This is a genomic window from Catenulispora sp. GP43, from assembly GCF_041260665.1.
Classification (GTDB): Bacteria; Actinomycetota; Actinomycetes; order Streptomycetales; family Catenulisporaceae; genus Catenulispora.
The window spans coordinates 1-57671 of record NZ_JBGCCT010000025.1; the positions used below are offsets into that span (position 1 = coordinate 1).

At 71.1% G+C, this 57671-nt stretch carries 48 protein-coding genes (1 of these 48 running past the window's edge); 22 read left to right on the forward strand and 26 right to left on the reverse strand.

What is annotated here, in order from left to right; all coding sequences use genetic code 11:
• Window positions 1–182 precede the first annotated feature (182 nt).
• Both ABH926_RS37720 and ABH926_RS37725 read right to left on the reverse strand, forming a co-directional pair.
• Window positions 183–1394: an S-adenosylmethionine:tRNA ribosyltransferase-isomerase gene (locus tag ABH926_RS37720; RefSeq protein WP_370370760.1), complete on the reverse strand. Its 1212-nt coding sequence runs from the start codon at window positions 1392–1394 to the stop codon at window positions 183–185.
• A gap of 1 nt (window position 1395) precedes the next feature.
• On the reverse strand, window positions 1396–2208 hold the full coding sequence (locus tag ABH926_RS37725) for an SDR family NAD(P)-dependent oxidoreductase (protein WP_370370761.1): 813 nt from the start codon (window positions 2206–2208) through the stop codon (window positions 1396–1398).
• Between the two features lie 204 nt (window positions 2209–2412).
• On the opposite strand from ABH926_RS37725, the gene ABH926_RS37730 reads away from it, so the two are divergent.
• Genes ABH926_RS37730 through ABH926_RS37740 form a run of 3 tightly spaced genes read left to right on the forward strand, consistent with a single transcriptional unit; the run spans window position 2413 to window position 4837 of the window.
• On the forward strand, window positions 2413–3555 hold the full coding sequence (locus ABH926_RS37730) for a GAF domain-containing sensor histidine kinase (protein WP_370370897.1): 1143 nt from the start codon (window positions 2413–2415) through the stop codon (window positions 3553–3555).
• Window positions 3556–3589: 34 nt separating this feature from the next.
• Window positions 3590–4216, forward strand: a complete 627-nt coding sequence (locus ABH926_RS37735; protein WP_370370898.1) for a response regulator — start codon at window positions 3590–3592, stop codon at window positions 4214–4216.
• A gap of 60 nt (window positions 4217–4276) precedes the next feature.
• Window positions 4277–4837: a TlpA family protein disulfide reductase gene (locus ABH926_RS37740; protein ID WP_370370762.1), complete on the forward strand. Its 561-nt coding sequence runs from the start codon at window positions 4277–4279 to the stop codon at window positions 4835–4837.
• On the opposite strand, the gene ABH926_RS37745 is transcribed toward ABH926_RS37740, so the two are convergent.
• Together ABH926_RS37745 and ABH926_RS37750 are read right to left on the reverse strand one after the other, a co-directional pair.
• The gene (locus ABH926_RS37745) at window positions 4824–5579 is read right to left on the reverse strand and encodes a dienelactone hydrolase family protein (RefSeq protein ID WP_370370763.1); all 756 of its coding nucleotides are present in this window, start codon (window positions 5577–5579) and stop codon (window positions 4824–4826) included. The genes ABH926_RS37740 and ABH926_RS37745 overlap by 14 nt on opposite strands.
• A 37-nt stretch (window positions 5580–5616) precedes the next feature.
• Window positions 5617–6675, reverse strand: a complete 1059-nt coding sequence (locus ABH926_RS37750; RefSeq protein WP_370370764.1) for a hypothetical protein — start codon at window positions 6673–6675, stop codon at window positions 5617–5619.
• A 66-nt stretch (window positions 6676–6741) separates the two neighbouring features.
• On the opposite strand from ABH926_RS37750, the gene ABH926_RS37755 reads away from it, so the two are divergent.
• On the forward strand, window positions 6742–7338 hold the full coding sequence (locus ABH926_RS37755) for a TetR/AcrR family transcriptional regulator (protein ID WP_370370765.1): 597 nt from the start codon (window positions 6742–6744) through the stop codon (window positions 7336–7338).
• 51 nt (window positions 7339–7389) lie between these two features.
• Here the strand turns inward: ABH926_RS37755 and ABH926_RS37760 are convergent, their stop codons facing one another.
• The 4 genes from ABH926_RS37760 to ABH926_RS37775 all read right to left on the reverse strand — a co-directional run bounded on the left by ABH926_RS37760 (window position 7390) and on the right by ABH926_RS37775 (window position 11902).
• Window positions 7390–7977: an N-acetyltransferase family protein gene (locus tag ABH926_RS37760; protein WP_370370766.1), complete on the reverse strand. Its 588-nt coding sequence runs from the start codon at window positions 7975–7977 to the stop codon at window positions 7390–7392.
• Window positions 7974–10160 (reverse strand): acyltransferase family protein, encoded by a 2187-nt coding sequence (locus ABH926_RS37765; protein WP_370370767.1) that lies wholly within the window; start codon window positions 10158–10160, stop codon window positions 7974–7976. The genes ABH926_RS37760 and ABH926_RS37765 overlap by 4 nt, the downstream gene beginning before the upstream one ends.
• 99 nt (window positions 10161–10259) lie before the next feature.
• On the reverse strand, window positions 10260–11042 hold the full coding sequence (locus ABH926_RS37770; RefSeq protein ID WP_370370768.1) for a glycosyltransferase family 2 protein: 783 nt from the start codon (window positions 11040–11042) through the stop codon (window positions 10260–10262).
• Window positions 11043–11074: 32 nt separating this feature from the next.
• Window positions 11075–11902, reverse strand: a complete 828-nt coding sequence (locus ABH926_RS37775; protein ID WP_370370769.1) for a hypothetical protein — start codon at window positions 11900–11902, stop codon at window positions 11075–11077.
• Window positions 11903–12078: 176 nt separating this feature from the next.
• Here ABH926_RS37775 and ABH926_RS37780 point away from each other — a divergent pair, with 176 nt between their 5' ends.
• The 4 genes from ABH926_RS37780 (at window position 12079) to ABH926_RS37795 (ending at window position 16566) form a co-directional block, all read left to right on the forward strand.
• A complete protein-coding gene (locus ABH926_RS37780) occupies window positions 12079–13359 on the forward strand; it encodes an MFS transporter (protein WP_370370899.1) in 1281 nt (426 codons plus the stop codon).
• 2 nt (window positions 13360–13361) lie between these two features.
• A complete protein-coding gene (locus ABH926_RS37785) occupies window positions 13362–14042 on the forward strand; it encodes a hypothetical protein (protein ID WP_370370770.1) in 681 nt (226 codons plus the stop codon).
• Between the two features lie 18 nt (window positions 14043–14060).
• Window positions 14061–15398: a methyltransferase, FxLD system gene (fxlM, locus tag ABH926_RS37790; protein WP_370370771.1), complete on the forward strand. Its 1338-nt coding sequence runs from the start codon at window positions 14061–14063 to the stop codon at window positions 15396–15398.
• Between the two features lie 64 nt (window positions 15399–15462).
• A complete protein-coding gene (locus ABH926_RS37795; protein WP_370370772.1) occupies window positions 15463–16566 on the forward strand; it encodes a DUF3048 domain-containing protein in 1104 nt (367 codons plus the stop codon).
• Between the two features lie 15 nt (window positions 16567–16581).
• Here the strand turns inward: ABH926_RS37795 and ABH926_RS37800 are convergent, their stop codons facing one another.
• Entirely contained in the window at window positions 16582–16911 is a 330-nt protein-coding gene (locus tag ABH926_RS37800) for a hypothetical protein (protein WP_370370773.1), read from the reverse strand.
• 109 nt (window positions 16912–17020) lie between these two features.
• Here ABH926_RS37800 and ABH926_RS37805 point away from each other — a divergent pair, with 109 nt between their 5' ends.
• On the forward strand, window positions 17021–17440 hold the full coding sequence (locus tag ABH926_RS37805) for a hypothetical protein (protein ID WP_370370774.1): 420 nt from the start codon (window positions 17021–17023) through the stop codon (window positions 17438–17440).
• Between the two features lie 24 nt (window positions 17441–17464).
• On the opposite strand, the gene ABH926_RS37810 is transcribed toward ABH926_RS37805, so the two are convergent.
• The gene (locus tag ABH926_RS37810) at window positions 17465–18364 is read right to left on the reverse strand and encodes a diiron oxygenase (protein WP_370370775.1); all 900 of its coding nucleotides are present in this window, start codon (window positions 18362–18364) and stop codon (window positions 17465–17467) included.
• 142 nt (window positions 18365–18506) lie between these two features.
• On the opposite strand from ABH926_RS37810, the gene ABH926_RS37815 reads away from it, so the two are divergent.
• Entirely contained in the window at window positions 18507–18914 is a 408-nt protein-coding gene (locus ABH926_RS37815) for a type II toxin-antitoxin system PemK/MazF family toxin (protein WP_370370776.1), read from the forward strand.
• 80 nt (window positions 18915–18994) lie between these two features.
• Window positions 18995–20368, forward strand: a complete 1374-nt coding sequence (locus ABH926_RS37820; RefSeq protein ID WP_370370900.1) for a glutamate decarboxylase — start codon at window positions 18995–18997, stop codon at window positions 20366–20368.
• Window positions 20369–20466: 98 nt separating this feature from the next.
• Here ABH926_RS37820 and ABH926_RS37825 read toward each other — a convergent pair whose 3' ends face one another.
• Window positions 20467–21378, reverse strand: coding sequence for an NAD(P)H-binding protein (locus tag ABH926_RS37825; protein WP_370370777.1), 912 nt, complete (start codon window positions 21376–21378; stop codon window positions 20467–20469).
• Between the two features lie 135 nt (window positions 21379–21513).
• Between ABH926_RS37825 and ABH926_RS37830 the strand changes: the two genes are divergently transcribed.
• Window positions 21514–22476: a GlxA family transcriptional regulator gene (locus ABH926_RS37830; RefSeq protein ID WP_370370778.1), complete on the forward strand. Its 963-nt coding sequence runs from the start codon at window positions 21514–21516 to the stop codon at window positions 22474–22476.
• Between the two features lie 13 nt (window positions 22477–22489).
• Here ABH926_RS37830 and ABH926_RS37835 read toward each other — a convergent pair whose 3' ends face one another.
• From ABH926_RS37835 to ABH926_RS37845, 3 genes are all read right to left on the reverse strand, one after another.
• Entirely contained in the window at window positions 22490–23950 is a 1461-nt protein-coding gene (locus ABH926_RS37835) for a catalase (RefSeq protein ID WP_370370779.1), read from the reverse strand.
• Window positions 23951–24025: 75 nt separating this feature from the next.
• A complete protein-coding gene (locus tag ABH926_RS37840) occupies window positions 24026–25108 on the reverse strand; it encodes a Gfo/Idh/MocA family protein (RefSeq protein WP_370370780.1) in 1083 nt (360 codons plus the stop codon).
• Complete coding sequence (locus ABH926_RS37845; RefSeq protein ID WP_370370781.1) at window positions 25105–25965, reverse strand: aldo/keto reductase; 861 nt, start codon at window positions 25963–25965, stop codon at window positions 25105–25107. The genes ABH926_RS37840 and ABH926_RS37845 overlap by 4 nt, the downstream gene beginning before the upstream one ends.
• Window positions 25966–26085: 120 nt before the next feature.
• On the opposite strand from ABH926_RS37845, the gene ABH926_RS37850 reads away from it, so the two are divergent.
• Window positions 26086–26976 carry a LysR family transcriptional regulator gene (locus ABH926_RS37850; RefSeq protein WP_370370782.1) on the forward strand — a complete coding sequence of 297 codons (891 nt, stop codon included), beginning with the start codon at window positions 26086–26088 and terminating at the stop codon, window positions 26974–26976.
• Between the two features lie 99 nt (window positions 26977–27075).
• Here ABH926_RS37850 and ABH926_RS37855 read toward each other — a convergent pair whose 3' ends face one another.
• Window positions 27076–28047 (reverse strand): GlxA family transcriptional regulator, encoded by a 972-nt coding sequence (locus ABH926_RS37855; RefSeq protein ID WP_370370783.1) that lies wholly within the window; start codon window positions 28045–28047, stop codon window positions 27076–27078.
• 216 nt (window positions 28048–28263) lie between these two features.
• Between ABH926_RS37855 and ABH926_RS37860 the strand changes: the two genes are divergently transcribed.
• Together ABH926_RS37860 and ABH926_RS37865 are read left to right on the forward strand one after the other, a co-directional pair.
• Window positions 28264–29454, forward strand: a complete 1191-nt coding sequence (locus tag ABH926_RS37860; protein ID WP_370370784.1) for a hypothetical protein — start codon at window positions 28264–28266, stop codon at window positions 29452–29454.
• A 109-nt stretch (window positions 29455–29563) separates the two neighbouring features.
• Window positions 29564–30076: an N-acetyltransferase family protein gene (locus ABH926_RS37865; protein ID WP_370370785.1), complete on the forward strand. Its 513-nt coding sequence runs from the start codon at window positions 29564–29566 to the stop codon at window positions 30074–30076.
• On the opposite strand, the gene ABH926_RS37870 is transcribed toward ABH926_RS37865, so the two are convergent.
• From ABH926_RS37870 to ABH926_RS37905, 8 genes are all read right to left on the reverse strand, one after another.
• Window positions 30066–30269, reverse strand: a complete 204-nt coding sequence (locus tag ABH926_RS37870; RefSeq protein WP_370370786.1) for a hypothetical protein — start codon at window positions 30267–30269, stop codon at window positions 30066–30068. The genes ABH926_RS37865 and ABH926_RS37870 overlap by 11 nt on opposite strands.
• A gap of 151 nt (window positions 30270–30420) precedes the next feature.
• The gene (locus ABH926_RS37875) at window positions 30421–32472 is read right to left on the reverse strand and encodes an NAD(+) synthase (protein ID WP_370370787.1); all 2052 of its coding nucleotides are present in this window, start codon (window positions 32470–32472) and stop codon (window positions 30421–30423) included.
• Window positions 32473–32533: 61 nt separating this feature from the next.
• Entirely contained in the window at window positions 32534–33298 is a 765-nt protein-coding gene (locus ABH926_RS37880) for a universal stress protein (protein WP_370370788.1), read from the reverse strand.
• A 337-nt stretch (window positions 33299–33635) separates the two neighbouring features.
• Window positions 33636–34697, reverse strand: coding sequence for a phosphotriesterase (locus tag ABH926_RS37885; protein WP_370370789.1), 1062 nt, complete (start codon window positions 34695–34697; stop codon window positions 33636–33638).
• A gap of 166 nt (window positions 34698–34863) precedes the next feature.
• Complete coding sequence (locus ABH926_RS37890; protein WP_370370790.1) at window positions 34864–35580, reverse strand: hypothetical protein; 717 nt, start codon at window positions 35578–35580, stop codon at window positions 34864–34866.
• Window positions 35581–35756: 176 nt separating this feature from the next.
• Window positions 35757–36149 (reverse strand): nuclear transport factor 2 family protein, encoded by a 393-nt coding sequence (locus ABH926_RS37895; RefSeq protein WP_370345096.1) that lies wholly within the window; start codon window positions 36147–36149, stop codon window positions 35757–35759.
• Between the two features lie 91 nt (window positions 36150–36240).
• Window positions 36241–37782 carry a GDSL-type esterase/lipase family protein gene (locus ABH926_RS37900; RefSeq protein WP_370370791.1) on the reverse strand — a complete coding sequence of 514 codons (1542 nt, stop codon included), beginning with the start codon at window positions 37780–37782 and terminating at the stop codon, window positions 36241–36243.
• Window positions 37783–37860: 78 nt separating this feature from the next.
• The gene (locus ABH926_RS37905; protein ID WP_370370792.1) at window positions 37861–41319 is read right to left on the reverse strand and encodes a hypothetical protein; all 3459 of its coding nucleotides are present in this window, start codon (window positions 41317–41319) and stop codon (window positions 37861–37863) included.
• Window positions 41320–41677: 358 nt separating this feature from the next.
• Here ABH926_RS37905 and ABH926_RS37910 point away from each other — a divergent pair, with 358 nt between their 5' ends.
• From ABH926_RS37910 to ABH926_RS37930, 5 genes are all read left to right on the forward strand, one after another.
• Window positions 41678–43861: a glycoside hydrolase family 42 gene (locus ABH926_RS37910; protein WP_370370793.1), complete on the forward strand. Its 2184-nt coding sequence runs from the start codon at window positions 41678–41680 to the stop codon at window positions 43859–43861.
• A 72-nt stretch (window positions 43862–43933) separates the two neighbouring features.
• Window positions 43934–48010, forward strand: a complete 4077-nt coding sequence (locus ABH926_RS37915; protein ID WP_370370794.1) for a glycoside hydrolase family 3 C-terminal domain-containing protein — start codon at window positions 43934–43936, stop codon at window positions 48008–48010.
• Between the two features lie 48 nt (window positions 48011–48058).
• Window positions 48059–49321 (forward strand): ROK family protein, encoded by a 1263-nt coding sequence (locus tag ABH926_RS37920; protein ID WP_370370795.1) that lies wholly within the window; start codon window positions 48059–48061, stop codon window positions 49319–49321.
• A gap of 175 nt (window positions 49322–49496) precedes the next feature.
• On the forward strand, window positions 49497–51146 hold the full coding sequence (locus tag ABH926_RS37925) for an MFS transporter (RefSeq protein ID WP_370370796.1): 1650 nt from the start codon (window positions 49497–49499) through the stop codon (window positions 51144–51146).
• Window positions 51147–51156: 10 nt separating this feature from the next.
• Entirely contained in the window at window positions 51157–51606 is a 450-nt protein-coding gene (locus ABH926_RS37930; protein ID WP_370370797.1) for a hypothetical protein, read from the forward strand.
• A gap of 43 nt (window positions 51607–51649) precedes the next feature.
• Here the strand turns inward: ABH926_RS37930 and infA are convergent, their stop codons facing one another.
• Together infA and ABH926_RS37940 are read right to left on the reverse strand one after the other, a co-directional pair.
• Window positions 51650–51874, reverse strand: coding sequence for a translation initiation factor IF-1 (gene infA, locus ABH926_RS37935; RefSeq protein ID WP_370370798.1), 225 nt, complete (start codon window positions 51872–51874; stop codon window positions 51650–51652).
• Complete coding sequence (locus ABH926_RS37940) at window positions 51871–52680, reverse strand: GNAT family N-acetyltransferase (RefSeq protein ID WP_370370799.1); 810 nt, start codon at window positions 52678–52680, stop codon at window positions 51871–51873. The genes infA and ABH926_RS37940 overlap by 4 nt, the downstream gene beginning before the upstream one ends.
• A gap of 247 nt (window positions 52681–52927) precedes the next feature.
• Between ABH926_RS37940 and ABH926_RS37945 the strand changes: the two genes are divergently transcribed.
• Complete coding sequence (locus ABH926_RS37945; protein WP_370370800.1) at window positions 52928–53953, forward strand: LacI family DNA-binding transcriptional regulator; 1026 nt, start codon at window positions 52928–52930, stop codon at window positions 53951–53953.
• Between the two features lie 155 nt (window positions 53954–54108).
• Here ABH926_RS37945 and ABH926_RS37950 read toward each other — a convergent pair whose 3' ends face one another.
• Entirely contained in the window at window positions 54109–55989 is a 1881-nt protein-coding gene (locus ABH926_RS37950) for an arabinofuranosidase catalytic domain-containing protein (RefSeq protein ID WP_370370801.1), read from the reverse strand.
• 316 nt (window positions 55990–56305) lie between these two features.
• Here ABH926_RS37950 and ABH926_RS37955 point away from each other — a divergent pair, with 316 nt between their 5' ends.
• Window positions 56306–57671, forward strand: partial view of a beta-1,3-glucanase family protein gene (locus ABH926_RS37955; protein WP_370370802.1) — the 5' portion only. 329 nt of this gene lie beyond the right edge of the window; 1366 of the gene's 1695 nt are visible here — the first part of the coding sequence; the start codon lies at window positions 56306–56308; its stop codon lies beyond the right edge, outside the window.

Consider the following 57671-nt stretch of genomic DNA (forward strand, 5'->3'; position numbering starts at 1 on the left):
CGCTACTTCGCGTTGTACGGTACCCAGCGGCCCAGCGCCGACATGGCCCGCCGCACTCATTCGGGCACGTGCGCAGCCTGGTCCCGCAGCGGCCAGGGGCCCGGGGGGGGGGGGGGCCCCCCCCCCCCCCCCCCCCCCCGCCGGTATCCCACCCCTGTTCATGAAGCCATCGCCGGTCCGGCTCAGCGCCGCAGCAGCAGGTTCACGTCCCCGAACTCGTGCCACAGATACCGCCCCGCCAGCGCCGCGTCGTAGCCGGCCCGGATCAGCCGCGGCCCGGCGATCGCCGTCAGCATCAGCAGATGCGACGCCTCCGGCTCGTGGAACCCGGTCAGCAGGCCGTCGACGACGCGCACCCCGCGCTGCGGCGTGATGATCAGCTCGGTCCACCCCTGGCCGGGGTGGACCGTCCCCTCCTCGTCTGCCACAGACTCCAGGGCACGGACCGCGGTCGTGCCGATCGCGATCACCCGGCCGCCGCGGGCGCGGACGTGGTTGACCAGCTCCGCGGTCGCCTCGGGGACCGAGTACCACTCCGCGTAGGGCTTCTCGTGGGCCTCGGGTGAGGCGACGCCGGTGTGCAGGGTGATCGGTGCGATGTACACGCCCTTGGCCACCAGGCGGGCCACCACCTCCGCCGAGAACGGCCGGGCCGCGCTGGGCATCTCGGCGCTGCCGGGGATCGCGGCGAAGACCGTCTGGTACGCCGCGATCGGCCAGTCGCGGTCGACGTAGTCGTACCGGATCGCGCGGCCGTGGCGGCTCAGGTAGTCCGCGACCGACATCCCCAGGTCGAGGCGGGCCACCCACAGCCGCGGCGTGTAGGGCCGCAGCAGGGTGACGGTCGCGCCGCCGGTCACGCGCAGGCGCAGGCCGGGGGCGGCCGGGCTGTCCGGGTCCTGTGAGTCCGGCTGCTGCGAATCCGGGTCCTGCGAATCTGGGTCCTGCGAGTCCGGGTCCAGGGCGAAGGGCCTGGTCGAGCCGTCGCCCATGGGCCGGCGCAGCTCGACGATCCAGGCGTCCGGGTCCTGCGGCGTGCCGGTCGAGACGTGCAGCACCACCGACGTTCCGGTCTCGGGGTCCACCGCGTCCAGTGCGGCCGGCAGCGTCCCGGAGTTGTTCACCACCAGCAGGTCGCCGGGCTCCAGCACGTCCGGCAGGTCCGTGAACACGTAGTGCTCGACCTCGGGGTCGTCGGCCCCCCGGCCGCGCGCGACCAGCAGCCGCACCCCGTCGCGGTCCAGGCCGCGGGCCTCGGCGGGCTTGCGGGCCAGCAGGTCGGAGGAGACGCGGAACCCGGCGCCCAGCGGGCCGGCCGGCGCCGGCTCGGCCGACGCCGACTCGCGCGAGGAGGTGGCGTTCACGACAGTGGGCTCGTGCAGCAGCACCGACATCTCAGGCCACCTCCACATCGGCCGCGGCGGTCTGGGGCAGCAGGTCGGAGGCCTGGTAACGGCCCGAGGGCCGGCGCTCGTCGATCAGCCGCAGGAAGGCCGGGACCACGGTCTCGGGCAGCGGCAGGTCGCTGATGTCCTCGCCGGGGAAGGCGTCCTGGTGCATCTGTGTCTGCAGATCGCCGGGGTCGACGGCCCAGATGCGGACTGGGTTCTGCCCCCGGGCGTTCTCCTCCAGCCCGAAGATCGCCGAGGCGTGGTCCAGCGCCGCCTTGGACGCCCCGTAGCCACCCCAGCCCTCATACGGCTCGACGGCCGCGTCGGAGGAGATGTTGATGACCTCTCCCCCGTGCTGCCGCAGCTGCGGGAGCAGCAGCTGGGTGAGGGCCAGCGGCGCCACGACGTTCACCGCGAACGTCTGCTCCAGCGCCTCCAGCGGGAAGTGCGCGAGCGCCGGCATCGGCGAGCCGCCGAGGCTGGAGGCGTTGTTCACCAGCAGGCTCGCACCGCCGAGTTCGGAGGCCGCCTCGGCCAGGTCGGCGCGGTGCGCGTCGTCGGTGACGTCGCCGGCCAGCGCGACGACCGCGGTCAGTCCGGACAGCTCCGCCTCCGCGGCCGCCAGGCGGTCGGCGCCGCGGGCGTCGATCACCAGGGACCAGCCGCGCTCGGCCAGCCCGCGGGCCAGCGCCAGGCCCAGGCCCTGCGAGGCGCCGGTGATGACGGCCACCGGGTTGCCGCCCCAGGCGCCGTCCGGGACCCGCTCGGCCGTCTGGGCCGTCTGGGCCTGCTCGGTTCGCTTCGTAGTGGTGTTCATGCCCTTCACCCTGCTCCGCGGACCGGCCGCCCGGATCGGGCGCGGGACCGGGATCATCCAGGGCCCTTGGACCTAGGACCAGCGGCCTAGGCCCGACCGGTCCCCGGCCCGATGGGGCACGGCGATCATCGGCGATACCTTGTCGATATGGACGCAGGAGTTCGCGGCAAGACCACGGCCGGCCCCCAGAACGCGCTGGACACCATGCGCCGGCTGTCCGCGGCGGTCCTGGCGGTCAGCCGCCACCTGGCCACCGACGAGGTGCTGCAGACGATCGTGGCCACCGCCCGCGAGCTGATCGGCGCCGAGTACGCGGCCCTCGGCGTCCCGGACGGCGCGGGCAGCTTCGCGCAGTTCCTGGTGGACGGCGTCACCGACGAGCAGTGGGCCGCGATCGGGCCGCTGCCGCGCCAGCACGGCATGCTCGCCGTGATGCTCCATGACCCGGCGCCCCAGCGGCTGCCGGACATCCGCAAGGACCCGCGCTTCCGCTGGTGGCCCAAGGCCCACCCGGAGATGGACGCGTTCCTCGGTCAGCAGATCCGCGACGGCGACGAGATCCTCGGCGCGCTGTTCCTGGCCAACAAGCCCGGCGGCTTCACCAAGGACGACGAGGAGATGCTCGGGGTCCTGGCCGGCCACGCCGCCATAGCGCTGCGCCACGCCCGGCTCTACGAGCGCGAACGCGAGCTGGCGATCACCCGCGAGCGCAACCGCCTGGCCCGCGAGCTGCACGACGCCGTGGCCCAGAAGCTGTTCGCGCTGCGCCTGACCTCCCAGGCCGCCGCCGACGTCCTGGACGCCGACCCGGCCCGGGCCCGCGCCTCGCTGGAGCAGGTCGCGACCCTGGCCAAGGAGGCCGCCGAGGAGCTGCGCTCGGTGGTGGTCGAGCTGCGGCCGGCCGAGCTGGAGGAGGACGGCCTGGCGACGACGCTGCGCAAGCACGTCGAGGTGCTGGACCGGGTGAACCAGACCGCCGGCGGGCCGCGCGTCAGGTTCGAGGGCAGCGACGTCAAAGCCCTGTCCCCGGCCGCCGAGGAGGTGTTGTTGCGCGTGGCCCAGGAGGCTCTGCACAACGCCCTGCGCCACGCGGAGGCGAAGACCATCGGCGTCCGCCTGAGCGAGCACTGCCCCGCCGGGAACAACGCCTGCGGCGGCGCGCTGTTGGAAGTGGTCGACGACGGCGTCGGCTTCGACCCGGCCGCGGTCCGCCGCGCCGGCCGCAGCCTGGGCCTGGTGTCGATGCGGGACCGCGCCAAATCGGTGCGCGGACGCCTGGACGTGGCATCCACTCCCGGCGAGGGCACGACGATCCGTCTGGAGGTGGACCGTGGGCGCGCGGCCTGAGGTCATCAGGGTACTGATCGCGGACGACCACAGCATGGTCCGCCAGGGCCTGCGCACGTTCCTGGAGCTGCAGGACGGCATCGAGGTCGCCGGTGAGGCGGCGGACGGCGCGGAGTGCGCCGAGAAGGCCGCCGAGCTGAAGCCGGACGTCATCCTGCTGGACCTGGTGATGCCCGGCGTGGACGGCGTCGGCGCGATGGAGCTGCTGCGCGAGGCCGGCTCCACGGCCCGGGTCCTGGTGGTGACCAGCTTCACCGACCGCCGCATGATCATCCCGGCCATCCGCGCGGGCGCCCGGGGCTACGTCTACAAGGACGTCGACCCCGCCGCCCTGGCAGCCGCGGTCCGCTCGGTCCACGCCGGCCACGTGCTACTGGAGCCGGAAGTGGCTGCCGCACTGCTGGACTCTGGCAGCGGCGGGGGCGCCGAGCCCGGCCCGCAGGCGCCGCCGCTGACCGCGCGCGAGCGCGAGGTGCTGGTGCTCATCGCGCAGGGGCGCTCGAACCGGGAGATCGCGCGGGCGTTGGTGCTGGCCGAGAAGACGGTGAAGACGCATGTGTCCAACATCCTGATGAAGCTCGGGGTCGCCGATCGGACGCAGGCCGCTTTGTGGGCGGTGCGGCATGGGGTGGTGGCGGAGGATGAGCGGACCTTGATGTGAGCACGACCCTGATGTGAGCGCCCGACAGCGGCATGCAAGACTTTCTCAATGCTGCGCACGATGCCCAAGAAGCGCCCGGCGGTCGCCATAGCCTCGGCCGCCGCGTTGGCCTTCAGCCTCACCGCCTGCGGCGGGTCGGGGCCGAAGAACAAGGAGGGCCTGGGCACCGCCGACGCCATCGCCGTCGGGCACCGCAAGCCGGTCCCGGTGCTCTCCGGCACCACGCTGGACGGCGCCAAGCTCGACCTGGCCTCGTTCAAGGGCAAGGTGGTCGTGCTGAACATCTGGGGGTCGTGGTGCGACTCCTGCGAGGCCGAGGCGCCGTACCTGGAACAGGCCTACCAGGCGTTCAAGGACAAGGGTGTGCAGTTCGTCGGCGTCGACACCCGTGACAACGCCGGGCAGGCGAAGGCGTTCGTCAAGGCCAAGCAGATCAGCTACCCGAACCTGTTCGACGACGACAGCGAGACGCTGCTGACCAAGCTGGCCGGCTTCACCTCGCTGGGGTTCCTGCCGTCCACCCTCATCATCGACAAGAACGGTGATCTGGCCTGGCGAGCGCTGCGCCCCGTGGACTACAACGACCTGTCCGCAGCGCTCGGCCCCGTCATCGCCGAGTAGCGAACGCCCCTGCCAGCAGCGCCAGCAGGCGGTCCCAGTGCTGCTGCAATCCGGCGGCGTCGAAGGCTGAGGTGTCGGACATCGTGAAGCCGTGGACGGTGCCCGGGTAGATCTCCGAGGTGTAGCGCACCCCCGAGGCGTCCAGCACCTGGTTCAGTTCGCTGACGGCCTCCGGCCGCATGTCGGTCTCGGCGTGGCCGATGTGGACGTCGGCGGTGATCGCCGGGATCACCTCGCGGTGCGGGCTGTCGGGCGCGTCGCCGACCAGCTTGCCGGGGTGGAACGCGGCGACCGCCGCCACCTGGCCGGGGTGGGCCGCCGCGGTACGCAGTGCGAGGCCGCCGCCCATGCAGTAGCCGATGGTCGCGACCGGTCCGGGGGCCACTTCGGGCCGGCTGGTGAGGAAGCCCAGATAGGCGTCGGCATCGCGCAGCACGTGCTCAGGGGTGTGCGCGTGGACCAGCGGCAGCAACTGCGCGACCGCCTTCTCCCGCACCGCGGGGGTCACGAACTCGGGGAGCTCGACCAGCGGCGCCGACCCGTCGCGGTAGAACACGTTCGGGACCAGGACGTAGTACCCGTGCTCGGCCAGTTCCCGGGCCTTGCGCTCCAACTCCGGCCGGATACCGAAGATGTCCATGTAGAACAGCACTCCCGGATGCCGCTCGCCGTCGTCGGGATACGCGGCGAAGGCGTCGGCCTGGCCGTCGGGGGTGGGGATCTGCAGCGCTGCGGTGGGCACGTTCTCTCCTGCGGTGGGCACGCGGTCGTCAGTGAAGCTACTGAAGCAAGCCCGATCCATGCTGCCGTGCCGCCCCGAACTCCGCCACCACGCCGAAGGCCGCCTTCGGCTCCCACCCGAACTCCGCGTACTCCCCCCGCGCGACACCCGGTGGCAGAACCCTGACGATCCCGAAGCTCCCGGCGTCGAAGTCGCGTTCCGGCTCATCGTCGCGGTCGCCGAGGGTCGGCAGGTCCCAGCGCGCGAAGGTGTAGACGAACGCCGCGTCGACGCCGGCCGCGTCGTAGATACCGAGCATCTCGCCGATGTAGCCGGCCTGCTCCTGCTCGTCGCGGACGGTCCCCTCCGCGATCCGCACCGGCCGCGCATCCTCGCCCCACTCGAGGATCGCGTCACCCCGCGAAGCCAGAGCGGCGGCGCCCCGGAAGGCCCCGCAGCCGAACTCGGTGACGGCGAACGGCTTGCCCTGCGCCACCTGCGCCCGCAGCGCCTCGGGGAACATGGCGGCGTTCGTGGCGTCCCGGTATCCGCCGTCGCTGGCGATCAGGTCGAAGGGCGTCCAGTCCACCGCCTCGAACGGGACCGAGGCGTACCCGACGCTGCCGTGGAACCGGGCCCGCACCTCGCGCAGAACGCGCGCCAGGAAGGCGTTGAGTTCGGCATTGAGCTGCGGCAGCAACGCCCGGAACCGCGCGGGATCGCCGAGGATCGCCGCCCGCTCCTGGAAGGTGGCGCCGGGCAGGAACCCGTCGGTGAACAGCGTGATCTCCGATCCGGTGAGGAAGACGACGCGGGCTCCGGCCTCCCGCAGCCGCTCGGCACGCTCGGCCGCATCGAGGAGGAACGCGAACAGCTCCTGCCGACTCAGACCGTTGGTGAACGGGCAGTACCAGACCTCCAGCCCGGCCTCGGCCGCGGCCCGCGCGGCGGTCTCCAGCCGGTCGGCGACCCCGCCGGTGATCCGGACCGCGTCGCAGTGCAGGTCCTGGCGGATCACCCGCATCTCACGCTGGACAATGGCGGGCAGGAACGGTTCGTGGTTGGTGGTGCCGGCGGAGGTGAAGCCGGTGTCGTAGGTGACGCCGAAAGCGCGCATCGCTGTCTCCGATCACGAAAACTTAGGGTACTGACCGTACCCTATTCTGGAGAGGAGGGTCCGGCGATGGCGCCCGACACCCGCCGCCGGGGCGCGGCCCTGGAGGACGCGATCCTGCACGCAGCCGCCGATGAGCTGCGCGAATCGGGATACGCGGGCATGACGATGGACCGCGTGGCCCACCGCGCCGGGACCAACAAGAACGCGATCTACCGCCGCTGGCCCTCACGGGCCGCGCTGGGCGTCGCCGCCTATCGGCATCTGGTCGCCGCCGAACTGCAGGTCCCCGACACCGGCACCCTGCGCGGCGACGCGCTGGCCCTGCTCCGCGCCGCGAACGCGACCTGGTCCTCGCCGCAGGGCGCCGTGCTGCGGGAGCTGCTGGCGGCGGCCACCGACGACCCGGATCTGCTGGCCCTGATCCGCGAGCGCGCCGGCGACAACAGCATGGACGCCGCGTGGCTGACGTTCCTGGAGCGCGCGGTGGCACGGAACGAGGCGCCGCCGCAGGCCGTCCACCCGCGCGTGGCCTCGGTTCCGCTCACGATCCTGCGCGGCGAGTACGCGCTGCGCGGCCTGCCGGAAGTCCCCGACGCGGTGCTGGTCGAGATCGTCGACGAGATCTTCCTGCCGCTGGTCCGGGGGCGCGCGCCGCAGCCCTGACGGGTCCGCAGAATCCGACAAGTCCTCGGATCCTGAGAATCCGACAGATCCTCAGAAGTCGACGCGCATGACCACCCGCCGCAGCGTCGGCCGACCCACCTCGACGAACCCCGCGTCCTCGAACATGGCCTTCGTCCCGACATGCGCCTCGCCCCACGGCACCGGCTCGCCGGGCTCGGTGACCATCGGGTACGCCTCCAGCGCCTTGGCGCCGCGCTCGCGGGCGAAAGGCACCGTGGCCCGGGCCAACTCCCCCGCGATGCCCTGGTTCCGGTAGCCGGGCCGGGTGTGGAAGCACGTCACGGCCCAGACCCCGGAGTCGCCCTTGTCCTCGGCGCGTCCCGGCCACACCACCCGGCTGCGCCGCAGCGCGCCGAACGCGGTGCGCGGCTCGACCGCGACCCAGCCGGCGGCCTCGCCGTCCCGGTAGGCGACCAGGCCGCTGGTGTCGCGGGCCTCCGGGTCGCCGCAGGAGGTCTGCGCGCGCAGCCGGAAGGCCCGCTCCTCGTCGGAGGCGTTCTTCCAATCGCTGCCGGGGCTCTTGAAGCGCTGGCAGTAACACCGGCGACCGTGGCAGTTGGCGGACCCGAGCACCGCTTGCAGGTCCGGCCAGGCGGCCTGGTTCGCCGGGATGATCACGACGTCTTCGCCTCCAGGAGTTGCGGGATCGCGTTCCGCAAATATAGACGCGCACCCGGCTTGTAGTAGTGGACTCCGTCCCAGCGGTAGGCGCGGCTGGCGGCGATCGCCGGGTCCTGGCAGAACTGCGAGGGCGGGTACACGGCCCGGACGTGGTGCGCCGGGTCCTGCGCGTAGGCGGCCAGCAGGGTGTTGACGTGCGCGACCCGCGAGTCGTCCCCACGCTCCGGCCACAGCCCGCCGGAGCTGCCGCTGATGGGCACCGGCCGGTAGCAGGGCGGCAGCGCGAGGTCGAGCTGCGGCAGGCCGGTGGCCTTCAGGGTGCTGACGGCGGCGGCCAGCCGGCTGTCGAAGTAGGCGTCCCAGCCGGCGCTGCCGAACGGCAGGTCGGCGCCGTCCACCTGCTCGTCGAACAGGTCCCAGGCGCCGACCATCATCAGCGCGGTGTCCGCGTGGTCGCGGGCCACCCGGGAGGCCCACTTGGCCGCCGTGTCGCCGCATTCGGCGTCCAGGTCGCGGCGGTCGCCGGCGCTGCTGGTGATGCGGCCCCCGAGGAAGTCGCAGCCCTCGGTGGTGTCGTCCAGGAGCCGGATGTACTCGGCGGTGTCCGGGGGCCGGTTCAGGTACAGGGTCATGCCCTGCGAGTCGCCGATCAGGGCCACGCGCGGCGGGTGCGCCGGACGCGGCGGCATCACGGTCGGGTAGGAGGGGGTATCCCCGACCACGGCCGTGTGCGGCTGCGGCTGCGGGGCGGCGCCGTGCGGCTCGTCCAGGGCGGCGGCCGGGCTGTTGTCGACGGCGACGGCCCGGACGTCGGCCGGGTGCGCCGCGGCGGTGGTGACGAGCGTGTCGGTGAGCATCGCCGCCGCCGCGAGCACGGCCAGCGCCGATCCGGCGGTGGCCAGCGGGACGCCGAGTTCGCGGCGGCCGAAAGCCTCGCGGGCCCGGACCGCGGCCCGGCAGAGGGCGCCGTGGCGGATCGGCGTCTCGACGTAGCGGTAGGTCAGGTCGGCGAGGACCACGGACACGAGCACGCGCACCAACAGCACGGTCTGCGGCGGCCAGGCCACATCGGCGCCGGGACGGGTGACGTCGAAGATCGGCCAGTGCCACAGATAGAGCGCATAGGAGCGCTCGCCGAGCCACACGAGCGGCCTGCCGGACAGCAGCCCGGACACCGCGGTGCCGGCCACCAGGGTCCTGATGAGCACGGCGGACGCGACGGACACCGCGATCAGGCCGACCGGATACAGCTTCGGCGAGCTGGCCGGCACCGCGACGAAGGCCCACAGGATCCCGGCCAGGGCGAGGAAGGAAGCGGACTCCACGGCGATGCGCGCCTGCTGTGCCCTGGGACGCGCCGTCGGAAGCGTCGTCGGACGCACCGTGTGCGACTTCTCGCGAGCGATCTGCACAAGCGCGACCACGACACCGATCAGCAGCTCGAAGGCGCGGGTGTCGGTGCCGTAGTAGACCCGGGAGGGATCGCGCCACGGCGAGTAGAGCAGGACGGTCAGGCCCACCGAGCACGCGGCCAGCAACGTGGCCCAGCCGACGCCGCACCACAGAGCCCTGAGGCGCGCGGCGTGCTCGCCGGGGCCCGACGACCGGCCGAGCGCCACTAGCAGGAAGGCCGGCCAGACGACGTAGAACTGCTCCTCCACGGCCAGCGACCACAGGTGCAGCAGCAGGCTCGGCCGACCGGTGCCGCCGAAGTAGGACTGGCCCTTGGCCACGAACCACCAGTTGGTCACATAGAACAGCGAGGCGGTGGCGTCGCCGCGCAGGCCCGCGGCCTCGCCCGGCAGCCACAGCACCACATAGGCGCAGACCCCGGCCAGCACGACGAACAACGCCGGCAGCAGGCGGCGCGCGCGACGGAGGTAGAACCGGCGCAGAGCCACGGCGCCGGTCGCGAGATACTCGCGGGCCAGCAGTCCGGTGATGAGGTAGCCGGACAGGACGAAGAAGACGTCCACGCCGAGGAAGCCGCCGCGGACGCGGGACAGGCCGGCGTGGTACAGGAGCACAGCGGCGACGGCCAGGGCGCGCAGGCCATCGAGGGCGGGGATGCGGGCGGAGTGCGTCGGTTCCGGTTCCGGCTGGTCCTCCCCCCACTCGGGCGCGTCTTCACGTTCGAGACGATGACGCGGCAGCGGCCACGCCCCCTCATCAGGCTCCATAGGTCACCTTATGCACCCATTGTCCATCGGCCTTAACGCGCCAAGGGAGGACTGCGGAGCCGAATCACCCGTCCAGCGCAGGAGAGGCTTTAAGGATGCTTATATGAGGCTCACTTCTTTGCGGAACCTGCTCCGCAGCGCCTGATACCGCTGGTCCGCGCCGGGGACTTCGGCATAGTGCGCCGCGTGATGCGTCTCAGCCCACGCATACAGCGGGTGGTCCCGCTCCCCGGCCGCGTGGACCGCGGCGAGGGTGCCGCGCCCGCGGTGGATGACATGGCCGTCGGCGGTGAAAGGGAACGCGGCCGTCTGGATACCCTGCCGCGCGGCGGAGGCCAGCAGGTCGGACGAGGGGTCGCCGCCGTCGGTGAACGGCCCGACCGATCCGCGCCAGACCACCGCCGGGTCGATGAGCAGGGAGAACAGGCCGAAGCGGCCGTCGGCGTGCCACCGGTCGTGCTGCGGCTCGCCGACCAGGGCCGCCGCGTGCTCGCGCGCGGTGCCGACGGCGGCGGACAGCACGTCGGGGCGGGTGGCCACGACGTCGGAGTCCAGGACCCAGACCCACTCCGGATGCGGGCCCGGCCGGGCGGCGAGGTGGGAGATGCCCTGGTTGAGGCCGGGGCCGTGCTGGCGGTTGCCGTCGTTGGCGAGCAGGGTGCACACCCCGGCGCGCGCCGCCTCGGCGAGGTACTGCGCCGATCCGTCGCCGGAGCCGTTGTCCACGACCACGATCTCCAGGTCGGGCCAGGCCACGATGGTGCGCAGCGACCACAGCAGGAAGGCGGTCAGCTCGCGGGTGTTGTACGAGACCGTCACGACCGCGACGCGGCCGGCGGCCACCGTCGGGGCCCGCGGCCACCACACTGGTTCAGCCGTCACCCGCAGCAGCCTGGCACGCGGTGCTCGGCGCGTCAGCTGGATTCCCGGCGCAGCTGGCGCAGGGTCCAGCCCCGGCCGGTGGCGTCAAGGCCCTGTGTCGCGGCCGTGAACAGCTCCGCGGCGCGGCGGTAGGACAGGCGTCCGCGGCCGGTCACCGCGCACCGGTCGCTGGCCGGGGTGTCGGCCGGCGCACGCCGGTCGGTGAGGAACAGGGGTCCGGAGGGGCGGCCCGCGGCGAGGATCGCCAGCAGGGCTCCGGTCGCGGCCCGCCAGTGCAGTGGTTCGCCGGCCAGGCGCGGGTGGGTGCGGCGGCGGTTCGGGTCGAGGTCGTGGACGTCGAGGGCGAGGATGCGTTCGATGCCGCCGCCGCTGTCGTAGACGGCGTGCCACAGTGCCTGCTCGCGCAGCGGTACGGGGAGGCGGAGGACGGCGCGGGCCTGGTCGTCGGTCAGCGGTTCGACGCCCGGGGCGGTCGCGGCGCGCCGGCGGATCGCGGCCGTGGGGTCGCAGGTCACCCATTCGCGGGCCCGCCACCAGGACAGGGCGCTGCGCAGGATCGCCAGTTCGCGGTTCGCGGTGCGGGCGCCGACCGCCGCTTCGCGGGCTGCGAATCCGGCTTCCAGGCGGGACGGCGCGGAGGCGCTGTCGAGCAGGGCGAGCGGGACCACGGGTGCCGGCGCGCCGCGACGGGCCGCGCCGACCGGGGAGGGCCGGTCGACCAGCATCCAGGCCCAGGTGGTCAGCGCGATCCGGTACACCCGCTGCGAGGCGGCGCTCAGGCCCGCCGAGGCCAGGAACCGCTCGACCGCGACCGCGTATTCGACGGGAGGTGCGAATTCCGGAGCTACCGCAGTAAACACTGTCCTGTCCCCTCCCTGCGATTCTTTTCTAGGAAGTGTAATACAGCAGGTTAGGCGGGGTGTTTACTGCGGCAGACGGCACCTCATATAACCTTTAGGCAAAGAGACTCAACTTGGTCGCAGAAAACTCTTGAGCGGCCGCGGGCGAAGTGGCCACGCTCCGTGCTGTGTCTCGAATGTTCTCCGCGTTGGCGGACAAGGATTTCCGCTGGTTCTTCACCGGCTACCTGACCTCCAAGCTCGGCAGCGCCATGGCCCCGGTGGCCATCGCGTTCGCCGTCCTGCACACCGGCGTGGGGCCGGGCGGGCTGGGGTGGGTGATGGCCGCGCGCATCGTGCCGGTGGTGCTGCTCCTGCTGCTCGGCGGGGTTTTCGCCGACCGGCTCGGCGGGCGGCGGGTGATGATCGCCTCGGACCTGCTGCGCTGCGCGGCGCAGGCCGCGTTCGGCCTGCTGGTGCTCACCGGGCACGCCACGCTCACCGCGATGATCGTGGCGTCGGTGCTGTCCGGCGTCGGCGAGGGCGTCTTCAGTCCGTCGCTGCAGGCGCTGATCCCGCGGCTGATCCCGGCCGGGCCGCGCGGCGACGCCAACGCGCTGCTCAGCGTGGCCGTGTCCGGGGCGGGGGTGGCCGGGCCGGCGCTCGGCGGGATGATCGCGGCGGTCTTCGGCGGGGCCACGGGGCCGGCGTCGGTGTTGTTCTTCGACAGCGCCAGCTATGCGGTGAGCATCGTGGTGCTGCTGCGGCTGGCGCACGTGCCGCAGCCCGAGCCCGGCGAGGGGTCCACGATCATCAGGGACCTGCGGGAGGGCTGGGACGAGTTCCGCTCCCGGACCTGGCTGTGGCTGACGACGGTGCAGTTCGGGTTCTTCAATGCGCTGGTGTGGGCGCCGTACCTGGTGCTGGGGCCGGTGGTGGCCGAGCACCGGCTGAGCGGGGCCGGCGCGTGGGGGCTGGTGCTGGCCTCGAACAGCGCCGGGGCGATCCTGGGCGGGCTGGCGCTGCTGGGGCGCAGGCCGAGGCGGCCGTTCCTGGTCTCGCTGGTCGCCGCGTTCGGGTACGTGTTCACCCCGGCGCTGCTGGCCAGCAGCCTGCCGCTGCCGTTCGTGTGCGCCGCGGCGGCGGTCACCGGCGTCGGCGGCGCGGTCGGGTCGGCGCTGGACACCACGGTGATGCAGCAGCGGGTGCCGGTCGAGGTGCTGGGCCGGATCACGGCGTACCAGACGCTCGGCGCGTTCGCGCTCGGGCCGCTGGGCCTGGTGATCGCAGGGCCCTTGGGCTCGGCGTTCGGGGTGGCGGCGTTCCTGGCGTTCGGGGCGGTGTTCCAGTTCGCGACGGTCGCGCTGATCCTCGCTGTGCCCGCTGTGAGGCGTCTTGACCTGGAAGATACCGACTTGTCGGAACCCTCCGCTACGGTGGTCGAAACAGTGATCGAACCCTCACCATCAGGAGGCTGACCATGACCGCCGCCCGCACCACCGCTGCCGCCGCCGCCGCTGAAGGCTGGATCAGACACCCCGACCAGGTCCGCCGCCGAGCCGGCCGAGCGATCTGGGACGCGGCCGAATCCGAGCCGGACCCGCTGGCCGCCATCGACGCCGCCCGCCGCCTGGCCGCCGACCTCGTGGACCGCCTGGCCCGCACCGCCCCCGAAGGCGACCATCTGGCCACCTGCCTGGCGCACGCTCGCGGCCCCGATCCGGGCCCGGCGGACCTCAGCCTGACCGCCGACCCCGGCCTGACCGCGAACCCCAGCCTGACCGCGAACCCCGGCCTGTCGGCAGACCCGGGCCTGGCGGCGGACCTGGCCCTGACCCGCCGCGGCCGCCGCTGCCGCACCGACCGCGAAGGCGCCGGCACCACCTTCGGCGGCCTGCTGGTCCTCGGCGCCCTCACCGGCGCGCCGATCGGCCTGCTGCTGCGCAGCTGCCGCGACCCCCGCCACACGGCCGGCGGCCACGAGTCCACGCTGCGCGGCTGGGTGCTCCGCGACCGGCACGCGCACCCCCTGAGCCGAGGCGCCGTCCGGACCATCGCGCACGCCGGCCGCCGACCCCATCCCGCGCTGCCGCGGCACCCGGAGGAGGGAACACAGTATGAAAAGGCTTACTCGCTCTACGCCGAGGGGGAAGAAGGCTGATGCGAGGAGGTGGCCTTGGTGGCGACGGCCGACCCGGACCGGACCGGGGGTGAGGACGAACGGGATGGTGACGCGCGCGGCCGCCGGCCAAAGCGCCGCCGCTTCCTCCCCCACCGCGCCCCCGACGACGCCCAGGCCGCCGCCTTCCGCGACTCCCTCGCCGACCGCCTCGTGGCCGAGGGCGCCGTCACCACGCCCGAGGTCGCGGCCGCCGTACGTGCCGTGCCGCGGCACACCTTCACGCCGGGGCTGTCACTGGAGCAGGCGTACGCGAACCAGGTCGTGTTCGTGAAGCGCGACCGGTTCGGGGTGCCGACGAGTTCGGTGAGCGCGCCGGACATTCAGGCGATCATGCTGGAGCAGGCCGGGATCCGGCCCGGTATGCGGGTGCTGGAGATCGGGTCGGGCGGATACAACGCCGCGCTCATGGCCGAGCTCGCCGGGGCCGGCGGGGAGGTGACGACCGTTGACATCGATCCGGCGGTGACCGAGCGCGCGCGGCGCTGTCTGGACGAGGCCGGCTACGCCGATGTGCGCGTGGTGACCGCCGATGCCGAGGCCGGGGTGGCCGCCGGTGCGCCGTACGACCGCATCGTGGTGACGGTCGAGGCCTGGGATCTGCCGCCGGCCTGGGCCCGGCAGCTGACGCCGCGCGGGCGCCTCGTCGTGCCGCTGCTGCTGCACGGCATGACCCGCTCCATCGCCTTCGACCGCGAGGGCGACCGCCTGATCAGCCGTTCCACGCAGCTGTGCGGCTTCGTCAAGATGCAGGGCATCGGCAGCCACGCCGAGAAAGGGCTCACGCTCAACGACGGCGACCTCGTCATCGACGCCGACGACCTGCGGGCGATCCCCGAGGCCGCACGGATCGAGGCGCATCTGCGGACCCCGCGCGCCGAGCGCTGGTCCGGCGTCCGAGTGTGGCGCTGGGAGCCGTGGGACACCCTGCCGCTCTGGCTCGCCACCGCCTTCCCCGGCTACTGCCAGCTCACGGTCCTCGTTCCGGGAGCGCCGGCTGTCCCGGGCGCGCCGGGCGCCCCCGGCACCGAACCCCTGGAGCCGGCGCTGGCCGCCGCCACGCCCGCGGTCGCCACGGCCACCGGTTTCGCGCACCTCATCGCGCGCCCGCGCCCCGACGGCCGCATCGAACTCGGGGCGCACGCCTTCGGGCCGGACGCCGCCGACCTCGCCGCCGCGCTGGCCGCCGAGATCACCGCGTGGAACGACGAACAGCGCCTCGGCTCCGGACCGGTGATCACCGCCTGGCCGGCCGGCGCCCCGGAACCGCGAGCCGACCTGCTCGTCGCCAGGAAGCACGTCCGGCTGGCCGTGGACTGGCCGCCCGCATCGAGATGAGGCAAATCGGGTAAAGGGAAATCGTCGCTCTGTGCGAAGCACCGACGGGGAGGAAGACCGACCCATGCGACCCTCGACTCGATCCCGATTCCGAACTCGATCCCGAACCGGCACTGGCTCCGGCTCTGGCACCGGCACCGGCACCGGCACCGGCAGCCGCCGCAACGCATGCACCCGCGCCACCGCGCTGCTCTGCTGCGCCGCGGCCCTCGGCCTTTCCGCCGCCTGCGGCACCAGCCACAAAAAGCCCGCGGCCTCCCCGACCGGTACCACACCGACCGCCCCACCGGCCGTCTCCTCCGCCGGCGACGTCTCGCCCCTCACCGGCCTGCCGGGAGCAGCCGGGAAGATCCTGGCCGTCAAGATCGACAACATCGTCTACGCGCGCCCGCAGACCGGCCTGGCCTCCGCCGACGTCGTCTACGCCATCGAAGTCGAGGGCGGCCTGTCCCGCTTCCTGGCCATATACGACGCCAACCACCTCCCGGCCGGCGGCAAGATCGGACCGGTGCGCAGCGCCCGCGAGAGCGACCTGCCGATCCTCGAGCAGTACGGCAAGGTCGACTTCGCCTACTCCGGCGCCCTCAGCCTGTTCCTGCCGGTGCTGGCCTCCGCGAACGTCTTCAACGCCAGTCCCGACCAGGACGGCGCCGCCTTCTCGCGCGACGACTCGCGCATCGCCCCGTACAACGAGTACCTGAACCCGACCAAGGTGCTGACCGACTTCCCGAACACCGCCGCCGCAAAGGACGTCGGATTCCGCTTCGGCGACGCCCCGGCCGGCGGCGTGCCGACCGCGACCGCCACCGCGCGCATGCCCGCGGCGTCCTTCACCTTCACCTGGGACGCGGGCAAGGGCGAGTACCTGATCGCCATGGACGGCAAGGCCGCCTCCACCACCGACGGCGGTCCGCTCGGCGCGCCGACCATCGTGCTGCAGAAGGTCGCCGAGACCACCTCGCCGCGCGGCTTCCACGACGTGCCCGACCAACTCTCGCCCTACGCCCCGACCGTCGGCACCGGCCAGGCCGTGGTGCTGCGCGACGGCGACTCCTACACCGGCACCTGGTCCCGGCCGACCGACGCCGACCCGACCAGCTTCACCTTCGACGGCCGGCCGATGACCTTCCACCCCGGCCAGGTGTGGATCGTGCTCACTCCGCAGTAGCCGGCGGCGAGCGCACTACAGTTCGCGCACAAGGGCGACGACCGGCTCGAACAGCTCCAGCTCGCCGTCCAGACACTCCATGCCGAAAGACCTTGCCTTTTCGTTGAGCGCGACGAGACGGAACAGCAACGCCCGCACCAGCATCTGGGGGAAGTCCGCACCCGTGCTCGCCAGCGCCAACTGGTCCGGGCCGGCACCGAACCACAGCAGCCCGTCAACCACGACGATCGCGTCGGCATAGGCCGCCGGGCGCCAGTACGGCGAGAAGTCGATGACCGCCGGCAGACGGCCGGACGCGGTCAGGACGTTGCCGCTGAGATCGCCGTGGATCACCTGATTGGTCACGTGAACAGGACGAAGAAGCGAATACAGGACACGCAAGAGGCCGGCGACGCGGGCGAGCGGCTCGACGCGGGCTTCCGCCCCACGCCACTCGGTCGCCGAGGGCCCAGCGATGGTCCCGCCGCCCAAGGAACGACGGACACGGCTCGGCGCGAAGCGCCTCGTGGAAGGCTCGGCCGGCGGCCACCACAGCAGCCCAGTCCGCAGCCGGTTCGCTCACACCGTCGATCCTGCCGAAGGCACTCCAGCCCGATGCGACGAACGAGCCGTCACGGGTTCGCAAGGGCCGTGGCACGCGAAAGCCCTCGCCCTCCACACTGTCGAGCACCCGCGCGCACCACTCGGCCTCCTCGACGTCATCGACCGGCTTGAGCACCGCATCGCCAACCTGAACACTGCGGCCCTCACCACCGGGCAGCGCGACCGGATTGCCCGTCAGCCCGAACGCCTCCAGCACGGCGCGATCCGGCGAAGCATTCGCGGAAGCAAGATCTGCCATGCCCGGCATCCTTCACCACCGGCACCGGTCTGAGCACCTCGATTCAGCCGGGCACCCTCAGGCCACGAACCCGGACCTGCGCCACCGCTTCAACGTCGGACCGCCCATCAGCCCGAGCTCCTCGAAGAACGGCACCACCTTCGCCGCCGCCCGCCGCTTCACCTCCAGGTGGTGCGGATTCCCCTTCGCCATGCGCCGCGCGGCCTCCGGGTCGGCGATCCCGACACGCCGGTACACGGCCGGGTTCGCCATGAACTCGCCGACTATCACCGCGCTCTCCGCGGCGACCAGCCGCGCGTGCTCGCGCTCCAGCCGCCCGGCGCGTGGCAGCCGCCGGGCCAGCGCCTCGCGGGCGTAGCTGACGTGCCGGGTCTCCTCGATCACGTGGATCTTCGACACCTGCCGCACCAGCGGCTGCACCCGCTCGTCCCGGATCATCTCGCGCTGCATCACGTCGACGATCTCCTCGCCCATGAGCGTGCCCACCCACATCGGCGCGCCCTGCAACAGCACCGGGACGTACCGCCCCAGGGTGTTGAGGTACCCGGGCCGGCCGTACGGCCGCGCGCCGACCGTCTCGATCATCCGGATGAACATCAGCGAGTGCCGGCACTCGTCCCCGACCTCGGTGTACGCGTACTGCACGTGCCGGGATTCGGGCCGGTGCCGCTCGTAGGCCATCTTCAGCAGCATGCGCATGAGGATGGTCTCGAACCAGATCCCCATCGACATGATGTTGACGATCTCCTGCTTGCTCAGCTCGATCCGCTGCTCGGGCGTCATGCGCTCCCACAGCGGCGTGCCGTACAGCGAGACGTGCTCGGGCACCGCGTAGAACAGGTCGGAGGGCTGCGGCTGGTCCCAGTCGACCTCGTGCACCGGGTCGAAGGAGTGCTTCGCGGACGCGTCCAGCAGCCTGGCCGCCACCTGCTCACGGTCGAGCGTCCTGCGCGCCATGTCCCTCTCCCCTCGCCTGTCGTGTTACCGGCGGTAACCCCAGGGCAAGCATGGCTGCTATTGGACCAGGCGTCAAGAATCCCGGACCCGTTCCGTCCCCGACGCCGTTAGGGTGGAAAGCCGAGTCCTCGAGGGGGAGCGCGTGCGCCGCGGAGAAGTGTGGTGGGCCGATCTGGACGAGCCGCGGCCGGTGGTGCTGCTCTCCGGCGACCCGGTCTGCGGGTTCGAGGCACTGCAGGTGGTGGCGCCGTCCGGCATCGACATCAGCGGGTTGGGCATCGAGGTGTCGATCGGCGCCGTCGAGGGGCTGCCCCACGACGGGGTGCTGCGGCTGGTCCTGCCGCACCCGGACTTCGTGTTCTGCACCTGGCTGACCACCGTCACGGCCGCCTCGCTCATCAGGCCGGCCAAGGTTCTGACGCCGGAGAAGCTCGAGGAGATCGACGAGGCGCTGCGGCGCTCGGCCGAGCCGCGCGAACCGGAGGCCGATGCCACCGCCCGGCTCAACGCCATCAGGGATGCGCTGCGGCGTGGCGAGCTGCGGCCGTAGCGGCCGCGCGGTACGCCAGCGCCGGGGGCTGGATCAGTGCCATGCTGGGCGGCTGAAGTGAGCCGTCCGACGAGGGAGTGATCGTGGTCCACCGACACGACGACAACGACGCGGTGATAGACCCGGCCTACACCAAACGCCTGGGATGTGTGAACGTCCCGAAGAACAAACTGCCCGACCAGGAGACCTCGCCACAGGCCGTCTACCGGATGATCCACGACGAGCTGCTGCTGGACGGGAGCTCGCGGCTGAACATGGCCACGTTCGTGACGACGTGGATGGATCCCGAGGCCGAGAAGCTCATGGCCGAGACGTTCGACAAGAACATGATCGACAAGGACGAGTACCCGCAGACCGCCGAGATCGAGCGGCGCTGCGTCAACATCGTCGCGAACCTCTTCCACGCGCCCTCGACCGGCGACGCGATCGGCGTGTCGACCATCGGGTCCTCCGAGGCGGTCATGCTCGGCGGGCTGGCGATGAAGTGGAAGTGGCGCCAGCGGCGGGAGGCCGCGGGGCTCGGCACGGACCGGCCGAACCTGGTGATGGGCTCCACCGTGCAGGTCGTGTGGGAGAAGTTCTGCCGGTACTGGGACGTCGAGCCGCGCTACGTGCCGGTGGCGCACGACCGGTTCACCGTCGACGCCGACGAGACCATGACGTACGTGGACGAGAACACCATCGGCGTGGTGCCGATCCTGGGCACCACGCACACCGGCGAGTTCGAGCCGATCAAGGACATCCACGACAAGGTCGTGGCCTACAACGCCGAGCACGGCACCGACATCGCGATCCACGTGGACGCCGCGTCGGGCGGTTTCGTCGCGCCGTTCCTGCACCCGAGCCTGGAGTGGGACTTCCGGCTGCCGCAGGTGAAGTCGATCAACGTCTCCGGCCACAAGTACGGGCTGACCTACCCCGGCATCGGGTTCGTGGTCTGGCGCTCGGCCGAGGACCTGCCCCAGGACCTGATCTTCCACGTCAACTACCTGGGCGGCGACATGCCGACCTTCACCCTCAACTTCTCCCGCCCCGGCAACCAGATCGTGGGCCAGTACTACAACTTCATCCGGCTCGGCCGGGACGGCTACACCAAGGTCATGGAGGGCCTGCGGGACACCGCGCGCTTCCTGGCCGACGGCATCGCGCGCCTGGACGCCTTCGAGGTGATCAGCGACGGCACCGACATCCCGGTCCTGGCGTTCAAGCTCGCCGACCCCAGCCGGTTCACCGTCTTCCACGTCTCCGACGAACTCCGGCGCGACGGCTGGCAGGTGCCGGCCTACACCATGCCGCCGAACGCCGAGGACATCGCGGTCCTGCGCATCGTGGTCCGCGAGGGCTTCAGCCGCGATCTGGCCGAGTCGCTGCTGGCCGCCCTGGGCCGGGCCGTGGCCCGCCTGACCACCACCACGCCTGCGCACGACGCCAGCTCAGGGTTCGCACACACCTGATCGCCGGCGACCGTTTCCGTTCGAGGGACGCCCGGGCTGGTCGGTCCACGCCGGCCGGCCCGGAAGGCCCTTGAACGTTCGCCACCGGGTCACGCCGATCACCGCCCGGCGACGACCGGCCGCAGCACCTCCTCCAGCGGCGTCGCCTTGAGTCCGAACTCCGCCTCGATGCGGCCGGAGTCCACCACGAACTCGGCGTGCGACATGTGCGCTTGCTCCTCGAACTCGGCCCACAGCGGCGAGGTCAACGACAACAGCGCGATGTCGTGATCGGTCAGCGTCTCAAGCCGCGGCGCGGGCGCTCCGGCCAGCTCGGCCAGCAGCGTGGCCACCTCCCGCACCGTGGCGTTGGTGACCGGGGCGTGCCAGGCGCGGCCCAGGGCGCGTTCGTCGCCGGCCAGGGTGACCAGGGCGCGCGCCGCGTCCTCGATCGCGGTGAAGCCGGTGGCCAGATCCAGCGCGGCGGGGGTCAGGGCGAGCTGGCCGGCGAGTACCCGGGGCTCGACGGTGAAGGTGAACGAGGAGAACGCGCCGGCGCCGAGGAACTGGCCGGCCCGCACCTCGGTCACGCGCACGCGTCCGGCGGTGTGCGCCTCCAGGGCCTCCTGCCACATCAGGGCTCTGGTACGGCCCTTGCGGCCGGTGGCCAGCAGCGGCAGGTCCTCGGTGACCGGGCCGTCCACGGGTCCGTAGCCGTAGAGGTTGCCCAGCATCACGTAGTCCGCGCCGCTGCGCTCCGCGGCGGCGAGGACCGACCGGAACAACGGCGCGAGGACCTCCGGCCAGAGGTGGTACAGGGCCGCCGCGCAGTTGAACACCGTCTCAGCACCCTGGCAGAGGTCGGCGAGCGCCTCGGTGTCGTTCGCGTCCAGGACGACCGGCTCGACCAGTTCGTGATCGGCCGAGGTGCCGCGGCGGCTGACCAGCCGCACGCGCTCACCCCGGTCGGCGAGCAGGCGGGCGGTGGCCAGTGCGGTGCCGCCGGCGCCGACGATGACGTGGAAGGACATGGCTGTACTCCGGGAATTCGTGATGGGCCTGGCCCGAGGGAACACGCGAACGCGTGCGGGCGCTGCTCTCACTGTGCGCGCCGGGCATCAGGGCACGGCAGTGCTCTGGCGGCCACGTACCCGGAGGATCCGGCCATGACCAATCCCTTGCATCCCGCGTCGCCCTCGCACCGTGTGGTGTTCTTGGTGGTGCCGCCGGTCATGGCCCACGACCTGTCGGTGGCCCAGGCTATATTGGGCGACGCCGGACAGGGCGCCTACGACCTGCGCGTGACCACGCCGGATCCCGGGCTGGTCGAGACCGTCGCGGGGCCGGAGCTCGCGATCCGCGAAGGGCTTGAGCACGTCGGACGGGCGGACACGGTGTTCGTCATCGGCGGGGGCGCCCGGCCGGGCATCGACGACCGCGTGGCCGGCGCGCTGCGTACGGCGGCCGCGGCGGGAAAGCGCATCGTCGGCTGCTGCACCGGGGTGTTCGTCCTGGCGCGCGCCGGTCTGCTCGACGGCCGGCGTGCCACCACGCACTGGCACCTGCTCGACCGGCTCGCCGAGGACCACCCGCGGATCACGGTCGAGCACAGGGCCCTGTACGTCGAGGACGGCCCGGTGCTCACCTCGGCCGGAGCGGCCGCCGTCATCGAGCTGTGCCTGCACCTGATCCGCTCCGACCACGGTGCCGCGGCGGCTGTGGCGGCGGGCGACCTGGTCGTGGCGGGCCCGGCCCGGTCCGCCGATCACCCGCAGCCGACCGCGGCCGCCGCGCCCGCGAAACCGCGCCCGGACCGGTCCCTGGCCGCCACGAGGGCCTGGGCCCACGAGCGGCTGAGCGCCCCGCTCGCCCTGGCCGACCTCGCCGCGCACGCCAAAGTCAGCGAACGGACCCTGACCCGCCGCTTCCACGCCGAGACCGGTCTCAGCCCTCTGCAATGGCTGCTGCGTCAGCGCATCGACCGGGCCCGGCAGCTGTTGGAGACCACGGACCTGACCATGGACCGCGTCGCCGAACACTGCGGCCTGGGCAGCCCGGACTCACTGCGGCACCACTTCGTCACCCACCTCGGCCAGACCCCGAGTTCCTACCGGACCAGATGGCGGTAGCGGCGGCAGCCGGTCACTTCTGCTTGGTGCGAACGCCTTCCTCGATCCGCCGCCCGATCTCCGCGTCGATGTTCCGCCAGTACTCGTAAGCGCGTTCGAGGACCGGATCGCTCACGCCGTCCAGCAGATGCCCGACCACGTTGTCGACGAGGCGGTCGCGCGCGGCGTCGTCCAAGACCTCCCGGACCAGCGTCCCGGCCTGGCCCCAGTCGTCGTCCTCGGCGTGCAGCGTGGCGGCGGCGCGCACCATCTCGCCGTCCACCGGCCAGCCCGCGGGTTCGGCGGAGCGGTCGGGGTCGGCCTGCGGGCCGCCCTTGGAGTTCGGCGCGTACACCGGGTCGCTCGCGTAGTGGTACCGCATCCGGCCGGCCGTGTTGTAGTTGTGCGGCGGGGTGATGGGGGCGTTGACCGGCAGCTGGCTGTAGTTGACGCCGATGCGGGCGCGGTGGGCGTCGGCGTAGGAGAACATGCGGCCCAGCAGCATCTTGTCCGGGCTCGGCCCGACGCCGGGGATCAGGTTGCTGGGCTCGACCGCCAGCTGCTCGATCTGCGAGTGGTAGTCGTTGGGGTTGCGGTCCAGGGTCATCCGGCCGACCTCGATGAGCGGGTAGTCGCCGTGCGGCCACACCTTCGTCAGGTCGAAGGGGTTGAAGCGGTAGCCGGGGGCTTCCGCGTACGGCATGACCTGCACCTTCAGCGTCCAGGACGGGTGCTCGCCGCGTTCGATGGCGGTCCACAGGTCGCGCAGGTGGTAGTCGCTGTCCGAGCCGGCCAGCGCGTTGGCGTCGTGCTGGGTCAGGAACTCCACGCCCTGATCGGTGATGAAGTGGTACTTGACCCAGGACTTCTCGCCGGACGCGCTGATCCACATGTAGGTGTGGCTCGAATATCCGTTCATGTGCCGCCAGCTGCGCGGGATGCCGCGGTCCCCCATCAGCCAGGTGACCTGGTGCGCCGACTCCGGGGACAGCGTCCAGAAGTCCCACTGCATGTCGTGGTCGCGCAGGTTGTTGTCGGCGCGGCGCTTCTGCGAGCGGATGAAGTGCTGGAACTTCAACGGGTCGCGCATGAAGAACACCGGGGTGTTGTTCCCGACCATGTCGTAGATGCCGTCGGCGGTGTAGAACTTCAGCGCGAACCCGCGGGGGTCGCGCCAGGTGTCCGGGCTGCCGTGCTCGCCGGCGACGGTGGAGAACCGCGCCACCATGTCGGTGGTGGTACCCGGCTGGAACACCACGGCCTTGGTGTAGGCGCTGACGTCGCCGGTGACCACGAAGTGGCCGAACGCGCCGCCGCCCTTGGCGTGCGGCTGCCGTTCGGGGACGCGTTCGCGGTTGAAGTTCGCCATCTGCTCGATCAGGTAGTGATCGTGCAGCAGGATGGGACCGTCCGGGCCGGCCGTCAGCGAATGCTCGTCGCTGGCGACCGGGATCCCCGCGTCGGTGGTCGTCGGGTTGGGCTGCGCGCCTGCCATCGTCGTCCTCTCCTCGCGAACCGGGCCGTGAGTCCCAGCCTTGGGTATCGGAGGAAATCCGGCAAACGGAACGGATCACCCGCCCCAGGGCTCGACCTCGGTCCGGACCGGCTCCCCGGAGGCCGCCGCCCGGTCGATGGCCAGCGAGACCAGATGGTCCTGGCAGGCCTCGGCCAGCGGATACGGCGCCGGGCCCCGGTCGCGCACCCAGTCCGCGGTCGCGGTCAGCAGGGCCGCGATCGCGATCTCCTCGTCCATCAGCCGCAGCCCGGTGAACGGGTTGCGCCAGACGACCTGTCCGTCGAAGGACAGGTGCTCGGTGTCGTGGCCGTCCAGGTTGAGATCGTGCCCGAGTTGCGAGCGCACCAGGGACGAGCGCAGCACCGTGCGCGGGCCGCCCCAGCGGACGACGGTGTCGTCGGCGATCTCGCCCAGGCTGCCGCGGATCAGGATCCGGCGCAGCCGCAGGCGGTTGTGCCACTGGTTGTCGGTGAAGTCGTACAGCCCCGAGCGGCCGTCGCCGAAGTCGAGCGTGGCCAGCGTGGTGGTGACGTCCTTGGGCGTGGCGTCGTCGGTCCAGCCGTCCCGGGTCAACGGATCGAGCAGCGGCGCGGTGAAGGTGGAGGCGCTGACCCGGACCGGCCCGGACCCGGCGTCCAGCAGGCCCCTGATCATCGAGACCGCGTGGTATCCGTGCGTCGAGGAGACCTGGACGGAGGACGGCCGGCCGATCACGCCGCGCCGCACCAGTTCGCGCCGCGCGGCGTGCCCCGGCATCAGCAGGTACTGCTCGGCCACCTGGACCAGGCCCCGGCCGCCGACTTCGGCCCACAGCGCCCGCAGCCCGGCGGCGTCCGGCGCGGGCGGCGTCTCGGCCAGGACCGGGACGCCACTGCCCACGACCGCGGCGGTGATCTCCGGCGTGGCGGGCCACGACACGGAGACCACGATGAAGTCAGGGTGCTGCTTCGCGATGAGGTCGGCCGGCGACAGGTACACCGGCACGCCCCAGCGGCGCCCTACCTCCTCGACACTGGCCGCCCGCCGGACCGCGGCGCCCACCAGCGTCAGCCGCTCGGGAAGCAGGGCGGCCAGGCGCGCGAAGAAGTCCGCGCGCCAGCCGCCGCCGACGATGCCGAAGGTGACCGGGGTGCTCATGCCGCGTCCAGCCTCCCGAACTCCTCCGCCGAGAGCACCAGGTCCGCCGCCGCGACCGAGTCGCGGATCGTCTCCGGCCGCGAGGAGCCCGGGATCGGGATCACCACAGGGGCCTTGGCCAGCATCCAGGCCAGGCACACCTGCTGCGGGCTCACCCCGTGCGCCGCCCCGACCTCGGCGAACGCCCCGAAGCGCGAGCCGAGGTCGCCGGCGTGCGAGATGCCGCCGAGCGGGCTCCAGGGCAGGAAGGCCAGGCCCAGCACCGCGCACAGCTCCAGTTCGGGCTCGCTGGTGCGGAAGCGCGGCGAGAACTGGTTCTGCACACTCGCCAGCCGGCCGCCCAGGATCTCGTTGGCCTGGTGGATCTGCTTGGTGCTCGCGTTGGAGATGCCCGCCTGCCGGATCTTGCCCTCGTCCAGCAGGTCGCGCAGGGCGCCGATCGAGTCCTCGTAAGGGACCTTCGGGTCGGGGCGATGGAACTGATACAGGCCGACGGCCTCGACGCCGAGCCGCTTCAGCGAGGCCTCGCAGGCCTGCTTCAGGTGCTTCGGCGAGCCGTCGACGGTCCAGGTGCCGTCGCCCGGCCGCAGATGGCCGCCCTTGGTCGCCACCAGCACGTCCGAGGTGTCGCCGCCGTAGGAGGCCAGGGCGCGCGCGATGAGGCTCTCGTTGTGGCCGACCTCGTCGGCGAAGGTGTGGTAGGCGTCCGCGGTGTCGATGAGGGTGACGCCGGCTTCCAGGGCGGCGTGGATGGTGGCGATGGAACGCTGCTCGTCCGGGCGGCCCTCGATGGACATCGGCATGCCGCCGAGTCCGATGGCGCTCACGGTGGTCTCGCCGATGCGGCGCGTGTGCATGGGTGTTCCTCTCCGCGTCGTGCAATCTGCTTCGGCCCAAGCCTTCCCGCCGGGAATTCACCGTGTCCAACACGAGTTCCCGATGTCATTGAGCACCGCCGCCGATGAATGGGGCCCGACGTGGAACTGCGCCAACTCGAGCACTTCGTGACGGTCGCCGAGGAGTGCCATTTCACCCGCGCCGCCAAGCGGCTGCACATCGCCCAGTCCGGCCTGTCGGCGTCGATCCAGTCGCTGGAGCGCGAGCTGGGCGCGCCGCTGTTCCTGCGCAGCACGCGCCAGGTGCGGCTGACGCCGGAGGGGTTGGCGCTGCTGGTGGAGGCGCGGCGGACGCTGGCGGCCAGCACCGCGGCGAAGGACGCGGTCTCCGCCGTGCGCGGCCTGTTGCGCGGCACCCTGGCGATCGGCTCATTGCAGTGCCTGCACGCGATCCACGTCCCGGCGCTGCTGGCCGGGTTCGTCCGGGCCCACCCGGGACTGGAGGTGAGCCTGCGCCACGGCGGCTCGAGCCACCTGACCGACCTGGTCCGCGGCGGCCGCCTGGACATCGCCTTCGTCTCCCGGCCCCGGCACCCGCCCGAGGAGGTCATCCTCACCGCCCTCGACGACGAACCGCTGGTCCTGGCCTGCCCGCCGGAGCACCGCTTCGCCGACTGCGAACAGGTCAAGCTCCAGGACCTGGCCGAGGAGCGCTTCGTCGACTTCACCCGGGACTGGGGCACCCGCGACCTGGCCGACCGGGTCCTGGCCGAAGCGGGGGTCGAACGCCGGGTCGCGCTGGAGGCCTCGGACGTGCACTCGCTGCTGGACCTGGTCTCCTACGGCCTCGGCGTGGCGCTGGTCCCGCAGTCCTTCACGGCGAAGACCGACCGCGTCCGCTTCCTGCCCTTGGCCGGCGACGTCCCGCGCTGGCAGACCGTGGCGGTGACCGCCGACCCGCACGGAGCGGCGGCCGCGGCGCTGCTGCGGGAGGTCGAGGCGGTGCGGCGGCCTGCTGCGACCAACGGCTGACGCCCGGCGCCCGGTACCCGGCGACCGGCGACCGGCATCCGGCACGCGGCACCCGGCACCCGGCACCCGGCACCCGGCACCCGGCATCCGGCATCCGGGTCAGCCTTCCGCGTCGCGCGTGCTGCGGAACCGCCGCCGGTAGCCCGCGGGGCTGATGCCCAGCCGGGCCACGAACGTGCGCCGCATGGTCTCCGCGCTGCCGAATCCGGACTCCCGCGCACTCCCCTCCACGCCGTGTCCGCCGTCCAGCAGCGACTTGGCGTGATCGATGCGGACCTGCTCGACGAACCGCGCGGGGGTGGTGCCGAGCTCGGCCGTGAACAGGCGCGTGAGCTGCCGGGTGCTGACCCCCAGCCGGGCGGACAGCGCCGCCGCGCTGTGGTCCAGCGCCGGCTCGGCGGCGATCAGGTCGACGAGGTCGCGCAGCGCGACCGTGCGCGCCGGCCGGACCCGCAGCGGCGCGGAGAACTGCGATTGCCCACCGGTCCGCTGCATGTACACGACCAGATCGCGGGCCACGCCGCGGGCCAGATCGGCCCCGTGGTCGCGCTCCACCAGCGCCAGGCTCAGATCGATACCGGCGGAGACCCCGGCCGAGGTGAACAGCTGGCCGTCCTGGACGAACAGCGCGTCCGGCTCCACCCGGACCTTCGGGTAGGCGCGCGCCAACAGGTCCGCGTGCTGCCAGTGCGTGGTGGCGCGCCGGCCGTCGAGCAGCCCGGCGGCGGCCAGGACGAAGGAGCCGGTGCAGATCGACACCACGCGGTCCGCACGCGGGAACAGGCCGCGCACCGCCTCGATCAGGTCGGCCGGGATCGGTGCGGTCACGAGGTTGTCGCCGCCGGCGACCACGACCGTGTCCGGCGCGGTGACGTCGGCGGCTCGGCCGTCGACGGGCATCCGCATTCCCACCGAGGTACTGACCGCCTCGCCGGAGGCCGAGACGTAGCTCAGGGTGTACCGGGCACCGGCGCGATCGGCCGTGGCGAACACTTCGGCGGGGCCTGCGACGTCGAGCATCTTCACGCCGTCGAAGACGACGATCACCACCTGCCGCCCGGGTGCGCCCATGGCCACATTCTAGAAACGATCACCCCCGTCCGATACTCGACGGTAACAATCTCGCCCCACCCTCTTGCCACGGCGTGAGCGGTCTGCCATTTTCACGGAACGAGGGACGCGACGCGGCCGATCGGTCCCGGCAAGGAACAACCACCTGTCGGGTTCTTGAGAGGTCACAGCATGAGCAGGCTTCATCGGGCGCGTACTCGTCTTCGTGCTCTGATTATGGGCACGGTCCTGGTCCCGGTCCTGGCCGCCACCACCACCGTGGTCGGCGCCGGCGGGGCGCACGCGGCCACGCCGGGCGGGTCGCCGTGGGTCGTCTCCGTCGGCGACAGCTACATCTCCGGCGAGGCCGGACGATGGGCCGGCAACACCGACAACGACAGCTCGGAGATCGACGCGCTCGGTCCGACGGCGTACTACGACAACGCCGGCCACACCGCCGAGACCATCCCGCGCTGCCACCGCTCGCAGTCCGCCGAGATCTACATCGGCGGCGGCGTGAACGGGCTGAACCTGGCGTGCAGCGGCGCGGAGACCGCGACGTACACCGACAGCGGCAACTTCAAGCCGGGGCTGGACTTCTACAACTCCGGCAGCAACCAGGGCCAGGCCCTGATGCTGCAGAACTTCGCCGCCACGCACAAGGTCACGATGGTCGCGGTGTCGATCGGCGGCAACGACTTCAACTTCTCCTCGATCGTGACCACCTGCGTCGAGGACTTCCTGACCACGCCGTCGTGGTGGCCGTCGTACTGCAGCCAGGACTCCTCGGTGACGGGCAACTTCTCGGCGTCCAACGTCGCCACCGTGACCTCGCACATCGCGCAGGCGCTGCGCAACGTGCACCAGGCCATGGCCAACGACGGCTACGCCGACGGCGACTACACGATCCTGGTGCAGAACTACCCCTCGCCGATCCCGAACGCCTCGGGCTTCCGCTACTCGCAGTCCGGCTACACGCGCCAGTCCACCGGCGGCTGCGGCTTCTGGAACACCGACGCCAACTGGGCCGACGGCACCGCGCTGCCGACCATCTCCGGCGCGGTGTCCAACGCGGTCGCGCAGAGCGGGCTGGGCAACGTCAAGCAGCTCGACATCTCCTCGGCCTTCAACGGCCGCCGCCTGTGCGAGAACACCGTCGGCCTGCTGGAGGAAGAGGGCCTGAACTCCTGGACCAACCCCGGCGCGGTGGACAAGACCGAGTGGGTCAACCAGATCCGCACCGTCAGCACCATCGGCAGCAGCCCGTACTACATCCAGGAGTCGCTGCACCCGAACTACTGGGGCCAGCTGGCGCTGCGCAGCTGCGTGCGCCAGGCGTACAACAACGGCGCGGTGCGCAGCGGGAGCTGCACGATCGCCGGGACCGGCCTGGACGCCAACGGCGACCCGGTGATGGCGCTGCACTGACCGCACCAACTGAACAGGGCGCGGCACTGAAACAGGGTGCTGCTGCCCTTCACCTCGGCCGATGGCGTCGCACCACCGCAGTGGTGCGGCGCCATGGCAGTCTGATCAGATGGCTGACATCGTGATCAGGAAGACCCGCCCCGGCGATGGTGCGGCCCACGCTGCCGTCTGGCGCGACGTGGGCGAATTCTTCGCCGAGCTCAACCCTCACACCTTCCGTGTGCCGGCCGAGGAGGGACTGGCCGAATGGTTCGAGGAAGGCCACGCCGAATACGGCGGCCGGGAGGACATGCTGGGGCTGATCGCAGAGGTCGACGGCACCGTGGTCGGCGCCATCGCGGCGTCGCTGCTCGAACCGATCGAAAGCGCCGAACGGCAGGTACAACGCGACTTCTCCCGCCGGCGCCTGCACATCGACGCCCTCGGCATCCTGGCCACACACCGGCGCGGCGGGGTCGGAACCGCGTTGATGCAGGCCGCGGAAGAGTGGGGACGCTCCCACGGCGCGGAAGTGGTCCTGCTGGAGACCGAGAGCAACAATCCCTTGTCGATGGCGTTCTATGAGCACCGTATGGGTTTCAGCCCCGAGGTCGTGATCTTCCGCAAGGAGCTCACCGAGTGAGGAGCCAGGAGGGGACCGGCTCGGCGACGTCCGCGGCCTGGACGTCCTCGATCTCGGCTGCGGCCACAGATGGCTGGCGGACCCGCTCCAGCAGGCCGGTGCCCGCGTCACCGGCATCGACGGCATCGACGGCAGCGAGGCGCTCCTCGCCGAGGCCGCGGGCCGCCGTTCCGGCGTCGCGTTCGTCCGGCACGATCTGATACTCGCCCTCTCCTGTCGCAAACTCCCGGAGCCGGGTCCGGCCGCACCGCCGGCTCGTCACGACTCGCCCTCGTGACCCCTCACCTCACCCGACCGGCCCGGCGATCCGGGCCAGTCACCGCCCGCCGGTCACCGCCCTCCGGTCACCGCCCGCCGGGCTCCCCCGGCTCGCCGATCCGCGCCAGATCCCGCAGCCAGGCGTCCGCCGTGCCGTCCGACGGCGCGCGCCAGTCGCCGCGCGGCGACAGCGAGCCGCCGGCCAGCACCTTCGGGCCGTTCGGCATGGCCGAGCGCTTGAACTGGGCGAAGGCGAAGTAGCGGCGGAGGAAGTATTCGAGCCAGTGGCGGATCTGGTCCAGGTCGTAGGCGACGCGCTTGGCCGGCGGGAAGTTCGGGGGCCAGTCCCCGGTTTCGGCGTCGTGCCAGGCGTGCCAGGCCAGGAAGGCGGTCTTCGAGGGGCGGAAGCCGTGGCGCAGCACGTGGTAGAGCGTGAAGTCGTGCAGCGCGTAGGGGCCGATCTTGTCCTCGGTGGACTGCAGTTCCTCGCCGGGCACCAGCTCGGGGCTGATCTCGGTGTCCAGGATCGCCATCAGCGTCTCGCCGGTCTGCTCGTCGAACTGGCCGCTGCCGACCACCCAGCGGATCAGGTGCTGGATCAGGGTCTTGGGGACGCCGGAGTTCACGTTGTAGTGGCTCATCTGGTCGCCGACGCCGTAGGTGCACCAGCCCAGCGCCAGCTCCGACAGGTCGCCGGTGCCGAGCACGATGCCGCCGCGCTGGTTCGCCAGCCGGAACAGGTAGTCGGTGCGCAGACCGGCCTGGACGTTCTCGAAGGTGACGTCGTACACCGGCTCGCCCGAGGCGAAGGGGTGTCCCATCTCCTTGAGCATCAGCCGCGCGGTGTCGGTGATGTCGAGCTCTGCGGCGGTGACGCCCAGGGAGCTCATCAGCTTGTGGGCGTTGCCCTTGGTGTGCTCGCCGGTGGCGAAGCCGGGCATGGTGTAGGCCAGGATGTCGGTGCGCGGGCGGCCGGCGCGGTCCATGGCCCGGGCGGCGACGATCAGCGCGTGCGTGGAGTCCAGGCCGCCGGAGACGCCGATCACCACCTTGGGGCCGCCGATGGAGGCCAGGCGCTGCTGCAGGGCCGAGACCTGGATGTTGTAGGCCTCGTAGCAGTCCAGCGCCAGCCGGTCGGGGTCCGAGGGCACGAACGGGAACCGCTCGACCTCGCGGCGCAGCCCCAGGTCGGTGCCCGGCGGGTCGAGCAGGAACTCGACCTGCCGGAAGCCGCCGGTGGTCCCGGCGTTGGCGCGGCGGTTGTCGTCGAACGTCCCCATCCGCGCCCGCTCCTGCCGCAGCAGGTCCAGGTCCACGTCGGCGACGGCCAGCGAGTCCCCGAGCGGGAAGCGCTCGGACTCGGCCAGCAGCGTGCCGTTCTCGTAGATCATGGTCTGGCCGTCCCACGACAGGTCCGTGCTCGACTCGCCGAGCCCGGCGGCGGCGTAGACGTAGGCGGCCAGGCAGCGCGCGGACGCCGAGCGGCACAGCAGTTTGCGATCCTCGGCGCGGCCCACGGTGATCGGGCTGCCCGAGAGGTTCACCAGCACCGTGGCCCCGGCCAGCGCGGCCTGCGCACTCGGCGGGACCGGGACCCACATGTCCTCGCAGATCTCGGCGTGCAGCACCAGCCCCGGCACGTCCTCGGCGTCGAAGAGCAGGTCCACGCCGAACGGCACGGCCTGGCCGGCGACCCGGATGCTCCCGCCGCGCTCGTCCTCGCCGGAGGCGATCTGCCGCCGCTCGTAGAACTCGCGGTAGTTCGGCGGGTAGGACTTCGGCACGATGCCCAGGATCCGGCCGCGGTGCACGACCACCGCGCAGTTGTAGATCCGGTGCCGGTGGCGCAGCGGCGCGCCGAACACGAGCACCGGCAGCAGCTCGGCCGAGGCCGCGGCGAGCTCGGCCACCGCCGCCTCGACCTCGTCGAGCACCGGGTCCTGCAACAGCAGGTCCTCGATCGAATAGCCGGTCAGGCACAGCTCCGGGAAGACCGCGACCGCGACCCCCTCGTCGGAGCAACGGCGCGCCAGACGCAGGACCGCCTGGGCGTTGGCCCGCGGGTCGGCGATGACCGTGTGGCCCGTGCAGGCGGCGACGCGCGCGAACCCGTGCTGGTAGATGGACCAGAAGTTCAATGGACGACATCCCTGAGTGCTGCGGACGGATCAAGAGAAGATTACGCCGCCCGCGTCCGCCTCAGCTGTGCGGGACGACCACGACCGGGCAATCGGAGTGCATCAGCAGCGTCTCGGCGATCGGGCCGACCCGCGCGCCGCGCCCCGCACGCTTGCGGACCCCGACGACTATGAGGTCGGCGTAGGTCGTCGCACCCGTGAGGAACGTCGCCGGCGAGCCCTCGATGAGCTCGTGGTCGGTCTCGACGTCCGGGTACCGGTCCGGCCAGGGCCCCAGCAGCCGCTCCAGCGCCTCCTCCGCCCGCGCCGCCGGGCCGGCGTCGCGGGCGAACATCCGCGTCCAGTGGCTCTCCATCGCGCTGACGGCCTTCAGCCTGGCTCCCCGCGAGGCGGCCTCGGCGAAGGCGACGCCGAGCAGCTCGGAGGCCTCGGCCCCGGCGTTCACGGCAGCCAGCACCGTCCCCCGGGTCCGGTGCTCCGGACCGCGCACGACCAGGGCCGGGCAGGCGGCCCGGGCCACCGTGCGCAGCGCCACCGAGCGGGAACGCAGGCCGCCGCGATGGCCCAGGACCAGCAGGTCCGCCCCGGACGCCTCCTCGGCCAGCACGGCCGGGGCCGGACCGGCGACCGTCCGCGCCCGCACCCGCAGGCCGGGATGACGGCGGCGGACGCGGCCGGCGCCGTCCTCGGCGACGTGGCGCGCGGTGTTCTGCGCGTGGACGACGGTGAGCGGGACCTCGCGCCGGGCGGCCTCGGCGGCCGCCTCGTCGAGCGCCCGCTCACCGGGCGGGTTCTGGTCGTAGCCGACCACGACGCCGGATTCCATGTCTCACGCCTCTCTACTCGGCTCCGGCCCGCATACCCCGCTGATCGACGACTAAGAAAACGGCTGAGAATTGCCGGAACGAATTGCCGGAACGCCCGATACGGCGAAAGATAGGAATTGCCTACGGGACGCGAGAGGAAGTCGGGCCCGACGCGGCGGTACGGGAGGTGGCACCCAGGCCGCGGCGCGGGCATCGGCGATGCGCCGGGCGGCCACGTCTGGAGCGCGGGATCCTCGACACCCGCCGAGGACTCGGCGGAGGGAGCGCCTCGTAGGTCTGTGTCAGGCCGTAGTTCTGTATGGGCCTCGTAGGTCTGTATGGGTGGCGCAGTGCGGCTCACCGAGCGGGGACGGACAACAACCGCGCGGGATTGGCGATCAGCATCCTGTCGACGGCCTCGCCGCCGACCCCGGACTCCTCGAGCTGCCGAAGGAACACGCGCCCGAGGTAGCTGTAGCCGTGCCGGCCGTGGGTCGCGGGGTTGAGCCACATCTGGCCGCCGGTCAGGTCCTGGGACAGCACGATCTGGTCGGCGTACCCCTCGGCGACGAGCGCGGCCAGGCGGTGGGCCCGGGTGCGGTCGGACTGCTTGATCGCCGCCTTGGTGTAGGGGCCGTCAGGATGCTGATCGGGCAGCGGCGGACGCCGGACGTCCCAGAGCTGCTTGCCGATGGAGTCGAAGCCCACGGTGACCCCGCGGTCCAGGACGCGGCGGACGTAGTCGAGGTCGGGATGGTTGTCCATGTGCCCGATGACCACGCGGTCCAGGGGGACGCGTTCGTCCTCCAGGAGGTCGATCTGCTCCAGGGCCATGGTGCCGTGGGTCGTGTGGGTGCTGATCGCCAGGCCGGTCAGGTGGTGCGCGCGGGCCGCCGCGCGCAGGCCGCGCTCCTCGTGCTCGGTGATGCGGCCCTCGCTGGTCGGCTGCTCGCCGAGGATGCCGGCCCGCACCCCGCTGCCGCCGATGCCGGTGCCGGTGCCGATGCCGGTGGTGGCGTCGGCGACGAAGCGCCGGACGAGCTCGTCGATGCCGGTCTGCTTGACCCACTCGGGGCTGAACTCCTCGCGGTAGGTGGCCGTGCCCGAGACGATGTGGAGCCCGGCGGCCTCGGCGATGCGCGGCAGGAGCGCGACGCTGGCGCCGTGCGCGTCGCGGCCCACGTCGCCGTACGGGCTCAGGTCGACGACCGTCCCGAATCCCAGCTCGCGCAGGCCGCTCAGGGCTGTGACGGCGGCTTCGACCTGCGCGTCGTCGAATTCGGCGGCGTCGGCGTCCCGGCCCAGCGCCCCCGGCCCCACGAGCAGCGAGAGCAGGTGCTCGTGGGACAGGACGCGGCCGAGCGCCCCGGGGTCGACATCGCCTCGTACCGTGCGGCACACAGCCTGACTCGGTTCCATGACGCTCAGGCTAGACGCCGGATGCTTCGGCGATCGTCGAAGCTTCGTGCCGCAGATCCTCGAAGGCGCCTGAGCCGGAGCCAGGACAGCGAAAAAGGCGCCTCCCGGCAGCCGAAGCCACAAGCCACCAGGAGGCGCCGAAACCACGAGGCACTGAAAGCCCGCGTCAGCCGCCAAGCGCCTGTGCGCTGATCCCGGCCCACTCCACCTGCAGGTTCGCACCGCCGCTGCCGTTCTGGAACGCGGTCCAGTAGGGGTACTTCTTGAAGTACGCGGCCGGTGAGTCGACGCCCGCCGCCTTACCGAACGCGGAGTCCGGGGCGTTGGTGAACGATGTGGCGGACTTAGCCGCCAGGAAGTCGGGGAGCGCCGCCCCTTCGCCCCACAGCGGACCCTGCTCGATCAGCAGCGTCAGCCCGTCCAGGACACCGGGCTTCTGCCACAACGGGGCCTGGACCTTCGGGTCGCAGACATCTGAGCACAGCCGGTCGAGCGAGTTCGTGTCCTTCTCCCGGGCGGCCTCGTCGACGAGCGCCATGAGGTTCAGCATCTTCGGGTCGCTCGCCTGTGGAGCCGGGGTCTTGTTCTTCTGGACCCGCGCCACCCACGCCGCGTCGGCCGTCGGCTGGTGCGCGCCGGTGATCGGGCCGGGGCCGAATGCCGCCAGCACCGCTGCGATCGTCTGCCCGTCCGTCGAGCCCGTTGCGCCCGTCGTACCCGTCGCGGTCGCGGCAGTCGTCGTCGGGTTGGCAGCCTGCGCACTCGTCGCGGTCGTGGCCGGCGCACCCGGCTGCGATGCCGCCTTCGACCCGCTGCTGGAACAGCCCGCCAGACCGGCGACGAGCGCCACGGTCGCGGTGGTGGCCGAAATGATGTGTCCCATACGCATATCAGTGCCTTCCCGTTGGTTAGTGCTGTTCCGCACTCTCACTCGGAAAGACGTGCATGATCGACCCCCGTTGTCAGGGCTCGGATCACGGATCGATAACGCCTCCCGGAAGGCCCGGAAGCCGAAGCCGCCGGGAGGCGCCGATGACCACGAAGCTCTGAAAGCCGGCCTCAGCCGCCCATCGCCTCCGCGCTGATCTGCTCGAACTGCGCACCCATCGCCTCAGCGAGCGCCTGCGCGCCGGACAGCGGCCGGACCATGACCATGAAGTCGTCGATGCGGCCGTCCTCGTCGAAGTGCAGGAAGTCGCAGCCGTTGACCTGCTTGCCGTTCACGGTGGCGGTGAACACCAGCGCGTGGTCCCGGCCGTCGGCGCCGGCGATCTCGCGCACGTACTGGAAATCCTCGAAGACCCGGAGCACGCCGCGCAGGATCGCCGCGGTGATGGCCTTGCCCGGGTACGGCTTGAAGGCGACGGGGCTCGTGAACACGACGTTCTCGGCGAGCATCGCCTCGATCGCGGCCGTGTCGCGGGCTTCCACCGCTGCGCGGAACGGGTGCATCGGCGCTCCTGGGGGCTGTGCGGGCTGAGCTACCGCTCAGTAGGATTCGGTCGGCACCGACGATAGCTCAGCCCGCGAACCGGCGCCCGCTTCAGTCCTGAATCAGATCGAACGTCTCCCAACCCCCGATCGCCGTCCGGTTCGCGATCAGCGCCGAAGCGCCCGCGTTCTCCGCCGTCACGATGTCGCCGTCGGCATGCGCCCGCAGGCTCACACCCCCGCCGACGTCGCCGAGGAGATCGAACTCCTCCCAGGGGCCGATCGCCGTCCGATTGGCGATCAGCGGCGAGGCCCCGGCGTTGTCCGCGGTCACGATGTCGCCGTTCGCGTGCGCCCGGAGACTGACGCTGCCGTCGGGATTGCTGATCAGGTCGAACGACTCCCACGGCCCCACCGCCGTCCGGTTCGCGATGAGCGGCGCGGCCCCCGCGTTGTCCGCCGTCACGATCATGCCGTTGGCATGCGCCCGGAAGCTGACGACCGGGGTGGCCGCCGGAGCACCGAACAACGCCAGGTTCACCGCGTTCGCGATCGCCTGCAGCCCGGCCTCGTTCGGGTGCAGGTGGTCGCCGCTGTCGTACGCCGGGAGGTACATGCTCGGGTTGGCCGGGTCATGCGTCGCGGCATCCTGGTCGATCACCCCGTCGCACCCGTTCCCCGAACTGCGCACCCAGGCGTTGAACGCTTCCCGCGCCGTCTCCCCCTGCTGCGTCCAGTACGCCGCACCCTGATACGGGGTCAACGTCGAGCACAGGAACTTCACCCCGTGCTGGTGCGCCAGCGAGGCCAACTGCTGAGCACCGGCGATGAGCTGGTCGGAGGACGGCGGCGGACTGGTCGAACCCAGATCGTTGATGGGATCGTCGGAGAAGATGACCCACTGCACCCCGGGCTGCCCCAGCACGTCCCGCGCGAACCGGTTGAGCGCGCTCTGCCCGGCCCCGTCGACCAGCAGCCGGTTGCCGCTGATCCCCTGGTTCAGCACCCCGATCTGATGCCCGGTCTGGGCCAGCCGCACCGCCAGGTCGTTCGGCCAGCGCCGATTCGAGTCCGCCGAGGACGCGACCCCGTCGGTGATCGACGCCCCGAGCGTCACCACAGCACCCTGCGACGTGGCGTTCTGCACGTCGAGGTTGGTCAGGAAGTAGTAGCTCCCGGTGGTCTGCGGATTGGAAAGGCCTGCGCTCCCGCTGACATCGCCGGCCGCGATGTAGTTGGTCGCCGTCCCCTGCTGGTGGTAGGTCGAAGGCCCGGTCCCGGCCGGCAGATAGACGCTGACCGCGACGTCCGACAGCGCCGGCACCGAGAACGCGATCGGATCGCTGACCGCCACGGCGCCGGACGGGACGCTCGTCGAGCTCTGGCCCGCGAACGTGACCACCCGGTCGGTCCCGGAGACGATCGACGACCCGGACGAGCGCACCGCGATGTGCACGTCGGCGATCGCCAACGGCTGCCCGCCGAACACGTTCGAGATCTGCAACCGCGCCGACGTCCCACCGATGCTGGTGCGCACGATCTGCCGCAGCGTCTGCTGGTTGAAGGAAGCGCCGCCGCTTTGCGGGGACACCGCCCAGCTACCGGTCCACGATCCGGTCGCGGCCGGAGCGGATGAGGCGGCCGAGGCTGTCACGGCAGGCATCGCAGCGGCCGCCAAAGCTGTCACGAGGGCCACGACGGCCGAAGCGACTCGGATTCTCATCGATCCCCCTCAGTCGTGGATGAGATCGAAGGATTCCCAAGGCCCGACCGCCGTGCGGTTCGCGATCAGCGGCGAGGCCCCGGCATTGTCAGCCGTCACGATGTCGCCGTCGGCATGAGCCCGGAAACTGACACTGCCGTCGGGGTTGTTGATGAGATCGAACTCCTCCCAGGGCCCGATGGCCGTGCGGTTGGCGATCAGCGGTGAGGCCCCGGCGTTGTCAGCCGTCACGATGTCGCCGTTGGCGTGCGCCCGGAAGCTCACGCTGCCGTCGGGGTTGTTGATGAGGTCGAACGTCTCCCACGTCCCCACAGACGTTCGATTCGCGATCAGCGCCGAAGCTCCCGCGTTGTCAGCCGTCACGATGTCCCCGTTGGCATGAGCCCGCAGGCTGATCGCCGAACCACCGCTGCCCGCCCCGGAAGTCGCCAGCGCGAACACGTGGATCGCCGGGGTCCCGGACGTCAGCACCCCACCGCCGGGAAGCGTCACCGAGGCCACCGACTTGCCGGCGGTCAGCGTCACCGGCACGGAGAAGATGTTCCCGGACCCGCTGTACGTCGTGTTCCCCTGCCGGTTCTGGTACGCCGAACTCACCGCCAGCGCTCCCCCGCTCGGCGGCGTCGTGGAGAACCAGTCCGGCACCGTCAGGCTGTAACTCTGGGTACTGCCATCGGTGTAGGTGACGGTGCCGGAACCGGTCGCCGGACCGTAGCTGGCCGACACCAGGAATCCGAGCGTGCCGGACCCGGACAGGCTGACGGTCTGCCCCTCGGCCACCGTGTTGTCGTTGCTGCCCGCGGCCACGTTCGGGAAGGTGAACGTGACCCCCGACGACGCGACCGAGGCGCCGGGAGCGGCGTGCGCGTTGGTCAGCGCGGTCTCGGAGAAGCTGGCGCCGCCGCCGTCGAAGCTGCCCGGCGCGGTGTTGCTGTCCGCGGTGATGCCGACGTTGTTGAACGAGGCGGCCAGGTTCGGGAACGAGACCGCCGGGTCGAGCCCGATCTGCACCTTGCCCAGGTGCTTGGCGGCTGTCGCCTTGGAACCGGTGACCTGCGCGTAGGGCAGCGAGGTGGTCGGCGCCGAGGGCTGCTCGACCAGGTAGGTCGAGCCGGCCGACACCGGCACGCTCAGCGTCCCGTTGGTGGTGGCGGCCACCACCACCGCGCCGGTCGAGCCGTTGACCACCTCGGCCTGCTTGCCGGGCCACGGGTTGCGCACGGTCAGGGTCTGCGTGCTGCCGGCCTCGATCGCCGCGGTGGCCAGCGTCCCGCCCTCGACCTGCACGTCGACCTTGCTGCCGCCCTGGATCGCCACGGTGCCCGAGCCGTCCCAGCCGGCCGGCCACGCAGGGGCGAAGCGCAGCGTCCCGTCGTAGTCCTGGGCCAGCGCCTCGTCCAGGGCGGTGGCGACAGTGGAGGACTGCTCGATGTAGGGCTCGTCGCCGGTGTTGCCATTGAACAGGTTCGCCATGCCGCTGATGTAGGCCTGGTAGTTCTGGGTGACGGTGTTCAGGTCGGCGGCGACCTCGCTGCCCAGGCCCAGGCGCGCGGCCTGGACGGCGTCGAAATTCCAGTCCGGGTTGGTCTTGTTCGGCCGGTCGTTGTACGTCCGCTGCGCCAGGGCGGTCAGGTTGTCGCCGTTGACCACGGTGTTGTCACCGATCAGGCCGTAGGGCCACACCGGCTCCAGCCCGATGTTCTCGCCGTTCTCCAGCTTCGCCGACGGCTGGTAGGAGTCGGCGATCACGTCAGTGCCCTCGGCATCGATGTTCGCCGTCGCGGACGCCGACGTCGGCTGCGGGTTCAGCAGCGACGTAAGACCCGAGTCGGTCCGCGCGTACGGCTCGATCTGCCCGAGCGCCGTGTTCAGCTGCGAGACCAGGGACGGGTCGGAGTTCAGCTGCGTCGCGGCCTTCACGGTCGCGCTGAACAGCGCCTGGCTCGCGGCCAGATCGGTGGTCGGATCGGTGACCGCCCACTGCGTCTCGTGCGCGTTCGCCGTGGCGTGCAGGAAGTTGTCCGAGCCGACGCTCTGGTCGGCCAGCAGGAACGTCGCGGTCTGCTTCAGGATCGGGTAGTACTTCTGCAGGAAGCTGACATTCCCGGTGTCCTGGTACTGCTGCCACACCCACAGCGCGATCTCCGCGCCGCTGGTCAGCGTCAGCGCGTTGTAGCTGGGACTGGAGGCCTGCGCGCAGGAGGCGTTCTGCGTGTTGGTGCCGCCGTTGTAGAAGCCGTTGCCGTTGAAGCGCATGGTCTCCGGTACGCAGGCACCGGCCTTGCCGCCCATCTGCGCGCTCGTCCAGGACTCGATGTTCGGCAGATCGTTGAGATACATGTCGAAGATCGGCGTGTTGAGCGCGAAGTTGCCGGAGCTGATGTTCGCGGCGAGCTGCCCGCGCAGGTTCCACAGCCAGTACCCGGCCGGGTACCAGTCCTGTTTGTCCTGGCTGAAGTTGAACAGGTCCGCGACGCCGGCCTGGCTGCCGGGGTACGTGCCGGCGTGCATCGTCGCGGCCTCGAAGTAGAGGTAGAGCGTGCGCAGGTTCTCCATGTACTGCGCGGTGCCGTCGGAGGAGTTCATCTCGATCAGGCCGCTGTTGTGCCAGTAGTTGTTCCACCACGACGCCTGCGTGCCGAGCAGCGAGGACGTGCTCGCCGTGGTGTCGCCGCCGATGACGCTGTTCGCGGTGCCCGTCGGATCACCGCCGGTCCACTGCGGCGAGGCGACGACGACCCGGAACGACCCGTCCGCGTTGGGCTTGAAGCCGACCTGGACCTGCGTGGACTTCACCACGGACGCCGTGACGCCCTGCCCTGCGGCGGTGACCGCGGCCATCGCCCCGAAGGTCTGCCCGGAGCTGCCGGTCTGCGAGTCGTCCACCCACGTCTGCGCCAGGCTGGCGACGGTTCCCGAGGCGGCCGTGGCCGGCGAGCGCCCGCTCCACAGGCTCAGCGTCGCAGTCTGCTGCGACGCCGGGTTGGCCCCGGTCACATCGACGACGAGTTCGTCCTTGCCCGCGGGCACCCACGCCTTGAGCGTCATCCCGCCGCCGGACTCGGTGAGCACCCCGTTGTACAGGTCCAGCGAGCCCGTGAAGTTCGAGGCGGAGGTCATCGCGGTGAGCCCGGGGATGTTCAGCTGCCCCGGCGAGAGCCGGTTCGGCATGGTGTCGCTGCGGTTGAGCTGTGCGGTGAACCCGTTGGCGGCCCATTCGGCGACGCCGAGCGAGCCGTTGCCCAGCGGCAGGGACTGGGTGTTGGCGGTGTTGGGCTGCCCCAGGACGACGTCGGAGCGCGAGACGACCCCGCCGGCGTCCAGCTGGAACGCGCCGTTCTGCCAGGCGGTGGTGGCGGCAGCCGCGGCCGCCGGCGGGGCCAGGCCGCCGGTGAGGAAGGCCGGGGTGGCGACGAGCACGGCGGCCACGGCGACGGACAGACGGGGACGGGCTTTGAGACTGGACACGAGCGCTCCCTGGATGCGGCGTGTGAGGACGCCGTCACGGCGAAGACATCGGAGGTGTTGTAGCGCACGATGACGCCGACGTCCAGGTGTCCGGGGAGTTCCGCAACTCTTTGCTACGTCCAGCTCATGTTTTTTCGAGAACTGATCAGATGGTTACGGAGCAGCTCGGGCACCGCACACCGCGATTGGCACCGGTCACACCCACTAGATCCATACTTAGTCTTTACTCTTGAGGCCATTGCCATGAGAACCCTGATGTTGTTTTAGTGTTACGCATAAGTCAAGCGTCCCGCACAGGCGTTCCGCCGCCCATTGTCTGGTTGCTGGCACCTGGGCCCAGTCATCGGATGTATCCACCATGAGAATGAGGGCACTGTCCTTCCTGGCAGCCTGCGCGCTGGCTGCGACCCCCTGGCTCGGCACCGCCTCCGCGGCCCCGGCACAGGCCGCACAGACCACCCCGGCCGTGGCAGCGGCGGGCCCGATGTGGGCCACGCAGCTCCAGTTCGACGACAACGGGACCGCGTGGTCGCAGGCCAGCTTCGCGGCGCTGAAGGCGAAAGGCCTGACCTCCGCGGAGATCGACATGCCGTGGGGCACGATCGAGCCGTCGCAGAACAGCTTCAGCTTCACCGAGCTCGACCAGGAGCTGGCGAACGCCTCCGCCGCCGGGATCAAGCTCATCCCGATCTTCTGGTACTCCGGTTGGGGCGGCAGCCCGGCTTCCTGGGTCACCGGCCGCGAGGTCGACAGCTCCGGGGCCAGCAGCCCGGCACCGGTGTGGTGGGACCCGGTGTATCAGCCCGCATACTTCGACTACGTCACCAAGACGGTCGCGCACATTGCCGGGAGCGCCGGCTACGGCGGCAGCATCCTGGACTACGGATTCCTCGACGCGCAGTGGGACATCAACGGCGGCGCCTCGGGGTGGGCCCAGGCCGACCTCGACGAGTTCCACAGCACCTACCTGCCGAACACCTACGGCACCATCGCGGCGTTCAACAGCAAGTATCAGACCTCTTACGCGAACTTCAGCGCCGTCCCGGCCGCGGCCGTCGGCCAGCCGCTGTGGGGCGTCTATCAGGCCTTCCGAGCGTGGAGCGTGCAGGACACCTATGGCCGGCTCACCGCGGCGGTCCGCGCAGTCACCGCCTCGACGCCGCTGTACTACTACTTCGGCGGGCACTTCGGCAACGCGGTGAACTACGCCAACATCCCCGACATCTTCTTCAGCCTGGCCAAGCAGTACACCGCCACGGTGATCGTCGATGCCGCGCAGTCCCCGGGCCTGGCGCTGACCTTCGGCGCCCTGGCGCGCGCCTACGGCGTTCCGCTGGCGCAGGAGTGGACGGCGCCGAGTGACAGCACGCAGCTGTCCGCGCAGGCGGTGCAGTGGCTGTCGAACTACGCCATGGGTCTGCCCGAAGGCGGCGGCGAGGACTTCTTCATCCACGACGGGACCCAGAAGGACGTCGTGGGCTGGCCGATCTACACCTCCTGGGTGCCGACGCTGCGGACCATCACCGGCGCCTACCCGCAGCAGCCGGTAGCCGTCTACATGGACTTCTCGCAGGCCTACGGCAACACCTCAGGCGGCGCCGTGAACGCCATGGAAGACGCGATCAGCAGCCTGTGGGACGGCTACCAGGCCGGGTTCGCCGTCGTCACCAGCCAGGAGGTGGCCGACGGGACGGTGAAGCTGTCGGCGTACAAGGCGATCCTGCCGATGAACGGCCCCGATGCGAACGTGAGCGCCTACCAGGCCGCCGGCGGAACGGTGCTGAGCAACGGATCCCAGCTCGCTTCTTACGCACCGGCCTACGCGACCCTGGCCAACAGCGGCGTGCTTCAGGTCGTTCCGGCCGTCGCCGCAAGCGGTACCAGCGCGACGGTGACGCTGGCGGACGTCACCTCCGGGACCGCCTACAACGCCGCCGTCACCTTCCACTTCGCCGGGCTCGGGATGACGGCCGGGAGCTACCACGTCGTGGACGCCGGCGGGAACACGGTGCCGCAGGCGGCGGTCAGCGGCGGCATCTGCACGGCGCCGAACATCTCGGCCGCGCAGCTCGTGCAATGGAACATCGTCGCCGGGGCGGCTCCGGCCGGTACGCCGGTCCCGGCGGCGTGCGGTGGCAGCAGCGGTACTCCGGTGATCAGCCTGCGGGCGCACGCGAACGGCGACATCGTCACGGCCGACAACGCCGGCGCCGCGCCGCTGATCGCCAACCGCACCGCGATCGGCACGTGGGAGCAGTTCGACCTCATCACCGACTCCGACGGCAGCGTCAGCTTCCGGGCTCACGCCAACGGCGACATCGTCACCGCGGAGAACGCCGGCGCGTCGTCGCTGATCGCGAACCGGACCGCGATCGGGCCGTGGGAGGAGTTCGACCTGATCCACAACTCCGACGGCAGCGTCAGCTTCCGGGCTCATGCCAACGGCGACATCGTGACGGCCGAGAACGCCGGGGCCGCCCCGTTGATCGCCAACCGCACCGCCATCGGCCCCTGGGAGGAATTCGACCTGATCAACGACTAGCAGCAGAGCCCTGAGAACCCCCGCGCGTCTTTCCCCGCTCCATCCCCCGCCACCGAGCTCGGAGTCGAGTCGATGAGACGAACCACCCCCCACCGCCGCAAGCTGCTGGCCGCAGGATCGGCCGTCGTTCTGGCCTGCGGCTTCGCGGCGTCCGTGACCAGCGTCGCGGCCGCCCCTAAAAGTGTTGCCGCGACACCCGCCGCCAGCAGCACGCCGATCTACCTGAACACCAGCTACTCCTTCCAGGCCCGCGCCGCCGACCTGGTCTCCCGCATGACGCTGGCGGAAAAGGCCGCGCAGCTGAACACCACCAGCGCGCCGGCGATCCCGCGCCTGGGCGTGCAGCAGTACACGTACCAGGCCGAGGCGCAGCACGGCATCAACTATCTGGGTGCCGACCAGAGCAGCGGCAGCGCCGCGGGCAACCCGCCGGTGGCGACCAGCTTCCCGACGAACTTCGCCTCCTCGATGTCCTGGGACCCGGCGCTGGTCTACCAGGAGACGACGGCGATCTCGGACGAGGCGCGCGGCCTGGTGGACAAGTCGCTGTTCGGCACCGGGCAGAACAACCTCGGGCCCTCGGCGAGCGACTACGGCTCGCTGACGTTCTGGGCCCCGACGGTCAACCTGGACCGGGATCCGCGCTGGGGCCGCACGGACGAGGCGTTCGGTGAGGACCCGTACCTGGTCGGGCAGATGGCCGGGGCGTTCATCAACGGCTTCCAGGGCAACTCGATGACCGGCCAGTCGCTGAACGGCTATCTGAAAGCCGGCGCCACGGCCAAGCACTACGCCCTGAACAACGTGGAACAGAACCGGACCGGCATCTCCTCCAACGTCAGCGACACCGACCTGCGCGACTACTACACCAAGCAGTTCGCGTCCCTGATCGAGAACGCGCATGTATCAGGCCTGATGACCTCCTACAACGCGATCAACGGCACGCCCTCGGTCGCCGACACCTACACCACTAACCAGCTCGCGCAGCGCACCTATGGCTTCAACGGCTATATCACCTCCGACTGCGGCGCGGTCGGCACCACGTACCGCAACCCGCCGGCCGGCCACGCCTGGGCCCCGCCGGGTTGGAGCACCGACGACGGCGACACCAACGCGATCTGGACCAATACCTCCACCGGTGCGAAGATCTCCGGCGCGGCCGGCGGCGAGGCGTACTCGCTGCGCGCCGGCACCCAGGTCAACTGCGGCGGCGACGAGTTCTCGCTGCAGAACATCCAGGCCGCGATCAACGCCGGGATCCTGTCGGAGGGCGTCATCGACGCCGACCTGACCAAGCTGTTCACGATCCGCATGGAGACCGGCGAGTTCGACCCGGCTTCGCAGGTCCCTTACACCAGCATCACCAAGGCGCAGATCCAGAGCCCGGCGCACCAGGCGCTGGCCACCACGGTCGCCGACAATTCGCTGGTGCTGCTGAAGAACGGCAACGTCTCGGGGACCAGCACGCCGCTGCTGCCGGCGAACGCCAGCAAGCTGAACAACGTGGTCATCCTCGGCGACATGGCGAACACGGTGACGCTCGGCGACTACTCCGGGGCGCCGTCGCTCCAGGTGAACGCCGTGCAGGGCCTGACCACCGCGATCAAGGCGGCGAATCCGAACGCGAACATCCTGTTCGACGCCGCCGGCACCTCCAGCACCGCGACCGGAGCCGCGACGCTCAGCAGCGCGACGCAGACCGCGATCAAGAACGCCGATCTGGTCGTGATGTTCGTCGGCACCAACCAGAACAACGCCCAGGAGGGCAACGACCGGACCACGCTGAACATGCCGGGCAACTACGACTCGCTGATCACGCAGACCACCGCGCTGGGCAACCCGAAGACCGCGCTGGTCGTGCAGTCCGACGGCCCGGTGAAGATCAGCGACGTGGACGGGAACATCCCGGCGGTCGTGTTCAGCGGCTACAACGGCGAGAGCCAGGGCACTGCTTTGGCCGACGTCCTGCTCGGCAAGCAGAACCCGAGCGGGCACCTGAACTTCACCTGGTACGCCGACGACTCGCAGCTTCCTGCGATGAGCAACTACGGCCTCACTCCCGGCGACACCAGCGGTCTGGGCCGGACCTACCAGTACTTCACCGGCACGCCGACCTACCCCTTCGGCTACGGCCTGAGCTACTCGAACTTCTCCTACTCCCCCGCGACCGTCGACAACGCCAGTCCGAACGCCGACGGCACGGTCAACGTCAGCTTCACCGTCACCAACTCCGGGAGCACCGCCGGCGCGACCGTGGCCCAGTTGTACGCCGCGACGCAGTTCACGGTCTCCGGGGTGCAGCTGCCGAACAAGCGGCTGGTGGGCTTCCAGAAGACAGGCGTCCTGAACCCGGGCGCCTCGCAGAAGGTCACCATTCCGGTGAAGATCAGCGACCTGTCTTTCTGGGACGCCACGAACATGAAGTCCGTGGTCTATGACGGCAGCTACGCCTTGCAGGTCGGCGCCAGCTCCTCCGACATCCGCTCTTCGGTGAACGTGGCGGTGTCCGGAGCCATCACGCCGAAGATGCAGTACGTGACCGTGCAGCCGGAGAGCGTCGTGTACAACGCCGGCTCGACCATCGACCTGACCGGCAAGAACCAGTGGATCAAGGACGACACCACCGGCGTCGGCTCGGTGTCGCAGGGCCGGAACATGAGTGTCACGGCGGACAACGTCATCGAGGCCGTCGACAACGACCAGTCGTTCGTGAACCTGGCCGGCGCCTCGGTGAGCTACAGCAGCAGCGATCCGACGGTGGCCACGGTCAGCAGCACCGGTCAGGTGCACGCGGTCGGCGACGGCACGGCGCTGATCAGCGTCACGGTCAACGGTGTCACCGGGACCGCGCCGATCGTGGTGCGGCACACGCTGAGCCTGGCGGCCCCGGCGCTGATCACGGCCGGCGGCACCGGGACCGCGACGACGACGTTCGTCAACGGCGGCACCGCCGCGGAGAGCAACGTCGCCGTCTCGCTGAGCCTGCCCTCCGGCTGGAGCGCGCAGGCCACCACGCCGTCGACGTTCGGCAGCGTCGCCGGCGGGCAGTCGGTGCAGACCACGTGGAAGGTGAGTGCGCCGGCGGGCACGGCGCCGGGGCCGTACGCGCTGTCGGCGCAAGCAACGGTTAGCGGCACCGGGCCGTACAGCGACTCCGGGACGATGAACGTCGCTTACGCGTCGCTGAACGCCGCTTTCAACAACGTCGGCATCACCGATGACAGCAGCACGGCGGCCGGGAACCTGGACGGCGGCGGGACGAGCTATTCCTCGCAGGCACTGAACACGGCCGCCGGGATCACGCCCGGGGCGACGCTCACGCATGACGGCGCCACCATCCCCTGGCCGAACGTGGCCGCCGGGACGAACGACGACATCGTGGCCTCGGGACAGACCATCCCGGTCTCCGGCTCCGGCACCACTCTCTCCATCATCGGGACATCAACCTACGGGTCGTCCTCCGGCAGCGGGACCATCATCTACACCGATGGCAGTACCCAGAGTTACAGCCTGGGCTTCGCCGACTGGTGGTCGACCTCCGCTGCTCAGGGGACTGACTTCATCGCGAACCCGGCCTACATCAACGGCGGCAGCGGCAAGATCACGCAGGCCGTGAACCTTTCCTACGCGGCGATTCCGTTGCAAGCCGGGAAGACGGTTGAGGACGTGGTGCTGCCGAATGTGAGTGCCAGTGCGGTGCGCAGTTCGGTGTCGATGCACATCTTCGATGTGTCGGTGTCGGGCTCATCCTCAAGCTCAGTGATCAGCCTGCGGGCTCACGCCAACAGCGACATCGTCACCGCCGACAACGCCGGGGCCTCCCCGCTGATCGCCAACCGCACCGCCGTTGGACCGTGGGAGTCCTTCGACCTCATCACCAACTCCGATGGCAGCGTCAGCTTCCGGGCTCATGCCAACGGGGACATCGTCACCGCCGACAACGCGGGCGCCGCGCCACTCATCGCCAACCGCACCGCCATCGGACCCTGGGAGGAGTTCGACCTGATCCACAATTCCGACGGCAGCGTCAGCTTCCGCGCTCACGCCAACGGCGACATCGTCACCGCCGACAACGCCGGGGCCGCGCCACTCATCGCCAACCGCACCGCCATCGGACCCTGGGAGGAGTTCGACCTGATCCACGACTAAGCCAGGTCTGGGCTGATTCAAATCTCGGCGGCGCGGTGGCCGTAGCATGTGTGCCACCCAGAACTACCCGAGGAGTGCATCGTCGCCGCGCCGCCGAACCTGCGAGAAGAGGGCCGCCTGCGCGTCCTCCAGGTCCTGCTCGCCAGCAGCACCACCAGTCGCCCGGAACTGGTCCGGCTCACCGGACTGTCCCGGGCGACGGTGTCCGTCCTGGTCTCCGATCTGATCGCGGCCGGGCTGGTCGTCGAGGAGAACGGAGCGAGCGGGGCCGGCGGGGCGGGCGGCTCGGCGGACGCCGAGATCCGCTCGATGGGGCGTCCCGCACTACCCCTGGCGCTGAACCGCTCGGTCGCCTACGCCATCGGCGCGGACATCGGGCACGCGCATGTACGGGTCGCGTTGTGCGACGTGCACGGCACACCGGTGTGGGAGACCAGCGAGGCCAAGGAGGTCGACCGCGCCCCGCACGAGACCCTCGACCTCGCCGCCGACCTGGTGCGCCGCGCCATGGCCGAGAACGGCGTCCCGCGCGAGCGGGTACTGGGCCTCGGCGTCGGCATCGCAGCCCCCGTGGACGCCGACGGCGCCCTGTCCGCCGAGGGCATCATGCCCGGCTGGACCGGCATCCGCCCCGGCCCCGAACTGGAGCGCCGCACCGGCCTGGCCACCGAGATGACGAACGACGCGAACGCCGGAGCCCTGGCCGAGCACATGTACGGAGCCGGCCGCGACGTCGAGGACATGGTCTACATCCGGCTCTCGGCAGGAATCGGCGCGGGCGTCATCGCCGCCGGCGCGCTGCAACTGGGAGCCGGCGGCCTGGCCGGCGAGATCGGCCACCTGCCCGCCGTCCGCGACGGCCTGGTCTGCCGCTGCGGCAACCGCGGCTGCCTGGAGACCATAGCGAGCCCGGTGGCCGTGGCCCGCCTGCTCCAGGACAGCTGGGGCGAGCCGGTGGCGCCGTCAGACCTGCCGGCCCTGCTCGCCGCCGGCACCCCCGGCATGGCCCGGGTGGTGGAGGACACCGGCGAGGCCGTCGGCCGGGCACTGGCGGCGCTGGTGACACTGCTGAACCCCCGGCTGATCGTGGTCGGCGGCGACCTGGCCGCCATCGGCGAACCCCTGTTCGAGCCCCTGCGGCGCGGCATCGCACGCTCCGCCCTGCCCTCGGCCGCACGGCAGGTCGCGGTGGTCGCCGGCCGACTCGGCTCCAGCGCCGAGGTGCGCGGGGCTGCGGCGCGGGTGCTGGCGCGGGCGGCGCAGACGCTGGCGGTGATGAGTGGGGCGGAGGCGGCGGAGCTTCTGCCGTAGGGCTTGGCCTGGGTGTGACTGGTGCGGCTTGTTCGTGGGTTGACAGTCAAAGGCGATTTTCAGTGCTCGCAGAGGATTAAGAAGAGCTTTCAATACCACAGCCCAACCGCACCGACCCCACCAACCCGCACCCCGATAAATGGCACCACCCCAACCTCCCGCGCAACAATCCGGTGTGAACGATTCCGCCGCCCCCGCCCCCAGCGGCCCGCCCAGCGCCTCCCCCGCCCCAGCGCCCACCGCGGCCCCCAGCCCCTGGGCGCCGATGCGGGACCGCATCTTCCGCATCCTGTGGCTGGCCCAGCTGGGCAGCAACGTCGGTTCCTGGATGCAGACCGTCGGAGCGCAGTGGCTGCTGGTCTCGCACCACTCCTCGACCACCCTCGTCGCGGCCGTACAGACCGCCAGCCTGCTCCCCGTCATGCTCCTCTCGCTCCCGGCCGGGGTCATGGCCGACGTGCTCGACCGTCGACGTCTCCTGATCTACCTCCAGCTGGGCATGGCGCTGGTCGCCGGTGTGCTGGCGTGGCTGACCGCGGCCGGTCTGACGACCCCGACGGTGCTGCTGGCGCTGACCTTCCTGCTCGGCTGCGGGCAGGCGTTCGTCGGGCCGGCGTGGCAGGCGATCCAGCCGGAGCTGGTTCCCCGCGAGCAGATCCCGGCCGCCGCGACGCTCGGCAGCCTGACGGTCAACCTCGCCCGCGCTGTCGGGCCGGCGGTCGCCGGGTTCCTGGTGGCGGCGTCCGGGGCGGCGCTCGTGTTCGCGATCAACGCGGTGTCGTTCTTGTTCGTGGTGGCGGCGGTGACGGTGTGGCGGAGGGCGCCGCAGGCCGGTAGCGGGCATCCCGAGCGTGCGCTGGCCGCTTTGCGTGCCGGGAACCGGTACGTGCGCAACGCGCCGTCGCCGCGGCGGATCTTGTTGCGTGCGGCGCTGTTCGTCGTGCCCGGGAGTGCCCTGTGGGCGCTGCTGCCGGTGGTGGCCAGTTCCCGGCTCGCGCTCGGAGCCGGCGGGTACGGTGTGCTGCTGGCGGCGTTGGGCGTCGGGGCCGTGGTCGGGGCGTTCACGCTGTCGTGGTTGAACACGGTGCTGTCGCCGAATCGGCTGCTGGCGGCGTCCGCCGTGGTGTTCGCGATCGGCACGTTGGTCCTCGGTGTGACGACGGACAAGGCGGCCGTGGTGATCGTCATGGTCCCCACCGGCGTGGCGTGGCTGGCTTCGCTGTCGACGCTCAACTCGGCCCTGCAACTGTCGCTGCCGGCGTGGGTACGGGCCCGCGCGCTGGCCGTGTACCTGCTGGTGTTCATGGGCGGCCAGGCGATCGGCTCGCTCGTCTGGGGCGCGCTGGCCGGGCCGCTGGGCATCACCACGACGCTGGTGATCGCGGCGGCCCTGCTCGGGGCGGCGGCGGTGAGCGTGCGCTGGCTGCCGCTGCTCGCGCTGACCGGCAAGCTCGACCGCACCACGGACGCGCACTGGCCGGACCCGCACCTCGTGTTCGAACCCGAGCTCGACAGCGGCCCCATCGTGGTGGTGAAGCGGTACCACGTCGCCCCGGCCGACGAGCCCGAGTTCCGCCAGGCGATCAACCGCGTCGGCCTGTCCCGGCGGCGCACCGGCGCGACGCGGTGGGGCGTCTTCCGCGACGGCGACGAGGCGCAGACCTTCGTCGAGGTCTTCGAGGTGCCCTCCTGGCAGGAGCACCAGGACCAGCGATCGATCCGGCTGACCGGCGCCGACTCGGAGTTCGAGGAGCGGGCGAACCGGCTGTCGGAGCCCGCGCCGACGGTGGAGCACCTGCTGCCGGCCGAGGATCGGGGCGCGTAGACACCGCCGTATGCTGTGCGCACCGGAGTCGGGGGAGGCAATCGTGGCTGGCTGGATCGTGCTCGTGAGGCATCAAGGTTGGGCTCTGTGGGATCCGCGATTCGCGGTACTCATCGACGGCAAGCGGACGGCCAGAATCGCCCGCGGCGAAACTCGGGACTTCACGGTCGAAGCCGGCGTGCACCGGATGCGCGTGAGGCAGCTCGGGTACTCGTCGAGGACGCTTGAGGTGAGCGTGGCCGACGGCGAGACGGTGGTCGTGCGGACTCGCATGCGCTTCTGGGCGAGCTACCTGACCAACCTGTTCGCCTCCCTCACAGGCGGCGTCGGCTTCTGGCTGTTCGCCCAGGGACCGACGCCCGCGAACGTGATCGGGTTCAGCATCGGCGTGGTGGGGCTCGTGACCCTGCTGGCTTTGCGGATCGCGCTCAGCCTGCGCTCGGACCCGGTCGCGCCCTGAGGCGACGACCGGGATCCGAATCAGGCAGCTGACATGCCGGGCGCTAGTTGCGGTACCGGAAGACGATCCGGCCGCGCGTCAGGTCGTACGGCGTGAGCTCCACCAGGACCCGGTCCTCCAGGTTGATCCTGATGTAGTTCTTCCGGACCTTGCCGCTGATGTGCGCCAGGACCCGGTGGCCGTTGTCGAGTTCCACCGTGAACATGGCGCTGCGCAGGCACTCGACGACCTTGCCCTCGACTTCGATGCCGTTCTTGTTCTTCGTCATCGCGCCAGCTCCAGGTCTCGCACCAGCTCCAGGTTGCTGCTCACGGGCCGGGCGCCGACGCCCTCGACCAGCGCCGAGGCCGCCCGGTTGGTCTCCTGCACCTCGGCCCAGGCCTCGGCGGCCCCGCCCCGGTGCAGCGTTTCCAGCGCGTGCGCCAGCAGCGCCCGCCCGATGCCGCGCCGCTGCTCAGCGGCCCGGACCGCGAGCAGCCCGATGCGCGGGCGGCGCACCGTCACCACTCTGATGAGGCCCAGGTAGCAGTCCGGCGTGGCGGCCACCGCGTACTTCGAGGGATCGATGATGGTGTCCCCGGCAGGCCGGGCGATCACCTCCGCCGGCATCGACTGCCATCCGGCGCCCGCCTCGATCTCGTCACGGATCGCGCGGTCCACTTCCCGCAGCAGACCCTCGTCGGCGTGGCCGGCGGGCACGATCGTGACGCCCGAGGGCGGCCGGACGTCTTCGAGCCCTGTGATCCGCGGATCGGTCGGCACCGCGTACTCCCACTCGCGGCGCCGGATCGTGAATCCGGCCCGGGCCCAGCGGGCTCTCATCTCGGTGTCGGCCTCGTCGACCACCGTGTACACCGGCGTGGGGAGTTCGGCCAGCATCGCCTCGGCGAGCCGGTCGAAGGCCGCCTCGTGCCAGGCGTCGATGCAGACGAACAGCCGCCCGTCGGGCCGGTGCAAGGCATGTCCGCGGCCGACGACCAGGTCGTCGTCGAGCGCGTGCCACTGCCTGTCCGCGACGCGCGTGATCAGCACATCGGTCTGGCTCAGGCCGGAAAGAAAAGGCTTGGTATCCATCGGAGTCTCCTTCCAGGAGTGCCTCGATATCAGGCGCTCCTGGCGACACCGAACGTCAGCCGCCGGACCGTGACGGACTGAGGGAGCACCCATGGGGGTATGTGGTCACGGGTCTCACCTCCTCTTGCGGCTTCACGGTCGATCGTGACGTTAGCAGCGGGCCGCCATGGTGCTCAAACACTTTTCCGACCTGCGGCGACGCCAGCCGGTACGCTCGGATCCCCGACACCGCAGGAGGCAGGTTCGCATGACCCGGCCACGGCCCGGACCCCCCGAGCCCGGCCCCGCCGCGGCGTCCCTGAAGAGCATCGCCGACGAGGTCGGGGTCTCGGTCTCCACGGTCTCGCGGGCCTTCACCCGCCCCGAGATGATCGGCGAGCGGACCCGGCACCGGATCCTGTCGGTCGCCGAGCGCGTGGGCTACCAGCCGAACCGCTCGGCCCGGGGCCTGGCCACCGGGCGCACCGCGGTCCTGGGCCTGCTCGTCCCCGACATCGCCAACCCGTTCTTCCCGCCGCTGGTCCGCGCGGCCGAGAACCGGGCGGACGAGGCCGGCTACGCCGTCCTGCTCGCCGACACCGACGAGCACGCCGAGCGCGAACACCGCCTGATGCGCGAGATGCTCAGCCGGGTGGACGGCCTGGTGCTGTGCTCCCCGCGCTCGGCGACGGCGCCGATCAAGGAGATCGCCGGGCGGCGCCCGGTGGTCCTGGTCAACCGCACCATCACCGGCGTGGCCTCGGTGGTGTGCAGTGTGGACGTGGGGGTCGGGGCCCTGATGGAGCACTTGCACGGCCTGGGCCACCGCGGCCTGGTGTACCTGGCGGGCCCGGCCTTGTCCTGGTCGGACAAGGAGAAGCGCGGCTGTGTGCGGCGCCACGCGGCCCGCCTGGGGCTGACGGTCGAGATGCTGGGCCCCTACCCGCCGAGCTTCGAAGGCGGCCTGGCCGCCGCCGAGGCGGTGGCGCGGCTCGGCGCGACGGCGGTGCTGGCCTACGACGACGTCGTGGCGCTGGGCGCCATCCGCGGGCTGACCGAGCGGGGGCACGACGTGCCGGGCTCGGTGAGTGTCGCAGGATGCGACGACGTGCTGTTCGCCGGCATGACCGCGCCGGCGCTGACCACGATCGCGATGCCGAACGAGCTCGCCGGACGGACGGCGGTGGATCTGCTGCTGGACCAGGTGGCCGGTGCGGGACGGGCGCGGCAGGTGGTGCTGCCGAGTGCGTTCGTCGCGCGGGGTTCGAGCGGGCCGCGCAGAGCAGAACGCTGACTTATCTCCGCGCGCAAGCTCATGTCCGAATGCAGGCGTATGTCCGAGTACAAGCTTAGGTCGGAGTACAAGCGCGGCGTGCTGCCGGCTGTCGTCTGACAGCACGCCGCGCGCGCCCGGGAACCGGCCTCCCTCACAAGGCCGGCCGCGAGCCGCTACTCCAGCGCGAACTTCTGCGCCGCGGTGCCGTTGCAGGTGTAGATCTGCAGCTGCGTGCCGTTGGCGGTGTTGCCGCTCGGGTCGTCGAGGCAGAGCCCTGATTGCGGGTTCAGCAGCGAACCGTTGCTCTGCTGCTGCCAGACCTGGCCGCCGACGCCGTTGCAGTCGTACAGCTCGACCTTGGTGCCGACCGCGGTGCCGTTGCCGTCGATGTCCAGGCAGCGGCCCAGGGTCTCCAGCGAGCCGTTGGAGTTGTGGTACCAGTGCTGGTCGACCGCGTACGGCTGGCAGTCCCACAGCTGGACCAGGGACAGGTTCCCGCCGATGTCGTCGCCGGTGACGTCCACGCACTGGCTGCCGGGGGCGTTGACCGTGCCGCCGCCGTTGACCAAGAACGCCTGCGCCGTGGTGCCGTTGCAGGTGTAGATCTGCAGCTGTGTGCCGTTGGCGGTGTTGCCGCTCGGATCGTCGAGGCAGAGCCCTGATTGCGGGTTCAGCAGCGAACCGTTGCCCTGCTGGATCCACTTCTGGCCGCCGACGCCGTTGCAGTCCCACAGCTCGACCTTCGTGCCGACCGCGGTGCCGTCGCCGTCGATGTCCAGGCAGCGGCCCAGGGTCTCCAACGAACCGTCGGAGTTGTGCGTCCAGTGCTGGTCGATGGCGCCGGACTGGCAGCTCCACAGGTTCACGTGCGTCAGGTCGCCGCCAGAGTCGTCGCCGAGGACGTCCACACACTGCCCGCCGGGCAGGGTGATGGTGCCACCGGAGGCCTGCGGGCTGCCGCCGCTGTTTCCGCTGTAGCCCTGCGCGACGATGTTCGCCTGCACGGCCGCGTCCGCGGAGTCGCTCGGGACGCCGGCGGTCATCACGCCTTCGAAGAAGGTGCCGATCGAGCCGTTGCTGTTGTCACCGCCGGTGCCCAGCACGATGGCGCCCTCCAGCGACATCGGCGTGTAGCCGTTCGGTGGCAGCGAGCCGTTGTACCAGGTCGTCAGACCCCCGGATTGGGAGTTGCCGCCTTCTATCTCGAAGGTGGTCTGGTTGTTGCTCTTGAGCATCGCCGTGACGAACTGGCTGTTGTTGCCGGTGTTGGAGGGGTTGGCGCCGGCGCCCTGGTACAGGCCGTTCTCCAGGTCTCCGGTGATCCACGGCCCGCTGCCGGTGCACGGCGAGGCCCAGCAGCTGGTGCCCAGGTTCACCGCCTCCATGTGGCCGTTGCCGTTGTCGCGGTTGTTGGTCTCGGCGTTGCCGTAGTCGAAGCAGCAGCCGCTGTTGACGTGCGTGCCGCTGGCGACCATGTACGCGCCCTGCGCCTGGCCGCCGGTCGGGATCGCCGAGGTGCTGTCGTCGCGGTAGCCGACGCCGGGGCCGACGTACACGCCGTAGGCCTTGTTGCCGTTGACCGTGATGTGCGCGGCGTTGGCGTTCGCGGCGACGTCGGCGTTCGGGTTCGCGCCGCCTCCGCCCTCGATGGTCAGGTTGTTGTGCTGCGGCGACTGGTCGTAGATGACGGCGATGGTGCAGGCGGTCTGCACGCAGAACACGTCCTGCGCATCAGAGTTCGCATAACCGCCGGCGGAGGTGAGGCCGATGTTGGTGGTGGCGCCGTCGGAAGCGCGCCGGACCTGGTAGAGCGGCCCGTTGTAGGACGCGTAGAGCGCCCGGACCGTGCTGTGGGCCGCCACGCACGGGGTTCCCGCGGAGGCGTAGATGTCGCAGGGCTCTTGCGTGCCCGCGGCCCGGGCCGCGGGCCCGGTGGTCAGGACGCCGAGGAGGAGGACCACGACCGCGCCGATCGACATCGCGAGGCGATGCCACAGGCGGGGGCCGGGCTCCGCGCTCCGGTCGGCGAGACGGGCAGGTGGAGATGAACGCATGGCGATGCTCCCTGGGGACGGGGATACACGTAGCCTTACAACCGCGCAGTCCGCCATCGGCGCGCGGGCTGGACACCCTGAGGGTGTGGGTCGGCGTCCGAACAGGCACGGTACGACCGACGTTTCTTTGCGTCAATAAGTGCTCTGTTTTGTAGATCGATGTTCGATCTTTACGAATCCATGGGAAACCAGGACGTTGACGGATGGGCTCCAGGTTTCCATACTCGGAGGCGACGAACGTTTCGTAAACGTTTCCGGCACCACCTCGCACCTCCCTCCCCACAATCGGTGCACCACCGCTCCCGAGGAGCGCCCCATGATGAATCGCAGAAAACTGCTGTCCTCCGCCGTCGCCATCGGCGGCTCAGCGCTGGGCCTTGGCACCGGCGCGCTGGCCTTCCGGGCCTCGGCGACCACCCCCACCCTGCAGATCGCCCTGCAGAACACCACGACCTCGAACCAGGTCTACGCCTACGTCACCGGCCAGGCGATCGACAACAACAACGCCCTGATGTTGCTGGAGTCCGACGGGCACACGGTCTACTACCCGTCCTCCCCCAGTTCGACCGGTACCCCGCTGGGCGCGAACTGCGCGATCGCGCTGGGCGCACCGGGCAGCACCACCACCATCACCATCCCGCACATCGCCGGCGGCCGGATCTGGTTCTCCATCGGGTCCCCGCTGACCTTCCTGCTCAACCCGGGTCCCGGCCTGGTCGAGCCGTCCGTGAGCAACCAGTCGGATCCCAACATCCACATCATGTGGGACTTCTGCGAGTTCACGTACAACGCAGCGCAGATGTTCGCGAACATCAGCTACGTCGACTTCGTCTCGATCCCGATCTCGCTGGCGCTGACCAACGCCTCCGGCGCGACGCAGACCGTCAGCGGCCTGCCGACCAGCGGCCTGGACACCGTCTGCGCGAACCTGAAGGCCCAGCACGCCGCGGACGGCGCCGGCTGGGACCAGTTGGTCGTCACCAACGGCGGCGCCAACCTGCGGGCACTGAGCCCGAACAACGGCATCGTCATCAACAGCTCGCTGTTCTCCGGGTACTACCAGCCCTACGTGGACCAGGTCTGGTCGAAGTACTCGAGCCAGTCGCTGGCCGTGGACACCCAGGCCTCCTGGGGCACCGTGAACGGCCAGGTCTCCGGCGGGCAGCTGACCTTCCCGGGCCTTGGAAGTTTCGCGCAGCCCTCGGCCGCGGACATCTTCAGTTGCAGCACCGGACCGTTCGCCAACACCGCCGGCGCCATGGGCCCGCTGACCGCGCGTATCAGCGCCGCGTTCAATCGCAGCACCCTGCTGATCGACTCCAGCCAGCCCGACGGCGAGAACCCGGCGAACTACTACCAGAACACGATCACCAACCACTACTCGCGGATCGCGCACGCGGCGAGCCTGGACGGCCGCGGCTACGGCTTCCCCTACGACGACGTGGCCCCCAACGGCGGCGCCGACCAGTCCGGCGCCGTGTCCGACGGCAACCCGACGCTGCTGACCGTGGCCGTCGGCGGCGGCACGGCGACCGGCCCGGGCGGCGGCGGCCCGAGCCAGCCCTCCTCCAGTTCCTCGGCCCCTGGCGGCGGCAGCATCAGCGCCTACTCCACGATCCAGGCCGCGAGCTACAGCTCGCACAACGGCACGCAGAACGAGACCACCAGCGACAGCGGCGGCG

Excerpts from the sequence above, each read along its gene's own strand:
- ABH926_RS37930 (WP_370370797.1), top strand. The coding sequence starts at position 51,157 with ATGCTGTGCGCACCGGAGTCGGGGGAGGCAATCGTGGCTGGCTGGATC.
- ABH926_RS37845 (WP_370370781.1), bottom strand. The coding sequence starts at position 25,965 with ATGCACACGCGCCGCATCGGCGAGACCACCGTGAGCGCCATCGGACTC.
- ABH926_RS37945 (WP_370370800.1), top strand. The coding sequence starts at position 52,928 with ATGACCCGGCCACGGCCCGGACCCCCCGAGCCCGGCCCCGCCGCGGCG.
- infA (WP_370370798.1), bottom strand. The coding sequence starts at position 51,874 with ATGACGAAGAACAAGAACGGCATCGAAGTCGAGGGCAAGGTCGTCGAG.
- ABH926_RS37810 (WP_370370775.1), bottom strand. The coding sequence starts at position 18,364 with ATGGCGCGCAGGACGCTCGACCGTGAGCAGGTGGCGGCCAGGCTGCTG.
- ABH926_RS37880 (WP_370370788.1), bottom strand. The coding sequence starts at position 33,298 with ATGGAATCCGGCGTCGTGGTCGGCTACGACCAGAACCCGCCCGGTGAG.
- ABH926_RS37915 (WP_370370794.1), top strand. The coding sequence starts at position 43,934 with ATGAGACGAACCACCCCCCACCGCCGCAAGCTGCTGGCCGCAGGATCG.
- ABH926_RS37835 (WP_370370779.1), bottom strand. The coding sequence starts at position 23,950 with ATGGCAGGCGCGCAGCCCAACCCGACGACCACCGACGCGGGGATCCCG.
- ABH926_RS37725 (WP_370370761.1), bottom strand. The coding sequence starts at position 2,208 with ATGAACACCACTACGAAGCGAACCGAGCAGGCCCAGACGGCCCAGACG.
- ABH926_RS37765 (WP_370370767.1), bottom strand. The coding sequence starts at position 10,160 with ATGGAGCCTGATGAGGGGGCGTGGCCGCTGCCGCGTCATCGTCTCGAA.
- ABH926_RS37860 (WP_370370784.1), top strand. The coding sequence starts at position 28,264 with ATGGGCACGGTCCTGGTCCCGGTCCTGGCCGCCACCACCACCGTGGTC.
- ABH926_RS37735 (WP_370370898.1), top strand. The coding sequence starts at position 3,590 with ATGGTCCGCCAGGGCCTGCGCACGTTCCTGGAGCTGCAGGACGGCATC.
- ABH926_RS37785 (WP_370370770.1), top strand. The coding sequence starts at position 13,362 with ATGACCGCCGCCCGCACCACCGCTGCCGCCGCCGCCGCTGAAGGCTGG.
- ABH926_RS37840 (WP_370370780.1), bottom strand. The coding sequence starts at position 25,108 with ATGAGCACCCCGGTCACCTTCGGCATCGTCGGCGGCGGCTGGCGCGCG.
- ABH926_RS37755 (WP_370370765.1), top strand. The coding sequence starts at position 6,742 with ATGGCGCCCGACACCCGCCGCCGGGGCGCGGCCCTGGAGGACGCGATC.
- ABH926_RS37885 (WP_370370789.1), bottom strand. The coding sequence starts at position 34,697 with ATGGAACCGAGTCAGGCTGTGTGCCGCACGGTACGAGGCGATGTCGAC.
- ABH926_RS37805 (WP_370370774.1), top strand. The coding sequence starts at position 17,021 with ATGGTCCCGCCGCCCAAGGAACGACGGACACGGCTCGGCGCGAAGCGC.
- ABH926_RS37730 (WP_370370897.1), top strand. The coding sequence starts at position 2,413 with ATGCGCCGGCTGTCCGCGGCGGTCCTGGCGGTCAGCCGCCACCTGGCC.
- ABH926_RS37780 (WP_370370899.1), top strand. The coding sequence starts at position 12,079 with ATGTTCTCCGCGTTGGCGGACAAGGATTTCCGCTGGTTCTTCACCGGC.
- ABH926_RS37830 (WP_370370778.1), top strand. The coding sequence starts at position 21,514 with ATGACCAATCCCTTGCATCCCGCGTCGCCCTCGCACCGTGTGGTGTTC.
- ABH926_RS37740 (WP_370370762.1), top strand. The coding sequence starts at position 4,277 with ATGCCCAAGAAGCGCCCGGCGGTCGCCATAGCCTCGGCCGCCGCGTTG.
- ABH926_RS37855 (WP_370370783.1), bottom strand. The coding sequence starts at position 28,047 with ATGGGCGCACCCGGGCGGCAGGTGGTGATCGTCGTCTTCGACGGCGTG.
- ABH926_RS37950 (WP_370370801.1), bottom strand. The coding sequence starts at position 55,989 with ATGCGTTCATCTCCACCTGCCCGTCTCGCCGACCGGAGCGCGGAGCCC.
- ABH926_RS37895 (WP_370345096.1), bottom strand. The coding sequence starts at position 36,149 with ATGCACCCGTTCCGCGCAGCGGTGGAAGCCCGCGACACGGCCGCGATC.
- ABH926_RS37795 (WP_370370772.1), top strand. The coding sequence starts at position 15,463 with ATGCGACCCTCGACTCGATCCCGATTCCGAACTCGATCCCGAACCGGC.
- ABH926_RS37910 (WP_370370793.1), top strand. The coding sequence starts at position 41,678 with ATGAGAATGAGGGCACTGTCCTTCCTGGCAGCCTGCGCGCTGGCTGCG.
- ABH926_RS37750 (WP_370370764.1), bottom strand. The coding sequence starts at position 6,675 with ATGCGCGCTTTCGGCGTCACCTACGACACCGGCTTCACCTCCGCCGGC.
- ABH926_RS37940 (WP_370370799.1), bottom strand. The coding sequence starts at position 52,680 with ATGGATACCAAGCCTTTTCTTTCCGGCCTGAGCCAGACCGATGTGCTG.
- ABH926_RS37865 (WP_370370785.1), top strand. The coding sequence starts at position 29,564 with ATGGCTGACATCGTGATCAGGAAGACCCGCCCCGGCGATGGTGCGGCC.
- ABH926_RS37890 (WP_370370790.1), bottom strand. The coding sequence starts at position 35,580 with ATGGGACACATCATTTCGGCCACCACCGCGACCGTGGCGCTCGTCGCC.
- ABH926_RS37825 (WP_370370777.1), bottom strand. The coding sequence starts at position 21,378 with ATGTCCTTCCACGTCATCGTCGGCGCCGGCGGCACCGCACTGGCCACC.
- ABH926_RS37720 (WP_370370760.1), bottom strand. The coding sequence starts at position 1,394 with ATGTCGGTGCTGCTGCACGAGCCCACTGTCGTGAACGCCACCTCCTCG.